This is a genomic window from Gilliamella sp. CG22, from assembly GCF_046635725.1.
GTDB lineage: Bacteria > Pseudomonadota > Gammaproteobacteria > Enterobacterales > Orbaceae > Gilliamella > Gilliamella apicola_I.
The window spans coordinates 1-57671 of sequence record NZ_JBIDFK010000012.1 but is presented as its reverse complement, the minus strand read 5'-3'; the positions used below and the strand labels follow the sequence as shown (position 1 = coordinate 57671).

56 protein-coding genes and 1 pseudogene (1 of these 57 running past the window's edge) are annotated in these 57671 nt (G+C 35.0%); 22 read left to right on the top strand and 35 right to left on the bottom strand.

Annotated elements, in window-relative coordinates; all coding sequences use genetic code 11:
* Positions 1–794: the 3' portion of a tagatose 1,6-diphosphate aldolase gene (locus ACGH46_RS09885; protein ID WP_267360879.1), read on the top strand. The gene continues 247 nt to the left of window position 1, outside the view; the window shows 794 of its 1041 coding nt (coding positions 248–1041); the start codon falls outside the window, past its left edge; the stop codon is at positions 792–794.
* A gap of 133 nt (positions 795–927) precedes the next feature.
* Here the strand turns inward: ACGH46_RS09885 and grxB are convergent, their stop codons facing one another.
* Positions 928–1578: a glutaredoxin 2 gene (grxB, locus tag ACGH46_RS09880; protein WP_411605493.1), complete on the bottom strand. Its 651-nt coding sequence runs from the start codon at positions 1576–1578 to the stop codon at positions 928–930.
* A gap of 2 nt (positions 1579–1580) precedes the next feature.
* A complete protein-coding gene (locus tag ACGH46_RS09875; RefSeq protein ID WP_267360883.1) occupies positions 1581–2201 on the bottom strand; it encodes a Pr6Pr family membrane protein in 621 nt (206 codons plus the stop codon).
* 235 nt (positions 2202–2436) lie between these two features.
* Between ACGH46_RS09875 and xerD the strand changes: the two genes are divergently transcribed.
* The 4 genes from xerD (at position 2437) to mpl (ending at position 7379) form a co-directional block, all read left to right on the top strand.
* Positions 2437–3336 (top strand): site-specific tyrosine recombinase XerD, encoded by a 900-nt coding sequence (gene xerD, locus ACGH46_RS09870; protein ID WP_324101240.1) that lies wholly within the window; start codon positions 2437–2439, stop codon positions 3334–3336.
* A gap of 24 nt (positions 3337–3360) precedes the next feature.
* Positions 3361–4056, top strand: a complete 696-nt coding sequence (dsbC, locus tag ACGH46_RS09865; protein ID WP_267350088.1) for a bifunctional protein-disulfide isomerase/oxidoreductase DsbC — start codon at positions 3361–3363, stop codon at positions 4054–4056.
* Between the two features lie 77 nt (positions 4057–4133).
* Positions 4134–5870: a single-stranded-DNA-specific exonuclease RecJ gene (recJ, locus tag ACGH46_RS09860; RefSeq protein ID WP_411605491.1), complete on the top strand. Its 1737-nt coding sequence runs from the start codon at positions 4134–4136 to the stop codon at positions 5868–5870.
* Positions 5871–5987: 117 nt separating this feature from the next.
* A complete protein-coding gene (gene mpl, locus ACGH46_RS09855) occupies positions 5988–7379 on the top strand; it encodes a UDP-N-acetylmuramate:L-alanyl-gamma-D-glutamyl-meso-diaminopimelate ligase (RefSeq protein WP_267350090.1) in 1392 nt (463 codons plus the stop codon).
* 196 nt (positions 7380–7575) lie between these two features.
* Here the strand turns inward: mpl and ACGH46_RS09850 are convergent, their stop codons facing one another.
* Positions 7576–8934, bottom strand: a complete 1359-nt coding sequence (locus ACGH46_RS09850) for an L-serine ammonia-lyase (RefSeq protein ID WP_267350091.1) — start codon at positions 8932–8934, stop codon at positions 7576–7578.
* A 329-nt stretch (positions 8935–9263) separates the two neighbouring features.
* On the opposite strand from ACGH46_RS09850, the gene proS reads away from it, so the two are divergent.
* The 3 genes from proS to ACGH46_RS09835 all read left to right on the top strand — a co-directional run bounded on the left by proS (position 9264) and on the right by ACGH46_RS09835 (position 13211).
* Complete coding sequence (gene proS / locus ACGH46_RS09845; protein WP_411605490.1) at positions 9264–10985, top strand: proline--tRNA ligase; 1722 nt, start codon at positions 9264–9266, stop codon at positions 10983–10985.
* Positions 10986–11009: 24 nt separating this feature from the next.
* Positions 11010–11594: a tyrosine-protein phosphatase gene (locus tag ACGH46_RS09840; RefSeq protein WP_267350093.1), complete on the top strand. Its 585-nt coding sequence runs from the start codon at positions 11010–11012 to the stop codon at positions 11592–11594.
* A 165-nt stretch (positions 11595–11759) separates the two neighbouring features.
* The gene (locus tag ACGH46_RS09835; protein WP_411605489.1) at positions 11760–13211 is read left to right on the top strand and encodes a M48 family metalloprotease; all 1452 of its coding nucleotides are present in this window, start codon (positions 11760–11762) and stop codon (positions 13209–13211) included.
* Between the two features lie 60 nt (positions 13212–13271).
* On the opposite strand, the gene ACGH46_RS09830 is transcribed toward ACGH46_RS09835, so the two are convergent.
* Entirely contained in the window at positions 13272–13934 is a 663-nt protein-coding gene (locus ACGH46_RS09830; protein WP_411605488.1) for a histidine phosphatase family protein, read from the bottom strand.
* Positions 13935–13964: 30 nt separating this feature from the next.
* Positions 13965–14942, bottom strand: coding sequence for a 23S rRNA pseudouridine(955/2504/2580) synthase RluC (rluC, locus tag ACGH46_RS09825; RefSeq protein ID WP_411605487.1), 978 nt, complete (start codon positions 14940–14942; stop codon positions 13965–13967).
* A 146-nt stretch (positions 14943–15088) separates the two neighbouring features.
* On the opposite strand from rluC, the gene dsbB reads away from it, so the two are divergent.
* The 4 genes from dsbB (at position 15089) to rapZ (ending at position 17975) form a co-directional block, all read left to right on the top strand.
* The gene (dsbB, locus tag ACGH46_RS09820) at positions 15089–15619 is read left to right on the top strand and encodes a disulfide bond formation protein DsbB (protein WP_065558397.1); all 531 of its coding nucleotides are present in this window, start codon (positions 15089–15091) and stop codon (positions 15617–15619) included.
* 78 nt (positions 15620–15697) lie between these two features.
* A complete protein-coding gene (gene rluA, locus ACGH46_RS09815) occupies positions 15698–16354 on the top strand; it encodes a bifunctional tRNA pseudouridine(32) synthase/23S rRNA pseudouridine(746) synthase RluA (RefSeq protein ID WP_267360896.1) in 657 nt (218 codons plus the stop codon).
* A gap of 76 nt (positions 16355–16430) precedes the next feature.
* On the top strand, positions 16431–17027 hold the full coding sequence (locus ACGH46_RS09810) for an XTP/dITP diphosphatase (protein WP_267380244.1): 597 nt from the start codon (positions 16431–16433) through the stop codon (positions 17025–17027).
* 99 nt (positions 17028–17126) lie between these two features.
* Positions 17127–17975 carry an RNase adapter RapZ gene (gene rapZ, locus ACGH46_RS09805; protein ID WP_411605485.1) on the top strand — a complete coding sequence of 283 codons (849 nt, stop codon included), beginning with the start codon at positions 17127–17129 and terminating at the stop codon, positions 17973–17975.
* Here the strand turns inward: rapZ and ACGH46_RS09800 are convergent, their stop codons facing one another.
* Together ACGH46_RS09800 and envC are read right to left on the bottom strand one after the other, a co-directional pair.
* Positions 17976–18767, bottom strand: a complete 792-nt coding sequence (locus ACGH46_RS09800; RefSeq protein ID WP_411605483.1) for a divergent polysaccharide deacetylase family protein — start codon at positions 18765–18767, stop codon at positions 17976–17978.
* 26 nt (positions 18768–18793) lie between these two features.
* Positions 18794–20002 carry a murein hydrolase activator EnvC gene (gene envC / locus ACGH46_RS09795; protein ID WP_411605481.1) on the bottom strand — a complete coding sequence of 403 codons (1209 nt, stop codon included), beginning with the start codon at positions 20000–20002 and terminating at the stop codon, positions 18794–18796.
* A gap of 212 nt (positions 20003–20214) precedes the next feature.
* On the opposite strand from envC, the gene glyQ reads away from it, so the two are divergent.
* The 3 genes from glyQ to ybaK all read left to right on the top strand — a co-directional run bounded on the left by glyQ (position 20215) and on the right by ybaK (position 24682).
* A complete protein-coding gene (gene glyQ / locus ACGH46_RS09790) occupies positions 20215–21150 on the top strand; it encodes a glycine--tRNA ligase subunit alpha (protein WP_065558403.1) in 936 nt (311 codons plus the stop codon).
* A gap of 8 nt (positions 21151–21158) precedes the next feature.
* Complete coding sequence (gene glyS, locus ACGH46_RS09785) at positions 21159–23231, top strand: glycine--tRNA ligase subunit beta (protein WP_411605509.1); 2073 nt, start codon at positions 21159–21161, stop codon at positions 23229–23231.
* 965 nt (positions 23232–24196) lie between these two features.
* Complete coding sequence (ybaK, locus tag ACGH46_RS09780; protein WP_267350111.1) at positions 24197–24682, top strand: Cys-tRNA(Pro) deacylase; 486 nt, start codon at positions 24197–24199, stop codon at positions 24680–24682.
* A 172-nt stretch (positions 24683–24854) separates the two neighbouring features.
* Here ybaK and ACGH46_RS09775 read toward each other — a convergent pair whose 3' ends face one another.
* The 4 genes from ACGH46_RS09775 to ACGH46_RS09760 all read right to left on the bottom strand — a co-directional run bounded on the left by ACGH46_RS09775 (position 24855) and on the right by ACGH46_RS09760 (position 27952).
* A complete protein-coding gene (locus ACGH46_RS09775; RefSeq protein ID WP_065558407.1) occupies positions 24855–25127 on the bottom strand; it encodes an HU family DNA-binding protein in 273 nt (90 codons plus the stop codon).
* 176 nt (positions 25128–25303) lie between these two features.
* The gene (locus tag ACGH46_RS09770; RefSeq protein ID WP_267350113.1) at positions 25304–25897 is read right to left on the bottom strand and encodes a YjaG family protein; all 594 of its coding nucleotides are present in this window, start codon (positions 25895–25897) and stop codon (positions 25304–25306) included.
* Positions 25890–26963 carry a uroporphyrinogen decarboxylase gene (hemE, locus tag ACGH46_RS09765; protein ID WP_267360908.1) on the bottom strand — a complete coding sequence of 358 codons (1074 nt, stop codon included), beginning with the start codon at positions 26961–26963 and terminating at the stop codon, positions 25890–25892. The genes ACGH46_RS09770 and hemE overlap by 8 nt, the downstream gene beginning before the upstream one ends.
* Positions 26964–27052: 89 nt before the next feature.
* Positions 27053–27952, bottom strand: a complete 900-nt coding sequence (locus ACGH46_RS09760) for a LysR family transcriptional regulator ArgP (protein ID WP_065558410.1) — start codon at positions 27950–27952, stop codon at positions 27053–27055.
* A gap of 208 nt (positions 27953–28160) precedes the next feature.
* Between ACGH46_RS09760 and rpiA the strand changes: the two genes are divergently transcribed.
* Positions 28161–28835, top strand: coding sequence for a ribose-5-phosphate isomerase RpiA (rpiA, locus tag ACGH46_RS09755; protein WP_267380256.1), 675 nt, complete (start codon positions 28161–28163; stop codon positions 28833–28835).
* A gap of 59 nt (positions 28836–28894) precedes the next feature.
* Complete coding sequence (gene serA / locus ACGH46_RS09750; RefSeq protein WP_411605507.1) at positions 28895–30136, top strand: phosphoglycerate dehydrogenase; 1242 nt, start codon at positions 28895–28897, stop codon at positions 30134–30136.
* Positions 30137–30273: 137 nt separating this feature from the next.
* On the opposite strand, the gene srlR is transcribed toward serA, so the two are convergent.
* The 6 genes from srlR to srlA all read right to left on the bottom strand — a co-directional run bounded on the left by srlR (position 30274) and on the right by srlA (position 34360).
* On the bottom strand, positions 30274–31053 hold the full coding sequence (gene srlR / locus ACGH46_RS09745; RefSeq protein WP_267350121.1) for a glucitol operon DNA-binding transcriptional repressor SrlR: 780 nt from the start codon (positions 31051–31053) through the stop codon (positions 30274–30276).
* A 102-nt stretch (positions 31054–31155) separates the two neighbouring features.
* Entirely contained in the window at positions 31156–31521 is a 366-nt protein-coding gene (locus ACGH46_RS09740; RefSeq protein WP_267380258.1) for a transcriptional regulator GutM, read from the bottom strand.
* A gap of 72 nt (positions 31522–31593) precedes the next feature.
* The gene (gene srlD, locus ACGH46_RS09735; protein WP_411590635.1) at positions 31594–32373 is read right to left on the bottom strand and encodes a sorbitol-6-phosphate dehydrogenase; all 780 of its coding nucleotides are present in this window, start codon (positions 32371–32373) and stop codon (positions 31594–31596) included.
* Positions 32374–32383: 10 nt separating this feature from the next.
* Complete coding sequence (gene srlB, locus ACGH46_RS09730; RefSeq protein WP_411590633.1) at positions 32384–32752, bottom strand: PTS glucitol/sorbitol transporter subunit IIA; 369 nt, start codon at positions 32750–32752, stop codon at positions 32384–32386.
* Between the two features lie 24 nt (positions 32753–32776).
* Entirely contained in the window at positions 32777–33784 is a 1008-nt protein-coding gene (locus ACGH46_RS09725; protein ID WP_411605479.1) for a PTS glucitol/sorbitol transporter subunit IIB, read from the bottom strand.
* 27 nt (positions 33785–33811) lie between these two features.
* Positions 33812–34360, bottom strand: coding sequence for a glucitol/sorbitol-specific PTS transporter subunit IIC (srlA, locus tag ACGH46_RS09720; protein ID WP_267380263.1), 549 nt, complete (start codon positions 34358–34360; stop codon positions 33812–33814).
* 274 nt (positions 34361–34634) lie between these two features.
* On the opposite strand from srlA, the gene ACGH46_RS09715 reads away from it, so the two are divergent.
* From ACGH46_RS09715 to mutH, 3 genes are all read left to right on the top strand, one after another.
* Complete coding sequence (locus tag ACGH46_RS09715) at positions 34635–35219, top strand: Dps family protein (RefSeq protein WP_065558418.1); 585 nt, start codon at positions 34635–34637, stop codon at positions 35217–35219.
* A gap of 79 nt (positions 35220–35298) precedes the next feature.
* Positions 35299–35847, top strand: a complete 549-nt coding sequence (locus ACGH46_RS09710; protein WP_411605477.1) for an NADPH-dependent FMN reductase — start codon at positions 35299–35301, stop codon at positions 35845–35847.
* A gap of 51 nt (positions 35848–35898) precedes the next feature.
* Entirely contained in the window at positions 35899–36567 is a 669-nt protein-coding gene (gene mutH / locus ACGH46_RS09705) for a DNA mismatch repair endonuclease MutH (protein ID WP_411605475.1), read from the top strand.
* A 29-nt stretch (positions 36568–36596) separates the two neighbouring features.
* Here the strand turns inward: mutH and argA are convergent, their stop codons facing one another.
* From argA to ACGH46_RS09670, 7 genes are all read right to left on the bottom strand, one after another.
* Positions 36597–37925 (bottom strand): amino-acid N-acetyltransferase, encoded by a 1329-nt coding sequence (argA, locus tag ACGH46_RS09700; protein ID WP_411605505.1) that lies wholly within the window; start codon positions 37923–37925, stop codon positions 36597–36599.
* Positions 37926–38259: 334 nt separating this feature from the next.
* A complete protein-coding gene (locus ACGH46_RS09695; protein ID WP_411605473.1) occupies positions 38260–39540 on the bottom strand; it encodes an MFS transporter in 1281 nt (426 codons plus the stop codon).
* A 74-nt stretch (positions 39541–39614) separates the two neighbouring features.
* Positions 39615–40814: an MFS transporter gene (locus tag ACGH46_RS09690; protein WP_411605471.1), complete on the bottom strand. Its 1200-nt coding sequence runs from the start codon at positions 40812–40814 to the stop codon at positions 39615–39617.
* Positions 40815–41104: 290 nt separating this feature from the next.
* Positions 41105–41617: a shikimate kinase AroL gene (gene aroL, locus ACGH46_RS09685; protein WP_267350141.1), complete on the bottom strand. Its 513-nt coding sequence runs from the start codon at positions 41615–41617 to the stop codon at positions 41105–41107.
* A 213-nt stretch (positions 41618–41830) separates the two neighbouring features.
* Complete coding sequence (locus ACGH46_RS09680) at positions 41831–42184, bottom strand: DUF1870 family protein (protein ID WP_267350143.1); 354 nt, start codon at positions 42182–42184, stop codon at positions 41831–41833.
* Positions 42185–42337: 153 nt separating this feature from the next.
* Positions 42338–43168, bottom strand: coding sequence for a shikimate dehydrogenase (gene aroE / locus ACGH46_RS09675; protein ID WP_267360928.1), 831 nt, complete (start codon positions 43166–43168; stop codon positions 42338–42340).
* Positions 43169–43495: 327 nt separating this feature from the next.
* Positions 43496–44395, bottom strand: a complete 900-nt coding sequence (locus tag ACGH46_RS09670; protein WP_220215953.1) for a LysR family transcriptional regulator — start codon at positions 44393–44395, stop codon at positions 43496–43498.
* Positions 44396–44695: 300 nt separating this feature from the next.
* Here ACGH46_RS09670 and rpmB point away from each other — a divergent pair, with 300 nt between their 5' ends.
* Together rpmB and rpmG are read left to right on the top strand one after the other, a co-directional pair.
* Positions 44696–44932, top strand: coding sequence for a 50S ribosomal protein L28 (gene rpmB, locus ACGH46_RS09665; protein WP_220215954.1), 237 nt, complete (start codon positions 44696–44698; stop codon positions 44930–44932).
* 15 nt (positions 44933–44947) lie between these two features.
* A complete protein-coding gene (gene rpmG, locus ACGH46_RS09660; protein ID WP_025314526.1) occupies positions 44948–45115 on the top strand; it encodes a 50S ribosomal protein L33 in 168 nt (55 codons plus the stop codon).
* Between the two features lie 260 nt (positions 45116–45375).
* On the opposite strand, the gene gltP is transcribed toward rpmG, so the two are convergent.
* The 11 genes and pseudogenes from gltP to ACGH46_RS09605 form a co-directional block, all read right to left on the bottom strand.
* Positions 45376–46686: a glutamate/aspartate:proton symporter GltP gene (gene gltP, locus ACGH46_RS09655; protein ID WP_267360946.1), complete on the bottom strand. Its 1311-nt coding sequence runs from the start codon at positions 46684–46686 to the stop codon at positions 45376–45378.
* Between the two features lie 90 nt (positions 46687–46776).
* Positions 46777–49473: a DNA topoisomerase (ATP-hydrolyzing) subunit A gene (gene gyrA, locus ACGH46_RS09650; protein ID WP_267360930.1), complete on the bottom strand. Its 2697-nt coding sequence runs from the start codon at positions 49471–49473 to the stop codon at positions 46777–46779.
* Between the two features lie 100 nt (positions 49474–49573).
* Positions 49574–50149 carry an SIS domain-containing protein gene (locus tag ACGH46_RS09645; protein ID WP_220215956.1) on the bottom strand — a complete coding sequence of 192 codons (576 nt, stop codon included), beginning with the start codon at positions 50147–50149 and terminating at the stop codon, positions 49574–49576.
* Positions 50150–50164: 15 nt separating this feature from the next.
* Positions 50165–50509, bottom strand: coding sequence for a YraN family protein (locus ACGH46_RS09640; RefSeq protein ID WP_267360932.1), 345 nt, complete (start codon positions 50507–50509; stop codon positions 50165–50167).
* Positions 50502–52313, bottom strand: coding sequence for a penicillin-binding protein activator (locus ACGH46_RS09635; protein ID WP_411605469.1), 1812 nt, complete (start codon positions 52311–52313; stop codon positions 50502–50504). Before ACGH46_RS09635 ends, ACGH46_RS09640 begins: the two co-directional genes overlap by 8 nt.
* Positions 52314–52723: 410 nt before the next feature.
* Positions 52724–53806 (bottom strand): 23S rRNA (cytidine(2498)-2'-O)-methyltransferase RlmM, encoded by a 1083-nt coding sequence (gene rlmM, locus ACGH46_RS09630; RefSeq protein ID WP_411590620.1) that lies wholly within the window; start codon positions 53804–53806, stop codon positions 52724–52726.
* Positions 53807–53853: 47 nt separating this feature from the next.
* Positions 53854–54804, bottom strand: a complete 951-nt coding sequence (gene lpxL, locus ACGH46_RS09625; protein ID WP_267350157.1) for an LpxL/LpxP family Kdo(2)-lipid IV(A) lauroyl/palmitoleoyl acyltransferase — start codon at positions 54802–54804, stop codon at positions 53854–53856.
* Between the two features lie 226 nt (positions 54805–55030).
* Positions 55031–55825, bottom strand: a complete 795-nt coding sequence (gene thyA / locus ACGH46_RS09620) for a thymidylate synthase (RefSeq protein ID WP_267360940.1) — start codon at positions 55823–55825, stop codon at positions 55031–55033.
* On the bottom strand, positions 55822–56691 hold the full coding sequence (gene lgt, locus ACGH46_RS09615; RefSeq protein ID WP_411590618.1) for a prolipoprotein diacylglyceryl transferase: 870 nt from the start codon (positions 56689–56691) through the stop codon (positions 55822–55824). Before lgt ends, thyA begins: the two co-directional genes overlap by 4 nt.
* On the bottom strand, positions 56688–57260 hold the full coding sequence (rppH, locus tag ACGH46_RS09610; RefSeq protein WP_065558435.1) for an RNA pyrophosphohydrolase: 573 nt from the start codon (positions 57258–57260) through the stop codon (positions 56688–56690). Before rppH ends, lgt begins: the two co-directional genes overlap by 4 nt.
* Positions 57261–57590: 330 nt before the next feature.
* Positions 57591–57671: pseudogene (locus ACGH46_RS09605) on the bottom strand (pseudouridine synthase); the annotation flags it as partial.

The window sequence follows — 57671 nt, the reverse complement described above, 5'->3', positions numbered from 1 at the left end:
CGAAAAAAAATCAAAATGCGGGTTTAATCATTTCTTATGAAAAAACGGGTTATGATGCTAACACACCCGGTCGTTTACCTGACGTATTACCGGAAGATTCTTTACAACGGTTATTAAAAAAAGGGGCAGATGCAGCCAAGGTTTTAGTCTATTACAACCCTGATGATCCACAAGATATTTTAGATAAAAAGCATGCATTTTTAGAACGTATTGGAGATGAAGCAAGAGCGGCTGATATTCCCCTCTTTGTTGAACCTATCGTGTATGATAACACGGTGACAGATGATAAAAGTCCTGAATTTGCCAAAATCAAACCACAAAAAGTGATCAATACCATTAAAGAGTTCACGAAAAACCACTATTACATCGATGTTTTAAAAGTCGAAGTTCCTGTACTTTTTAAACATGTTGAAGGCTTCAATGATAATAATGTTGTAGTGTATTCACAAAAACAAGCTGCGGATTATTTTAAACAAGCCAGCGATGCCGCCACGCGTCCTTTTATATATTTAAGTGCCGGTGTTCCGACCAAAACATTCCATCAAGAGTTAATTTTTGCGGGTGAAAACGGTGCTAAATATAGTGGTATTTTAGGTGGTCGTGCCACTTGGTTTGAAGGTGTTGCCGTTTATGCCAAAGAAGGGAAAGAAGGACTAAAACGCTGGTTAGATACCACCGGACGGGAAAACGTTGAAGAACTCAATAAGATTTTAAAACAATATGCTACGCCATGGTATGACATTTACGGCGGTAAAGACCAAATTGAAATCATTGATCTTAAATTAGGTAATTAATCGCTCAGTTTCAACATGCTAACTACGATTTATCATATTGTTAGCATGGGTTAATACTTATCGTATTCCTATTTTCTAATTGTTAACTCATTAACCTAGGTTAATGAGTTTTTTTGCTTCAAAATATTGGTAATTATACGGCTTTATCAAAAAACAGATTAACCTTACTCTGTTTTGACATCGATTCCAGATAAGCTTTAATTTTAGGCGGAAAGGTCAAACTCTTTACACAAGTTAAATTACGTAATACAGGAAATAATAAGATATCATCCAATGATAAATTACCATTACAAGCATGTGCTGAAACAATCAGGGGTGCTAGTTTATCTAGAATGTTTGATACGGACATGACTAATTCATCAGTTTGTTCAAGACATGCATCAAACGAACCTATTTTTTTGGTTTTATTGGCAACAAAATCATCAATAGCATGTTGAGTTGCAAATTCCGCTAAACCGAGTTTAATATAGCGAGGACACTCTAATTTATAATCATAGTGTTGTAATTGCTTAATTAACGCTGATATTTCGGATGATTGTGATCCAACTAAAATTGGTTTGCCCCCATATTTATTGTCGATGTAATCCACAATATCTAAACTTTCTGGCATATAACTCCCGTCATCTTTTTGCAAAATCGGAACCATTTTTTCGCCGATCATGCTTTGCGGTGTTTCCGAATCATCACTAAGTAAAACGTGCTCTTCAACCGGTATATTTTTCAAACCAAAAATCATTCTTGCTCGTGCACAGAAAGGACAATGTTCATAAATATATAGTTTCATTTTTATCTCCTTAAACGGTCAATACACCATAATAAGAAAGTTAATCCCAAAAATAATAATAGCACTTTACTGACATTATATAATGCTTTTATATAACCTATTTTTTCAATGTTGATAAATGGATACGGATATTGATGTGTAAAATAACCTCGTACGAAGATATAAATAGCATACGCTATCATTGACAATATCGAACCAATAACAACTTTGGCGTTGATACGTCTGAATGGTCCCCAAATAAGCCAACTCAAAATACCTAATAGGGGAATAACAACATGTAAACTTTCATTTGTAAAACGCAATAAACTATTTGGCGGTTGATGAATACCGCGTAAAATTGAGTTATAAATTATTGCAGTAATAATTACACCAATTAAGCCATTTAATCGAATAACATTAAAGCTATAACGGTTACAGTTAGGTTTAAAGGTTAAAAATAGGCAACTTATTGCTAGCATGAGATTGGAAAGAACAGTAAAAAAACTATAATAAAATATTATTCGACCTATCGGCGTACCAGGTTGCCATGGACGAAGCCGAGCATGCCAATAAACATGAGTTTCAATACCAATTACGAATAACGCATAAACCGCGATAAAAAGGTAAATATTTCGCTTTAACATATAATTACATTGAGGAAATTTTAGAAATGATAAGTATATATCAAACAATGCAAGCCACATATTTTTTTCACTAACATCAATAACATTATATCAGTAAAAAGTTAAAATAATGTCTTTTATCATACAATATGATATTCATGATTCAACATGAGTTACACTGCAATTAATTGCTAATTTAGTATATAATATTTTCTATATTTAAAATGTAGAGATAATCTTGGTGTCAAAAAACCACATTCGTCCTCACAATGACAAACTCGTTGAAGAATTCCTCAACGCCATATGGTTAGAACGAAATTTAGCGGAAAATACTATAGAATCTTATAAACTTGATCTATTGGCACTCAATCAATCGCTACAGTTGAAAAATGTGAATTTTATTACTGCTCAGACCACTCATTTGCAAGATTTTTTAATGCAACGGGTTGCCGATGGTTATCAAGCAAGTAGCACCGCACGACTGATGAGTGCAACAAAACGTTTTTTTCAATTCTTATATCAAGAGAATTATCGCACCGATGATCCTTCAGCTGTCCTGTCTTCGCCTAAATTACCCAAAAAATTACCTAAAGATTTAACTGAATCACAAGTTGAGGCTTTGCTTGAATCCCCTAATACTCAAGACTCATTAGAGCTTCGAGACAAAGCCATGTTAGAAGTGCTTTATGCAACCGGTTTACGCGTAACAGAATTAGTAAGTTTAGAAATAAGTGATATTAGTTTACGACAAGGTGTGATTCGGGTAATAGGTAAGGGAAATAAAGAACGTTTAGTCCCACTGGGCGAAGAGGCCATTTATTGGTTAGAATACTATTTTAAATATGGACGCGATGATTTACTTAAATCGGGGCCAGTCGATGTGCTTTTCCCAAGTAGACTTGGAAAAAAAATGACACGACAGACATTCTGGCATCGAATAAAATATTATGCCATACTAGCTGATATAAATATTGAAGCACTTTCTCCTCATGTGCTTCGGCATGCATTTGCTACCCACTTACTTAATCATGGGGCAGACTTGCGGGTTGTTCAAATGTTATTGGGACATAGCAGCCTTTCAACTACGCAAATCTATACCCATGTAGCAACAGAAAGGTTAAAGCAATTACACAGCAAACATCATCCTCGAGCATAGGGTTTAAAAAATAAGGATAAGTAAATGAAAAAATTAGTTTTAGGTTTGGCGTTAATTTCAACCTCAGTTTTGGCAGGTAATAGTGACATTACCGATACCATGAGTAAGCTAGGTTATGAGAATAAAGATTTAAAAATTACCAACACGCCCGTAAAAGGTTTGAAAAGTGTAGTCACACCCGATGGAACCTTTTATGTCACGGACGATGGTAAATATTTAACTCAAGGCCCTATCTATAATGTTGAAGGTGACGAGCCGAAAAACATCGCTAATAGCACTAATTTGGCATTAATGAAAACTATCGAAAAAGATGCTATCATTTACAAAGCCAAAGATGAAAAATATGTGATTTCAGTATTCACTGACTATACTTGTCATTATTGTAAATTGTTGCACGAGAATATAGATCAATATTTAAATAATGGCATTTCAGTCCATTATTTCGCCTACCCTCGTGCAGGTGCTGATAGTGAAGTTGGTAAAAACATGCAATCTATCTGGAGCGTTGCTGATCGCAAAGCTGCTTTTGATAAAGCTTACAAAGGCGATCCTATTACACCAGCTACCAGCGACGTTCCTTATGTTACTCAGCAATTTAACGTAGGTCGACAACTAGGTATAAGCGGTACCCCGTCAATCGTTTTATCCGATGGGCAACTTATTCCAGGTTACGTACCAGCCGATAAATTAATTGAAATCTTAAAAAACACAGCTAAATAATTTTTAATTAAATACTAGCTAAAATTCAAATTTATAATTAATAAGTATGTTAGCGCAAATGCGCTAACATTGAAAATATGAATAAAACTAAATTAGTACGTCGTAAATTACCCGAGTTACATCCTGAATTTTCGAATGACATTCCAACATTATTGCAACGAATCTATGCTCTACGTGGCGTGACATCAAGCAAAGAGATTGATTATGCTGCTCGAAATCTAAGTAATTATGATCAGTTAAATGGTATAGATAAAGCCGTTGAAATTATCTATTCAGCCATGAAAAACAATCAACGAATCATGATTGTCGGCGATTTTGATACCGATGGGGCGACCAGTACCGCATTGGCTGTCCGAGCATTAAAACAGATGGGATGTCAGTTTGTCGACTATATTATTCCTGACCGATTTGAAGATGGTTATGGTTTAAGTGTTGAAGTGGTTAAAAAAGCGATATCATCGAAAGCTGACCTGATTATTACTGTCGATAATGGCATTTCAGCTATTGAAGCAGTCGAATTTGCTAAACAAGCTAATTTGCCAGTCATTATTACCGATCATCATTTATGCCCAAACCCGTTACCTTCGGCGGATGCCATTATTAACCCTAATTTACCTGATTGTACCTTTCCCTCCAAAAATTTAGCTGGAGTGGGCGTGACATTTTATTTAATGTTAGCGTTAAGAGCAAAATTACGGCAAGAAAACTGGTTTAATGATAATCAGTTAGCTGAATTTAACATTGCTAATTTATTAGATTTAGTTGCACTGGGAACTATTGCCGATGTCGTGAAACTGGATCATAACAACCGTATCTTAGTTCATCAAGGCGTTAGCCGAATCCGCTTTGGTTACTGTTGTGAAGGTATTAAGGCATTATTGCAAGTTGCCAAAAAAGATTGCTGTTCATGTAATGCGACTGATCTTGCTTTTTACATTGCACCAAGATTAAATGCCGCTGGGAGAATGGACAATATGTCGCTTGGTGTCGAATTATTACTCTGTGACCACCCTGACACCGCCCTTAACTTAGCAACTGATCTTAATAATTTAAATAATGATCGCAAATTAATTGAACAGACGATGCATCAAGAAGCACTGTCTTTCATTGAAAAAATGGAGAATGAAAAAACCTCGATTCCTCACTTTCTAGTGGTTTATCACCCCGAGTGGCATCAAGGTATCATTGGGATTTTATCTTCCCGTTTGAAAGAAAAATATCATCGTCCGGTTATTTCGTTTGCTTCTACTCAAGATGGTTTTTTAAAGGGATCTGGACGGTCAATTAAAGGAATTCATTTACGCGATTTACTTGATGAATTGCAGCACTTACACCCTGAGCTTATGGTAAGTTTTGGGGGACATGCGATGGCGGTTGGTTTAACAATACATGAAAATGATTTATCACGTTTTACCGCATGTGTTGAAGCATTATTACTTAAACGATTAGATGACAAATTATTAGAAACGGTTATTGAAACAGACGGGGAAATCGATGGACAAGATTTCAATTATTCAATTGCCAAACAATTAAAAGATTCCGGGCCTTGGGGAGAAGGATTCCCTGAACCTATTTTTGATGGTGAATTCATCATTCATCAACAGCGATTATTGGCAGACAAGCATCTTAAATTGGTTTTAGAACCTAAAAATGGCGGACCAATCATTGATGGTATTGCATTTAATGTTGATCGTCTAGAATGGCCTGATTTATCAATAAAACAAGCTAAACTTGTTTATCATTTAGACGTAGATGAGTTTCGTGGTAATCAAGCTGCCAAATTATTGATTAGACATTTGTGGCCTATCGCATAGTTGATCAAAATCGATTATAATTCGCAGAATATTTAAAAGTTACATTACATTAACCTTTGATATAATTCAGATAAAGACTAGTTTATTAACATAATTTGTAGAGATTGAGGACTAAAAATGCATATTCATATTCTTGGGATCTGTGGCACATTTATGGCAGGAATTGCATTAATAGCCCGTTCTCTTGGCCATAAAGTTACTGGCTCAGATAAAAACGTTTATCCACCTATGAGCACGCTTTTACAAAAAGAGCATATTGACATTATTGAAGGTTATGATCCATCACAACTGACTCCTAGCCCGGATTTAGTCATTATTGGTAATGCCTTATCCAGAGGTAATCCTTGTGTCGAGCATATACTAAATAGTAATATTCCTTATATTTCTGCACCACAATGGTTACATGACAATGTATTAAAAGATCGTTGGGTTATCGCTGTTGCAGGAACGCATGGTAAAACAACCACAGCAGGCATGGTCAATTGGATTTTAGAAAAACAGGGATATAAACAAGGTTTTGTGATTGGTGGTGTACCGGGTAATTTTGATGTTTCCGCTCGATTAGGCGAAGGTAAATTTTTTGTTATTGAAGCCGATGAATATGATTGTTCGTTTTTTGATAAACGCTCCAAGTTTATGCATTACTGCCCTAAAACGCTTATTATGAACAATCTTGAGTTTGATCATGCTGATATCTTTGATGATCTTAATTCAATTCAAAAACAATTTCATCATTTGGTACGTTTAGTCCCTAGCAAAGGGCTGATTATTTCGCCTCAAGATGATGTGAATTTACGACAAGTCTTAGCCAAAGGTTGCTGGAGTGAACAAACTTTTACTGAGTCAGAATCTGGTTGGCTAGCTCAAAGAATTAACCATGACGCAAGTCACTTTGCTGTTTATTACAATAGTCAAAAAGTCGGCGAAGTAGAGTATTCTTTGGTTGGTGAACACAATATGCATAATGCACTCATGTCAATTGCTGCAGCCCATAATGTCGGTATTCAACCGGCTGATGCTTGTTTAGCTCTCAGCTCATTTGTTAATGCTAAACGACGTTTAGAACTTTATGGTAAAGTCAATAATATTGAAATATATGACGATTTCGCACATCATCCAACGGCTATTTTGGCAACCTTAGAAGCGCTACGTAGTAAAATTGGTGCTAATCGTCGTATTCTGGCAGTGTTAGAGCCTCGCTCAAATACCATGAAATTAGGCATATCGAAAGATGAATTAGCGCCGTCATTAGGTCGTGCCGATGAAATCTTCATTTTTCAACCAGAACAGTTACCATGGTTAGTCGTTGATGTTGTTGATGCTTGTATTCAACCGGCTTATTGGTCTGGTGATATTGATTTGTTAGTTGAAATGATTGTTAAATCAGCAAAACCAACCGATGCAATATTAATTATGAGCAATGGAGGATTTAATGGTATTCATAAAAAGCTTTTGGATAAGTTAACAAAACAGCAAAGCAAAGAGCAGGAAGACCAAGATTTAATCTAATTGATTTTTATGCTTGTCGGTATGGCTAGATACCTAGCCTACCATACAAGTATAAATAGCACACCTTTCACAATCTTTTCAAGATATTACAATTTGTTTATCAACAATCAAAATCGGATCGCCCCAATCAGCATTGACTGGCAAAATTGATTTTAAGAAATAGATTTCAAATCGATTACTAATTATAAATGCACTACTAACTACAATGCACCGTTATGGCTAATCCACCCCGTGATGTTTCACGATATTTGGCATTCATATCTTTACCTGTCTCGTACATCGTTTCTATTACTTTATCAAGAGATACAATGGCAGCAGTTGTTCGTCTTAGCGCCATACGTGTCGCATTAATCGCTTTTACTGCAGCAATGGCATTACGTTCAATACAAGGGACTTGTACTTGACCATCTACGGGATCACAGGTTAAACCAAGATTATGCTCCATACCAATTTCAGCCGCCATACACACCTGTTCAGGACTGCCACCCAGTAATTCCGCAAGTCCAGCTGCAGCCATTGAACAAGCTACTCCCACCTCACCTTGACAACCTACTTCAGCCCCCGAAATAGAAGCATTATTTTGGTATAAAAGCCCTATGGCGCCACAAGTTAAAAAATACCGAACATAGGTATCAGGAGTTACTGGATCAATAAACTTATCATAATAAGCAAGCACTGCTGGAATAATACCGCAAGCCCCATTGGTTGGCGCTGTCACCACCCGCCCCCCTGCTGCGTTTTCTTCACTGACCGCTAAGGCAAACATATTTATCCAATCGATAATAATCATCGGATCATTATCATTTTTACTGGTTGATAATTGTCGGTAAAGTGCATTCGCTCGACGAGGTACTTTTAATGCACCCGGTAATAAACCTTCAGTGTGGATACCTCGCTTAATACAATCTAACATGGTTTGTCCAACCAACGTAAAATAGTTGATAATTTCCTGTTGCGAATGGAGTTGTAACTCATTTTTAAGCAGAATGCTTGATATCGATAATGAGTTTTCATCACAGTGCTGCAAAAGTTGTGCTGCCGATGAAAAAGGATAAGGAAAGTCAACCGTATTTTGATCTTGTTGACCAAACTGTGTATCTTCTACAATTTTACCACCACCGACCGAATAATAAGTGGTTTGAGCAAGTATTTGCTCACCTTGATAAGCCGTTAAAGTCATACCATTTTCATGCTTAGGCAAAAAAGTAGAGTGAAATAGAATATTTTCACTTGAAAACGCTATTTCATAACGACCATTATAGATAGATAACCGTTTATTTTGATTCATATTTTGAATAAAAATAGGAATATCATCGATATTAACGGTATCGGGTTTTTCACCCGCTAGCCCTAAAATAATAGCGATATCAGTATGATGACCTTTACCTGTCAAAGATAATGAACCATAGACATCGGCAATAATCTTAGTCACAACAGGCATTTGACCATTATCAATTAACTGATCGATAAATGCTTTGCCTGCTCGCATTGGACCAACAGTATGCGAGCTTGAAGGGCCAATACCAATTTTAAATATCTCAAAAACTGAAGCCATTTGTTTCCTTTATACGGTTAACGTCGATTAAAGTAAGAATAACTATTTGATCAAAGATGATGGCTATATTATGGCGTTAACCATGGCATAATCAAGTATAGAATCAAGCTTTCAATTTAAATCGTAAAAAATTTTGCCCAGCGAAGATATGCGCCTTAGTCATGTTGTTAATTTTCATTTTATCTCTCTTTATTTGCTTAAATTTATAAATAATTTTTGTCGATTACAACAATTACGCATAAAATTACTTTAGTGTTACGCGACGGACTGCTAAACTAGCTCACATTTTAGTATATTCATTAGTACATTATTTTTTTCAGGATAAATTTATGCGAACCAGTAAATATCTTCTTTCTACATTAAAAGAGACTCCAGCAGACGCTGAAGTGATAAGCCATCAATTAATGTTACGTGCCGGCATGATCCGTAAAGTTGCCGCAGGATTATATACTTGGCTGCCCACTGGTTATCGTGTACTTAAAAAAGTTGAAAATATTGTTCGGGAAGAGATGAACAAAGCAGGGGCAATTGAAGTGTTAATGCCAGTTGTGCAACCTGCTGATATTTGGCAAGAAAGCGGCCGTTGGGAACAATATGGTCCGGAATTATTACGTATTAAAGACCGGGGAGATCGTGATTTTGTATTAGGTCCAACCCATGAAGAAGTGATCACTGACTTACTACGCAACGAAGTGAGTTCATATAAACAGTTACCGCTTAATGTTTATCAAATTCAAACCAAATTTCGTGACGAAGTCCGCCCTCGATTTGGCGTAATGCGTTCTCGTGAATTTATTATGAAAGATGCTTATTCATTTCATACTTCACAAGAATCCTTGCAAGAAACCTATGATGATATGTATAAAGCCTACAGTGCCATATTTACACGTGCAGGTTTAAATTTTAGAGCGGTACGAGCTGATACGGGTTCTATTGGTGGCAACTGGTCGCATGAGTTCCAAGTATTAGCCGACAGTGGTGAAGATGATATTGTCTTTTCTACCGAATCTGATTACGCGGCGAATATTGAGATGGCACAAGCATTAGCGCCAACACTAAGTCGCCTTGCACCAACCAAGGCGATGGAACTGGTTGATACACCTAATGCCAAAACGATTGATGAATTAGTTGCACAATTTAATTTACCTATTGAAAAAACAGTTAAAACACTTATGGTTAAGGCGACTAAAGAGAGTGGGCACCAACTTGTGGCTTTATTAGTCCGTGGTGATCATACGTTGAACGAAATCAAAGCGGAAAAAATTGATATAGTGGCATCGCCTTTAGAATTTGCAACTGAAGATGAAATTCGTGCGATAGTGAATGCAGGACCAGGTTCATTAGGACCGGTAAACCTTGATATGCCAATCATCATTGACCGTGATGTGGCAGTCATGAGCGACTTTAGCGCAGGCGCCAATATCGATCATAAACATTATTTCAATATCAACTGGGACAGAGATATCACTTTACCGCGTATCGAAGATATTCGTAATGTGGTTGAAGGCGATATTAGCCCTGACGGTAAAGGAACATTACAAATTAAACGTGGTATTGAAGTAGGACATATTTTCCAATTAGGTACCAAATATTCTCAAGCGATGAAAGCCACTGTTCAAGGGGAAGATGGTCAAAATCATGTCATGATTATGGGGTGTTATGGTATTGGTGTAAGTCGTATTGTCGCAGCAGCGATTGAACAGTGCCACGACGACCGCGGTATTATTTGGCCTGACGCAATTGCGCCTTTTAGCGTTGCCATAATACCAATGAATATGCATAAATCAGAAAAAGTACAAGCCACTGCTGAAAAGCTTTATGCAGATCTACAATCAGCAGGTATTGAAGTACTCTTTGATGATCGTAAAGAGCGACCGGGCGTGATGTTTGCTGATGCCGAACTCATTGGTATTCCACATACTTTTGTCATCGGTGAACGCAATCTTGAAAATGGCGAAGTTGAATATAAACACCGTGCTGGTGGTGAAAAATCGCTAGTAAAAATCGATGAATTGATGACATTTATTAAAAAACGTCTTCAAACAGTTTAAATAAACATGTTCGAATAATTAGTTATGCAAAATACAACACAACAGTTAAAAATGAGTCATAACCGTATTACAACGATTGTGATATGTCTACTACTGCTGTGTTGTATGAGTTTAAATCTCATTGGCTGTCAATCTAAGCTTAATTCTGATTATCAATTACCGGATAATTTTCATCAAGTGTCTAACGATATCTATCGCTCAGAACAACCTTCAATAACTGAATTTAAATATCTTGATAAACTTGGCTTTAAAACCATTATAAATTTACGGCTATTTCACAGTGATCGTGAGTTAGTCGAAAATACACAGATGTCAGAAGTTTGGATTCGAATGCGGGCAGGTGATATTACTGATGAGAAAATGATCCAAGTAATGAAAGCAATTCATACCTCCCCTAAACCGATATTAATCCATTGTTGGCAAGGTAGTGATCGTACCGGCGTCGCTATTGCTATGTACCGTTTGGTTTTTGAAAATTGGACTAAATCTCAAGCTATTAATGAGTTAATGCAAGCTGAATTTGGTCATCACTACAATGTTTATCCCAATATCAAAAAATATCTTGAAACAGTTGATATTGAAAAAATTCGCTCTGCCGTTTTTCAATAAAAAGATAGAAATTTTGATAACCCTAAACAACGTCATTGATTAAAGATGCTATCTGTTAGGCTTATTAACTTTATGTAAAGTTTAATCACAAATTCAAAGTGATATTGTGTTTTTTTTCAGCTAAAATAACTATTAATAATTTTATTATCCCTATGGAATAAAATAATGCTAAAAAAAACAATTGCATTTTTAATCTCGGCTTCATTGCTATTGCAAAATACCTCATTGGTATATGCAGATAACATTAACTTGCCCGATATTGGTACAGCGGCTGCATCAACATTAAGTATCGGTCAAGAAATGGAAATGGGGGATTATTACATGCGAATGTTACGCGCTCAAGCCCCTATTCTAAATGATCCTGTTTTGAATCAATATATTAATGATTTGGGTCAAAAATTAGTTTCAAAATCAGAATCGGTACAAACCCCTTTTCACTTTTATATCATGCGTAGCGATGTCCTTAATGCTTTCGCTTTTTTTGGTGGTAATGTCGTTGTCCATTCTAAGTTAATACTTGATACGGATAACGAAAGTCAACTAGCGTCGGTCATGGCTCACGAAATAGGTCACGTCACCCAAAGACATTTAGCCCGTGCAATCGAAGCCCAAAATCGTAACAGTCCTTATTTTTGGGGAGCTACGTTAGGTTCTATATTACTTACATTAGCAAATCCTGAAGCTGGAATGGCTGCAATGACAAGTACAATGGCGGGGTCTGCACAAAGTATGATTAGTTTTACTCAGAGCAATGAGCAAGAAGCGGATCGTGTTGGTCTTAGGACTTTAGTCAAAGCCGGATTTGATCCTTATGCATCATCTGAATTTTTGCAAAAACTTGCTGACCAAACGCGCTTTAGTAGTAAACCGCCTGAAATATTACTTACTCACCCATTGCCTAATAATCGTTTAACTGACGTTCGCAACCGAACTTTGCAATATAGTAAAAAAAATATTACTTCTTCTCTTGATTACTATTTAGCTAAAGCTCGATTGGCGATTATTACGGCTAAAAATAAAAATGCCGCTTTGTTATTAATTCAAGATTATAAAAAATTAAATAATCAACCAAGCAAAATTGCCATCATATACTGTGGCGCATTGGCGGATTATCAGGCAGGTAAATATCAACAAGCCAAACAGCAACTTCAACCATTATTAGATAGTCAGCCTGATAATCTATGGTTTATTGATTTAATGACTGATATTGATTTAGAACTTAATAATAATAGTGCTGCCATTACACGATTACAGCAAGCTTTAAAAAAATTTCCTAGCAGCACAGCGATACAATTAAATTTAGCGGCGGCTTATAATAATAATAAAAATTACCAACAGGCGGTTAGCCTTCTTCATCGCTATACCCATGATCATAATGACGATATGAATGGCTGGGATGAATTGATTAAAGCTTATGGTGGGCTGCACTCAACAGCACAACAAATGACTGCAAGAGCTGAGCTTATTGCTTTACAAGGTAGATTTGATGAATCTATTCAATTGCTGCAAAACGCTAAAAATAGAGCTAAAGGTGATCAAATCACACTATCTAAAATAGACGCCAGAATAAATCAATTAAAGCAACTGCAAAAACGCTTTGCAAAATACAAAAGGTAAAATTTATAATTTTCTGGCTAATGGCATCCACATTAGCCAGAAAAATATTCATTCAGAAATTTATTTATTGGCTAAATGATCAACGTTATTATAAAACTTAACCGAAAATTGCCCTTCAAGCTGATTTTCATCTTGTTTATAGTTAACCACACTGATACTTGTATTTAACATACGTGGAAAATACGCTTCATCACGGTGTAAACGCCAGTCTCCTCCATTTAAAACACAAAGTAGTATCCGTAATACTGTGCCATGAGAAACAACTAAAATATTACCGGTATCTCGCTTAGTATTTTCGATAATGGTCTTTAATGCTCGCTCCATACGTGCCAAAACTTGTTGATAATTTTCACCTTGATTGACTGTAGCATCAAAGTTAGCAGGATCAGTAAGATAAGTGTTAAATTCTGGAAATGCTTTTTTTAATGTCGGTACATGTTTACCTTCCCAAATACCAAAATCCATTTCGCATAAATCTGAAAGTTCAGCGGTTGGAATAACATTTACATTTTCATTGATGATATAGTCTCGAGTTTCCATTGCACGCTGTTGAGTACTTGAATAAGCCTGTATGAACGGAATATCTTTAAGGTACTTTCCTGTCACCTTTGCACCTAAAATTCCTTCTTCTGTTAAAGGGGAATTCTGTGAGCCTTGCATTTGATCTTTAATATTCCATTCCGTCTGACCGTGTCTAATTAAATATAAATTGATATCTTTCATTGGTGCTAACTACCTTATTTATTTTTTAAATTATACTTGTTTAAATTTATCTTTTCTAAGCTGAGTTAAACAAGCTTGCAATGTGGCATCCATTGGGGCTTGTAATAGCATTTCTTGCTGGGTTTTAGGATGAATAAATTTGACACTCGCCGCATGTAAAAAAAGACGGTTGAGTGTAGTATGTGATAATAATGCATCAAATTGGCGATCCCCATAACGATCATCAAAAGCAATCGGATGATTAGCATATTGCGTATGAATTCGAATTTGATGAGTACGGCCTGTTACAGGACTGGCTTTTATCAACGTGGCAAACTCAAATCGTTCTTCTACTTTAAATCGTGTTTCTGAAGGTTTTCCTTCTTTATCAACTTTCACCACTCGTTCACCACTTTTGAGCACATTTTTTAGCAATGGTGCTTGAATCACTTTACATTCAGAAGACCAATTGCCTTTCACTAACGCTAAATAATTTTTTTGCATCTGCTTTAGACGAAGCTGTTCATGCAACGCTTTTAATGCAGAGCGTTTTTTAGCAATCAACAGTACCCCTGATGTTTCACGATCGATACGATGCACCAACTCTAAAAATTTTGCTTCAGGCCTTAACGCGCGTAATCCTTCAATCACACCAAAACTTAAACCACTGCCACCATGCACCGCAATGCCCGAAGGTTTGTTGATAGCTAAAATCATCTCATCTTCATAAATAATTGCCTTTTCTAATTCGGCCACTTTATTTAATTTTGTTGAGATTTCGGGCGTGGCTTTTTCAGCAACTCGAATAGGAGGAATACGAACTTCATCGCCAATATTCAATTTGTATTCTGGCTTAATACGTTTTTTATTCACTCGCACTTCACCTTTGCGTAATATACGATAGATCATACTCTTTGGTACACCTTTCAAATAGGTGAGTAAAAAGTTATCAATACGTTGAGTCGCATTTTCTTCAGATATAGTCACAAAAGTAACGTTTAATTTTTTTTGTGGAGCGTTTGTGTGCATAAGAGATGATTAGTCCGCTATCAATGAGTAAAAGTCGTTTACATTATTCTTAAATAATCTACACTAATCTTAATTATAATTAGGTAGTTTTTTTCAGTATAATAAAAGCAAAACAATTATAACGGAATCTGGGAGAATAAAATAGTATGTTATCGCTGCTTAATCAGTACTCACGTAGAAGGTTTGCTTGGTTTTTACTTTTTCTTTCAACCGTTGTTTTTGAATTAATTGCTCTACATTTTCAATACAATTTAGGTCTTGCACCCTGTACATTGTGCATTTATCAACGTTGTGCAATATTTGGTATCATGATAGCAAGCTTTATTGGATTTCTGGCTCCTCGCAAAACATCTTTTCGTTTAGCCGGTATTTTTATTTGGCTTATTAGTGCATTTCAAGGTTTTCGATTAGCAAAATTCCATGCACAACTACAGTTCGAGCCAAGCTTTGGTGATACGTGTTCAATTAAAACTGAATTTCCATCCTGGTTACCTTTAGATACTTGGTTACCTGAAGTATTTAGTGCTTATGGTTCTTGCTCTGAAAAAATCTGGTCATTTTTAACGATTGAAATGTCACAATGGATGATCATCATTTTTGCTTGCTATTTTATTGTGGGTCTGATCATATTGTTTATGCAGCTCTTTTCACCGAAAGAATCAACATGGCATAAGTAAACAATTTATAGAACTGGCACTTTTTGTTGATTTTGCTAGAATATATGGCAATTTTTAGTTATTAATTGTCATATTTAAATGCTTTTGGAATATCATCCCCCTACTGATCCTTGGCTGTCAATTTTATATCAAGACGATCATATCGTTGTTGTTAACAAACAACCGGGAATCTTATCGGTTTCTGGTAATAAACCACAATTTATTGACAGTATCATTCATCGTTTGCAACAAAAATATAGTTATGTGGAATCGGTACACCGTTTAGATATGGCAACCAGTGGCATTATGGTTGTCGCATTATCTAAACTTGCCGATCGAGAAATTAAAAAACAATTTCGAGAACGTATTCCTAAAAAAACCTATATCGCGGTTGTGCATGGACATGTTGAGCAAGACACCGGATCTGTTGAATTACCACTGATTTGTGATTGGCCAAATCGTCCTAGACAAATGGTAGATAAGGAAAATGGCAAATATGCATTAACAGAGTATCAAGTTATTGCAAGAAATCCCGATAATACAACTCGCATTAAATTATTTCCATTTACAGGACGCTCTCATCAACTGCGTGTGCATATGCAAGCTATTGGTCATCCAATTTTAGGCGATAAATTTTATGCCCATCCAGAAGCTTTCTCGATGTCAAAAAGATTACTATTGCATGCACAATTATTAACAATTAATCATCCTAAATCAGGTGAAAACATGACTTTTACTTGTGATCCTGAATTTTAAATAAGTAAATATAAAAAACACTTATTATGTTTAAGCAATCAGCTCAAATATTAAGCCAATAGGTTAAGGAACCTTTATGCAAAAAATTGTTTTAGCAACCAATAATCAGGGTAAAGTCAATGAATTACAAAATTTACTGGCTGATGCGGGTTTTGATATCATCGCACAAAGTCAGTTTAATCTCCCTGATGCCGATGAAACAGGTTTAACATTTGTCGAAAATGCCATTATAAAAGCGAGATATGCTGCAAAATTAACTGGGTTACCCGCCATAGCCGATGATTCAGGGTTAGTTGTGGAAGCACTTAATGGTGAACCGGGTATCTATTCTGCACGTTATGCAGGCGAGCACGGTAATGATGAAAGTAATAATCAAAAATTATTACAAGCATTACAACCTATTCCTCAAGAAAAGCGTTCCGCATATTTTTATTGTGCTCTAGTTTTTATGCGTCATGAAAACGATCCTACTCCCATCATCTGTTTAGGCAAATGGAATGGCTTAATCTTAAATGAATTAAAAGGTAAAGGCGGTTTTGGTTATGATCCTTTATTTTATGTGCCAGAACTAAATTGTACTGCCGCTGAGCTGACTAAAGAACACAAAAGCCAAATTTCCCATAGAGGGCAAGCTCTTAAACAATTGATTAAAGAAATAAAAACTAAATATTAAAAATATTTAGTTTGTTGTAATATTGTTTATATTCCAAATTGCAAGTTTACGAATAAACGTTATATACTTACATGCATCAATTATATCGGAGTTGAAATTGTGATCCTACTGATAGTAAGTGGCCGTTCAGGTTCAGGAAAATCGATTGCATTACGTGCGTTAGAAGACATGGGTTTTTATTGTGTTGATAATATTCCTGTTGCTTTATTACCACAATTAGCTGATTCACTCAAAAATAATAAAACCCCTGTTGCTGTGAGTATTGATATCCGTAATTTACCAATCAATTTTGATTTTGATAAAGATATATTTCAACGTTTACCTCAATCTGTTTCGCCTGAGATAATTTTTTTTGATTGTAGCCGTAATACGCTTATCCGTCGTTATAGTGAAACAAGACGAATTCACCCATTGGCTAATCAGCAATTTTCCCTTGAAGAAGCCATCGATCAAGAAGAAAAGTATTTAGAACCCTTAAAATCTCATGCTAGTTTAATGATTAATACTGATAATCTTTCCGTGCATGAACTATCAGATATTTTACGATCTCGTATTTTAGGCAAAAAAGAGCGTGAACTCACCATGATTTTTGAATCATTTGGTTTTAAGCATGGTTTACCGGTGGATGCAGATTTTGTCTTTGATGTTCGTTTTTTACCGAATCCACACTGGGATGTATCGTTAAGACCACTAACAGGATTAGATGATCCGGTCAAAAACTATCTATTAAAACATGATGAAGTGACCAATTTTATTTATCAAACTGCAGATTATTTAAAAAATTGGTTACCAATGTTAGAGAAAAACAATCGAAGTTATTTAACTATTGCAATTGGTTGCACAGGTGGTCAACACCGTTCCGTGTTCATTGCTGACCAGTTAGCTGATATTTTTCGAGCTCAAAATAAACAAGCCCAAGTCCGTCACCGTACTTTAGAGAAGAAGTAATTATTGCTGAATTATTGATAAATAATAGATTTCATAACCTATTTTTTCAAATATTTTGTATATATCTTTGAAGGTTAATGTTGGTTTTTCGGGTAAGGATTCTGGATGAATTAATTGACTAAGTTTAACAAGTTGTATATCTGAAGGTAATTCGGACAGCTTTTTTGTTAAGACGTTCACCGTTTGTGGATAAGGATGACCAATAACAATTGCTTGCCCCTTTTTTCGGGCTAATTCAATAGCAATATCAAATTGGTAAGCAATGGCATTTTCATTCTGTTTATCATCAAGAAAAACATCTCGTACAAGAACAGGTATATTATAGTTTTGAGCCGCATTAATTACCTGCGTTTTACCTATTGTTTTGCTGTCTAAATAGAAGAATGAATAATGGCTAAGTGCTTTCATAACATGCTCCATACCTTTAAGGTCAGATGTCATTAAACTTCCCATATGATTATTCACGCCAATTGCATAAGGTACGCGCTCAACTGCATTGGCAATAATTTGATTAACTTCTTCTTCCCCCATATAAGGAAATAGTGTCTCTTTTTCTAACGGTTGTTTAGATAATGGTGCCATGGGTAAGTGAATAATCACCTCATTACCTTGTTTATTAGCTAAGGTAGACATCTGTTTGGCATGGGGTGAATAAGGCAAGACTGCAATCGTAATATTAGGTGATAGTGAAATAATTTTTTGTTCATTTTGCTGACGATAACCGAAGTCATCAATAACAATAGCCAGTTGTGAAGCAAGTCCATTATTAATAGGGAATAATAACAGACTCATAAAAACTAAACTTACACAGCGTACAATCATTTTAACCATCCACTCGGATCTAGCGCTTTACCATCACGCCGAATTTCAAAATAAAGTCCGGGATTATTTTGACCACCACTCGAGCCAACAATTGCAATTGATTGACCGGTTTTAATTTTATCCCCAACTCCCACTAAAACACGCTGATTATATCCATATAAGCTCATGTCGCCTTTTCCGTGCTCCAAAACCACCATAAATCCATAGCCTTGTAGCCAACTGGCTAATAACACTCTTCCATCAGCAATTGCTTTGACTGTCACACCATTTTTCGCATTAATGACCATACCTTTCCAGTATAATTCGCCCTGTAATGCCTCACCAAATCGATGTGCCACACTCCCACTTACCGGCCAGTTAAATTGATGAGCCGGTTTGCCAATACCACTCACTCTTGCCATGAGTGATTGTTCATCTGAGCTCAATGTATAGTTATTATTTTTTTGTTTTTCTTCAATATTTTTAGCTTGCCTTGCCTCTTCTTCTGCAATCCGTTGGCTTTCTTTTTCTGCTTGAGCGATTTTTGCTTGCAATTTCGCTTCGTTTTCACGTAGTTGCGCTAATTTTTGTTGATTCTGTTGCATAGATGATTCAAGCGATACTATCGTTTTTTTACGATTTTGACGATTTTTTTCAAGCCTCAATTGTTCTTGCTTTTGTCTATTTTGTAATACTTTATGAGAGGACTCTTTTTTTTGCAAAGCAGCTTTTTTTTCACTTAATTGTAATTGGGTCTGTTTAAGCTCATTAATTAATTGCTCTCGAGCTTGGTTAATGTATCCGTAATACTGAATAATTCGTTCGTTACGTTCACCCTTTTCCCCCGAAAATACCAGTTCTAATCCGCTATTTTTACCAATTTTAAATGCACCAATTAATTGTTTAGCTAACACTGCTCGTTGCTGTGTTTGCTTATTAACCAGCTCATCTATCTGGTCAATCATTATATGAATTTCTTGATTAAGTTTTTTTAACGATAAATCATTTTTTTCAATTGAGGTCAACAAAATTGCTATTTCGGTTTCTTGCTGTTTAAGGTCTTTGACTAATTGAGTGCGTTGTTTATTTTGTTCTGCTATTCGATTTTCTTGTTCTTCAATTGAACGACGCAAAGACTCTAGCCTCTGATTATCATCAGCGTGCAAAAAACTAACATTGATTAATGTTATAAAAATAACGACAACAATTTTTTGATAAATAGACATGGTGTTTTATTTTAGATTTATTACCAAGCAATAATGATAATGTCACTATACCGACAAATAGGTAAAGATGCAAAATGTAAACCACATTAAGATAGTTAAGTAATATATTATGATATGAAGCGATTAGACATTTCACAAGCACTCATAAAAAGTATAAAATACAGCACTGTTTTAAATATCGAAAAAATCAATTCAACCATAAAGACAACATCATGCAAAAGTTTAATGTCAAAACCTTTCAAGGTTTAATACTTACGTTACAAGATTACTGGGCTAATCAAGGTTGTACAGTGATTCAACCCTTAGATATGGAAGTGGGTGCAGGTACATCACATCCAATGACCTGTTTACGTGCGCTTGGACCTGAGCCAATTAATGCTGCTTATGTTCAGCCTTCTCGTCGCCCTACTGATGGTCGTTATGGTGAAAATCCAAATAGGCTACAACATTATTATCAATTCCAAGTTATTTTAAAACCTTCACCCGATAATATCCAAGAACTTTATTTAGGTTCGTTAAAGGAGCTTGGTCTAGATCCGACAATCAATGATATTCGCTTTGTTGAAGACAATTGGGAAAACCCAACCTTAGGTGCCTGGGGGCTTGGCTGGGAAGTGTGGTTAAATGGTATGGAAGTAACCCAATTTACTTATTTTCAACAAGTCGGTGGACTTGAATGTAAGCCAGTAACAGGTGAAATAACGTATGGTTTGGAACGACTAGCCATGTATATTCAAGGCGTTGATAGTGTTTACGATTTGATTTGGAGTGATGGAGCATTCGGTAAAACGACTTATGGCGATGTTTTCCATCAAAACGAAGTTGAACAATCAACTTATAATTTTGAATATGCGAATACTGACTTCTTATTTTACTGTTTTGAACAACACGAAAAAGAAGCAAAATTTTTGCTTGAGTTAGAAAAGCCACTTCCTTTACCAGCTTATGAACGTATTTTAAAGGCCGCTCACTGTTTTAATTTACTTGATGCCCGTAAAGCCATTTCGGTTACAGAGCGACAACGCTATATATTACGTATTCGAACATTAACTAAAATGGTTGCTGAAGCCTATTATGCATCACGTGAAGCGCTCGGTTTCCCTATGTGCCAAAATTCACCTTCAAGCGAAAGTGCATCATCTAAGTAGGAATATATATTATGCAAAAAACATTTTTAGTGGAAATTGGTACAGAAGAGTTACCACCAAAATCGCTCCGAACTTTGGCTGAAAGTTTTGCGGCTAATTTTATCGAACAACTGGATAATGCAAATTTAGAACATGGTGAAGTCCTTTGGTATGCATCACCAAGACGTTTAGCATTAAAAGTATTAAATCTGAATGATACTCAACCTGATAGCCAAATCGTTAAACGAGGCCCAGCAGTAAGTGCAGCATTCGATCAAGCAGGAAATCCAACGAAAGCCGCAGAAGGTTGGGCTCGTGGTTGTGGTATTACGGTTGATCAAGCAGAACGAATACAAACAGATAAAGGGGAATGGCTTTCTTTTACACAAAATCAAAAAGGACAGCCTGTTGTCAATTTGTTATGTGATATGGTTAAAAATGCTTTAAACAAATTACCAATACCAAAACCAATGCGCTGGGCAGCCCGTCAAGTTGAATTTATTCGCCCAAGCCATACTGTGACGATGTTATATGGTGATGAACTGGTACCCGGTACTATTTTAGACATTGATTCCGCACGGGTGATCCGTGGACACCGTTTTATGGGTGAACAGGAGTTTACTATCGATAATGCCGATCAATATCCTGAAATTTTAGAACAACGCGGTAAAGTTATTGCTGATTATGATAAACGTAAATTAATTATCCAACAACAAGCAGAAACCGCAGCGGCAAAACTTAATGGTAAAGCGGATTTAACAGACAGTTTATTAGAAGAAGTCTCTTCATTGGTTGAGTGGCCTGTTGTTTTAACAGCAAAATTTGAAGAACGTTTTTTAGACGTCCCTGCCGAATCACTTGTTTATACTATGAAAGGCGATCAAAAATACTTCCCTGTTTATGATAAACAAGGAAAATTGCTACCGAATTTTATTTTTGTTGCTAATATTGAGTCAAAAGATCCGCAAGTGGTCATTGCTGGTAATGAAAAAGTGGTTCGTCCACGTTTAGCCGATGCTGAGTTTTTCTATAAAACAGATTTAAAACAGCGTTTAGAAGATCGCTTACCTCGCCTTGAAACGGTATTATTTCAACAACAGTTGGGTACTGTAAAAGATAAAGCATTACGTATTGAATCATTGTCAGGTTTCATTGCTGAGCAAATTGGTGCAGATGTAGCGCAAGCAAAACGTGCAGGCAAATTGACTAAATGCGATTTAGTCACGAACACTGTTTTCGAGTTTCCTGAAACGCAAGGGATTATGGGACGTTATTTAGCCCTTAAAGATGGTGAAAGTGTTGAAGTCGCCACCGCCATAGAAGAACAGTATAAACCTCGTTTTTCCGGTGATGAGTTACCAAGTACAGCTGTTTCTTGTGCTGTTTCAATCGCTGAAAAAATGGATACTTTAGCCGGTATTTTTGGTATTGGGCAACACCCTAAAGGCGATAAAGATCCCTTTGCACTGCGACGTGCGGCTATTGGTGTGCTAAGAATCATTGTAGAAAAAAACTTACCGTTAGATCTTATTGCATTATCTGAATTTGCCGTTTCATTATATGGTGATAAATTAAATAACCAAAATGTTGTAACTGATATTGTTAGTTTTATGCAGGGTCGTTTTCGTGCTTGGTATCAAGAACTTGGTTTCACCATTGATACTATTCAAGCCGTATTGGCTCTTAATCCTACAAAACCAGCCGATTTTGATGCGCGTGTAAAAGCCGTAACACATTTTAGAACACTGCCAGAAGCATCATCATTAGCTGAAGCAAATAAACGAGTATCGAATATATTGTCTAAAGCAGAACTAGCAATTCCTGATAGTGTTAATGCTTCATTGCTTGAAGCTGGTGCAGAAGGAGAGTTAGCAAAACATGTTGCGGTGTTAATGGATAAATTAGCCCCATATTTTAATCAAGGACGGTATCAAGATGCCCTCGTTGAGTTATCTACGCTTAAAGCACCCGTTGATGAATTTTTTGCTTCAGTTATGGTCATGGTTAATGATGAAAAAATAAAACTTAATCGTTTATCATTATTGAAAAAACTACAAAGTTTATTTTTAAAAGTTGCAGATATCTCATTATTACAATCATAATAAATATATATCAACACTTGTGGTAGCCTATTTTGGTTACCACTTAATGACTTAGAGCTAAAAAATGCAAACCGAATTATCCTTTTCTCGATTGTTAAATGAAACAATTAATTTTATTAGAAATCGTTTTCAGCCAATCATTATCATCTGTTTTTTAATCAGTGCCACTACCACACCAATTTTAAATAATTTATTTGATAAACAACTTTTTCAGCAATTATCTAACCAATCTCCCTATGCCGTGTTATTGCAATTATTAAAACCAGCAATGATTTATATGGTGATAAATTTTATGACACAGGCGATTATACTTGCTGTGATATATAATTATTCAATCAGCAATAAATTTAATTTCAATTTAATATTGTCCCGTTTGTTACCAAACATATTAAATTTAATCGGTTTAAATTTAGTTTGTGCATGTTTAATCGTTACTGGGTTAATATTTATGTTATTAATATGCTCAGTTTTGAATCTGATTTTACCCATCCAAATCATGAATCTTTTAATTTTAACGGTCACGATTGTTGTTATGATTGTTATATCGATAGTTTATTTCCAATTCAATAGTTTAATTATTGAACCTTCAACAAAAGATTTTTTCCAAAAATTTATAGAATGTTTTACACACACGTTAATGTATTGGCGATTAACCTTACCAATGTTTTTAATCTACTTTTTAGCTATATTTTTATTGTCACATTGGGCAATTTCAATTACATCGCTGATGATAAATATTATCTATTCAACAATAATAATATTTGCAAATATCTTTATGATATGTTTCCTTTATCGTCTCAATATGCTATTAAAAAACCAGCATAAAACCCATTAAAAAACAAAGCAAAATATCAATTAATTATTTAAAATTATCCACTATTCTTTTTAATCACTCTATTAAAAAATTTATAGAGTGATTAAAATTAAATGATACCCTATCATTTTGAATTACAGGGGATATTGATATGACACCAGCGATTAACCAACTAAAAAAATTAAAAATTCAATTTAAAATTCATCAATATGAACACGACCCTAATACAACTAATTACGGTCAAGAAGCTGTCAATAAACTTGATCCAACATTAAATGTGATTGCCGATCAAATTTTTAAAACGCTTGTTGTAAGTTTAAACAACAATGACAAAACATTAGCTGTTTGCGTATTACCTGTTAATAAACATTTAGATCTTAAAAAAGTAGCAAAAGCATTTAACTGTAAAAAGATTGATTTAACTCATCCTAATATAGCTGAAAAAACGACAGGCTATTTGGTTGGAGGAATCAGTCCATTAGGTCAGAAAAAACGTCTACCCACATTAATTGATATTAGCGCAAATTATTTAAACACTATGTTGGTATCAGGCGGAAAAAGAGGATTAGAAATTGAAATGGCACCTAGTGATTTACTTACAGTATTAAATGCTAAATTTATAGAAATTACATCTTAGCTTAATTAAATAATATTAACTAACAAACACAGATTAAATGTAAGATATTTTAAACGCATTGTAATGCATTGATACGTTTTAATCATTTTTTTAAATAGAAAGGTCATGAAACGATGTTCCATGACCTAACGTTATTAATTGTCAAAAAAACATTTTCGACAATTTAAAAAAACTATTTGATTGCTTCTTTAAGACTTTTACCTGATACGAAAGCAGGTACTTTGCTTGCAGCAATTTTGATTTCTTTACCGGTTTTAGGATTACGACCCGTGCGTGCTTTACGAGCATTAACTTTAAATGTACCGAAACCAACTAATTGTACTGGTTCGCCAGCTTTTAATGATTCAGTAATAGCTGCTAATGTAGCTTCTAACGCAGTTTTAGCTGCAACTTTAGTAATATCAGCTTTACTAGCAATTGCATCGACAAGTTCTGTTTTATTCATGGAAATATCCTTACATATTTATTTTATTGTTAAAGTTAACATAATAAAGAAAGTTAATTACATAACTTTCCAACTGTAAACAACATTTAGGTTACATTACTATTAAATGTAGTCTATATTGCTCTAATATAAAAGAAAAATTTATTAAAAAATAAAAAAATCATGGCTGGAACGCTTTAATTGCTTAAAAAAACACCAATATTGCTCATTTGTGACGTCCGAATTTCTGCTTTTAGACCTTTTATTAAATCTTCCATTTCATTTTTTTCATCGCGTAATAATCGGAAAATTTCCCATTGCAAATCAAATTCATCAATTACACTAGGTAATTGCTGTTGTTCATCCTCTGAAAGTAAAATATTTTCTTTTGTCATCTCAAATTCAGCAATAGTTGTCGCTGATATACTACTTACTTTAGCGGTGTGTTCAGCAATATCACCACTTAAATACGAGTGTAACAACTCGCTAAGTGCCTGACATGCATCAATAGCAGGATAGACCATATAAGGGCTTTCATTAGTAAAAACAGGAATGATAGCTTCTAATTTTTCTAGCTGTAAATCAAAGTTTATTTTTACATCATAGACTAATAAGGATTCCCATATTAAATCAAGTATTTTTTTGTAATTTTTACTATCTTCTTGATTATCAACTTGTTTGCAGTAGTAAACAAAGTTAGGGTACATTCGTTCACACAAACAAACCATAAATAAACGTTGTTGCCATTCAGGCAATTTTTCCATTCTTAATTGAATTGGGTTTTTAATCATGATGAAACCTTTTTGATTGACGATGAACCGCGTCAATTAAATATTGTACATGTTCTAGCGGAATATCTTGATGAATACCATGTCCTAAATTAAAAACATGCCCATTATGATAGCCAAATTCCGATAACACAGCATCTACATTCGCTTCGATTATTTGCTTATCAGCATATAATACTGAAGGATCAAGATTACCTTGTACCGCTATTTGTCCTTTTTGTGGCACGTTACTTAGATCAACTGTCCAATCAACACCTATCGCATCACATCCCGAGTTTATAATATTTTCTAGCCATAATCCGCCACCTTTAGTAAATAAGGTTACAGGTACATAAGAAGTGATATTTTGACTCTTTTTACCTTGTTTTAATTGCGATAAGATTAATTTCATATAATCTAATGAAAACGTTTGATAGCTTTGATGACTTAGCACCCCGCCCCAAGTATCAAATATCATTATCGACTGCGCTCCGGCTTCAATTTGGGCATTTAAATATATAGCGACACTGTTAGCCAGTTTTTCAAGTAATAGGTGCAGTGCTTTAGGATCACTATACAGCATTTTTTTTATTTTAGTAAAAGCTTTACTGCTACCACCTTCAATCATATAAGTAGCAAGTGTCCACGGACTACCCGAAAATCCAATTAATGGTACTGTTCCGTCGAGTTCTTTTTTGGTTAGCCGAATGGCATCCATCACATATCTTAATGATTGCTCTGGGTCAGGAATGGGAAGTCGCTGAATATCAGATAGACACTGAATTGATTGCTTAAATTTAGGACCTTCTCCCGTCTCAAAATACAAACCAAGACCCATTGCATCAGGAATAGTTAATATATCAGAAAAAATAATGGCGGCATCAAGATCAAATCTTTTCAGTGGCTGTAAAGTCACTTCACAAGCTAAATCGGGAGTTTGACACATCGTCATAAAATCCCCTGCTTTAGCTCTTAAATCACGATATTCAGGTAAATAACGCCCAGCTTGGCGCATCATCCACACAGGCGTGTAATCAACAGGTAAACACTGTAAAGCTCGTAAATAACGATCATTTTTTAGTTGATACATAGCATCGACTCTTTTAGTTGTTATGACAATTGATCCAAACGTTTAAAGTTAACATCTTATTTTAACATTTTATATGCTTATATAATCGATTATTTATGAGGTTGAGAGAGCACATTTTGTGCATAACGAATCAATGTTTCAGAAATATTTTGCATCACACTACTTTCAGGGGCAAATCGATGCCAATAAAGCATTCGTCTTTGATAAAGACCTTCTGTCAAATTGACAAGTTCTCCCGTTTTCAACTCTTGTTCAACTTGAAGTTTTGGTAACATACAACAAGCCGAACCTTGTTTGGCTAGCTGAACAAATGCTTCAGAAGAACTGGTTATATGACAGACGACACTTCCTGGCGTAAGATTAAAATTCTCTTGTAAAAAAGCTTGATGCATATCATCTAAATGGTCAAAAGCTACCGCTGGTGCTTTTAACAAGGAAGAACGGGTAACCCCATTAGGAAAATATTTTTTAGCAAAATCTGGCGACGCAACAAAAATATAGTCTAAGGCACCTAACATATCTGACAAGCAACCCGGTAATGGATTGGCTTGAATACTGATTGCGGCCACAACCGTACCAAGTCGCAATAATTCTAATGTATGCTCTTCATCTTTAACTTGGATATCAAAACGTAAAATATTTTTATCTAACACGGGTTTTAACGCAGGTAAAAGCCAGGTTGCGAGTGAATCCGCGTTGATTGCAATCGATAACGACAATGGTGTCGGATTTTGATCGTTATCGCCTAACCATTGTTGTTCGAGTAATTCTACTTGATGCAATAAACCTAAAAGATGTTCCCCTTGCTTGGTCGCTTTGGGCGGAATGGTTCTGACTAAAAGCTGCTGACCAAAAAAACTTTCAAGTTGCTTGATGCGTTGTGAAACCGCCGGTTGTGTAATACACAATTTATCGGCTGCTCTTTCAAAACCTCGCTCTTTTATTACTGCATCTAATGCTTGTAATGCTCTATAATCTGGACGCTTCATAATCTCTTTACGAATAATGGGATCTTTGCTTGAATACTCAAACCTTTTAGAACCGGCTAATTTTTTAAATAGATCTAAAACTTAATATATTTTATTAAAATACTAATGATTTTTGCTTTCCAAACGGTTACTATGCCATATCTTCAGTAATTTTGCTTTCAAAATTTTATTTTTTTGAATAAAAATTATTTAAAACTACGGTGATATTATGACGCAAGATGAATTAAAAAAAGCGGTCGGCTGGTCTGCTTTAAAGTTTGTAAAACCCAACTCATTAGTTGGAGTTGGAACAGGGTCAACAGCCGCACATTTTATTGATGCTTTAGCAACGATTAAAGGTCAAATTAAAGGAACGGTTTCAAGTTCAGAAGCTTCCACCCAAAAACTACTCAGCTATGGTATCCCCGTACTTGATTGTAATGAAGTCGATAGTTTGGATGTTTATGTTGATGGCGCAGATGAAATTAATTATCAGATGCAGATGATAAAAGGTGGAGGAGCTGCACTCACGCGCGAAAAAATTGTTTCAGCATTGGCTAAACAGTTTATTTGTATTGTTGATGAATCAAAAGTTGTCAATGTATTAGGTAAATTTCCTTTACCCATTGAAGTCATTCCAATGGCTAGATCATACGTTGCACGTGAGTTATTTAAACTGGGTGGAAAACCCGTTTATCGTCAGGGCGTGGTGACTGATAATGGCAATGTTATTTTAGACATTCATGATTTAGTCATCACAAACCCAATTGAATTAGAAAATTGTATTAATAATATTCCAGGTGTCGTCACAGTTGGTTTGTTTGCTAACCGAGGTGCAAACATTGCATTAGTCGGTTCAAGTTCAGGTGTTAAAGAGTTAACATTAAACCGTTGTTCAAATTAAATTGAGTGTTATTATTAAAGTTTTACGCATTGATGTGGTATATGGAAAGAGAGGAAAAGATGGTTGTTCAGGCTTTAACTAAAGATGAAAATAAGTTTTTATTACTTGAAGGTGTTCACCCTAGTGCCGTTGAGGTACTCAAATCCGCAGGTTTTACAAATATAGAATATCTTAAAAGCGCCTTATCCCCTACCGAACTTAAAACAGCCTTAAGAGATGTCCGCTTCATAGGAATTCGCTCAAGAACTCATTTAACCGAAGATATTATTAATTCAGCACCTAAATTAGCTGGTATTGGTTGTTTTTGTATAGGCACGAATCAAGTTGATCTCGATGCTGCAACTGTTAAAGGTATTCCTGTTTTTAACGCTCCATTTTCGAATACGCGATCTGTTGCTGAACTTGTTTTAGCTGAAGCCATATTATTACTTCGACGAGTACCAGAAGCCAATGCTCAAGCTCATCAAGGTAAATGGAATAAAATAGCGACGGGATCTCATGAAGCTAGAGGTAAAAATCTAGGTATTATTGGCTATGGTCACATAGGTAGCCAATTAAGTATATTGGCTGAATCATTGGGAATGAATGTCTATTTTTATGATATTGAAACAAAATTACCTTTAGGCAATGCAAAACAGGTAACAAGCATGAATGAATTACTCGCAATGAGTGATATTGTCAGTATGCATGTCCCTGAAAACCCAACGACAATCAGAATGATCAGCAAAAATGAGATCAATCAAATGAAATCAGGTGCGATATTAATTAATGCATCACGCGGTAAAGTTATCGATCTTGATGCATTAACTGATGCTTTAAAAGCCAATAAAATTAGTGGTGCCGCCATTGATGTATTTCCGACCGAACCAGCAAGTAATAATGATCCATTTGAATCGCCATTATGTGAATTCGATAATGTCATTATCACTCCGCATATTGGTGGTTCTACCAGCGAAGCTCAAGAAAACATTGGTATCGAGGTGGCGACTAAATTGGCTAAATATTCCGACACAGGTGCGACCCTGTCAGCTGTTAATTTTCCTGAAGCTTCTTTACCTATTCCGGCTAAAGGATCGAGTCGATTTATCAATATCCACCATAATCAACCCGGTGTATTAACCGCAATCAATACTTTGTTTGCAGAACAAGGTTTAAATATTTCGGCTCAATATCTACAAACGGATCCTAAAATTGGCTATGTAGTTATTGATATCGATAGGGTTGAACAAAGTAAAGCTGAAGAGTTATTAATTAAACTCAAAAATGTCGCAGGGACTATCAGAGCAAGATTACTATTTTAACTAAAGAAAATTATCAATTAAAGGGTTATTGATCATGGGTTTTGGTTTCTAACGTATCTCAATATATATTGAGATTACGTAAGAAGCCAAATACTCCAGAAATTTAATTCCACATTCAATCAAACTTTAGTATTAATCTATTTATCAACTACTTTAACTTTAATAACATTGATACCCCGTTGTATCAAAGCATCATAATATTTATCATCTAAATGATCATCAGTGATGATAGTATCCACTGCATCTAAATCACAAACAACATTTGGGCTTCGTCGTCCAAACTTTGAAGAATCCGCTAATAAAATCAGTTTGGCAGCAGCTTTACTCATTGCCACACTGCCGTGATAACTTTCATTAAAAGTGGTTACCCCACCAACCAAATCCACGCCATCAGCACCCATAAACAGTTTATCAAATGAATAGGATTCAAATGCTGCAATAGCTGAAGCATTATTACTATGAAACGAAGCGGATTTACGACGAAATGTGCCACCTGTTAATATAATATTTTGGTCATTATCATTAGCAACGAGCTCATTCACCATATGTAAGCTGTTGGTCATGATAGTTAAATTATTGAATTGAGCTAGCATAGGAATCATTTGTGCAACGGTACTTCCTGCATCAAAAATAACAGAATCCCCGTCATGAATAAGTGTTGCCGCTTCCTGTGCTATTGCTTTTTTTTGTGCCGTATTAATATAAGTTTTGTGATCAATCGCACGGTCACCAATTTCGCGATTTAACATTGCACCACCATAAGTCCGTAGTACAAGCCCACTTTCATAGAGTTGAGTAAGATCTTTTCGAATAGTGGTACCCGTCGTTTGAAAATGGGTAGCTAGCTCATCAACACTCACTTGCCCATTTTTTTGCAGATATTCTAAGATTGCAGTTTGTCGTTGCCTTACTTTCATGATTGGAGTCCATTATTACTGTTCAATAACAGAATTAATTTATTGTATAAAATATTATACTTCATCATGAAAGAAAATACTTTTCAAAATAAAAGATAGGGATTATTTATTTGCTTTTAATGCAAGAATCAAGGCGCTTTGTGACGCAAAATCATTGGGGAAAATGGTTTCAGGCATAATATCGGTAATATTTAGTCCCAATAATTGTGGTATTGGTTTTGGCAATGCAAAAACGGTCACTCCTTTCATCCATACTGAATCAATCACTTTTTTATCGTGATCTAATGATAGCGCGATTAAAACTTTCGGTTTAAAACGTTGAGTTTGGCTACGACCAACACCTAAGTAAGTGCCTTTCTTCATCGATAAAAATGCTCGATTAAAACGACGAATTTGAAACCAGCCAAGTATTATCTGTATACTCCAAGCAATTAGAGCCAATAAGGCTAACGTTGATGTCGTATCCATTATTCTCTCCTTTTAACCAGACCAGAAAAGAGATGTGCGAAAGGCATCGCTATACCTTCGCACCAAATTGAGTTAAAACATAACTTGTCCACCCGTAATATTAATTGATTGTCCTGTACAATATGATGCTTTATCGCTTGCATAAAATAACAATACGTTAAGCACATCTTGATAATCACAACCTCGTTTGAGTGGCACTTTATCAATATAAACTTGTTCAACTTGGTTTTCTGGTATACCAAGTTTTTTAGCATATTGTGGAATCAAGGATTGAAACATTGGCGATTTTAATAAGTTACCCAGCATCAATGAATTAACCGTAATTCCGTAGTCAGCAAGATCGAGTGCTAAAGATTGCGTTAATCCAACGCCACCAAATTTTGCGGCGCTATACCCTGAATTGTGTTTGCTACCGACTTTGCCCGATTTAGAGTTAATTTGTATAATTCGACCGGCAGTTTTATATTTAATCATTAAATTAGCAAATTCACGTGCACATAAAAAATAACCGGTAAGATTAACATTGACGGATAATTGAAAGTCTTTCAATACAAAATGAGTAATGGGTGCAGCTTTAGCAACACCGGCACTGTAAACCATTAAATCCATTCGTTTAAATGTATTATCAACTTCTTGTGCTAGCTGTCGCACGCTCTCCTCATTTGTTGCATCGACCCCAAAACCTTTTGCTGTTCCTACCCCATATTTTTTATTTATTACTTCAGCAACTTTATTTGCATTATCAATATTTAAATCTGCAACGGCAATTTTATACCCAGCATCAGCAATACCTTCAGATAAAAAAGCCCCTAAGGTTTGTCCACCACCTATAATGACTGCTACTTGTTTCATTTTCTGTTCCTTAAATAGTTAAAATTATAATTTCATCATCGATATTAAGTTGATTAGGTATTTCACCAGTAACATGCACTGACCCCGGTAATTCAGCTTCACGATTCCCATCAAATCTTAATGTGACATGACCTAACTCTTTAAAATTGGTTGTGGCGACTTCCCCAACCGAAGTTATACGATAAGTGTGCTTGCCTAATTGAATGCATTGCCCTATTTCAAGATTCTGCCTTAACTCGTCATGACTATGTATAAAGCAATAATCGGCTAAATCAGACGGTGCACCTTCTTTAAACAGGATTAGCATGCCATCTGCCAACGCTTCTTTGGCAAAGTCACCAATTTGTTTAACTTTTGAATGGTAGATAACTTTTGACATCATTAACCTTCTCTATTCGTTTGCTTATTGATAAATAAATAACGATACTGCCCACGCAATTAAAACAGTTGGCGCGCCAGTTAAGAAACGACTGACTAAAACAGCGGGAACCCCAACACGCACGGTATCTTGTTTCGCTTCGGCAAGAGACAAACCGACAGGAATGAAATCACAAGCAGCTTGAGCATTAATGGCAAACAAAGCAGGTAAAGCTAAGTGTGGCGGAATATTACCAAGACCAATTTGAACACCAACTAACGTCCCGATGACTTGTGCAATAACCGCACCGGGTCCTAAAAATGGCGAAAGTAATGGAAAAGAACAAATAAGCGCTAAAATAACCAGACCAAGTGGATTATCAGCTAATGGAACTAAGCCATGAGCTATCAAATCACCTAATCCTGAGGCAATAATAATACCAATTAAGGCCGATACAAATGCCATAAACGGTAAAATAGTTTTAAGTACAGTTTCAATCGTATCTCGACCAGCTTGAAAGAATACGGCAACACCTGATCCCATACCGATACCGATTTTTGCTAATAAACCATCGCTTTGTTCGGTAATTTTTTTACTACTGTCATACTCTTTAAAATTATTTGTGTGCACTTTTTGATGTGAATTGTTTGTAACAGATGCTTTCTGGATGTCACTATCTATCTCTTTTTCAATCACACTAATATTATTGGATTTTACGGCTGAGACATAAATATCTTCCAAAATAAATTGGGCAAGTGGCCCTGATTTACCTGTCGCATGAATATTAATTGTAGGCACTCTATTTTTAGGATAGATACCACATCTTAATGTGCCACCACAATCAATGACAGCAACCCCAATTTCATCCTTAGGCGGTTCCCCTTCTTTAAAACCATCAATAGCTTGCCAACCCGTTAATTTTTCTAAAGTATCAACAATTGCTGGTCGTGTACCTGCTGCAATGTAGACAATTTTTTTACCCGCTATAATTGGCAGCTCTAAAGGTCCACCCCAACCGGCTTCACCTTTTTCAATTCGAATAAATTTCATCATGTTCATTTCCTTGTTTATTCCTTTTAGTTATAGATGTACCTTTCGATCTAATTTAATGCCCATTTTTCTTTCAAAAATAGCAGTACAAAAATCAGTAATCCAACCTCTAAAAAAGTTGGTGAATAAGCCAACTAAAAAATAACTTACAGCCAATGGTCCTAAAGGAAGGTTTAAGGTTGTTAACCCGGCCGCGATACCTAAATAAACAAAAAGTTCACCGGGATTAACATGAGGAAATAACCCATTCATTGAATGGCAGCTGTAAGAAGATGCCGCATAATAACTAGGTTTATAAAACTCGGGCATAAAACGCCCTAGGCTAAGCGTCATCGGATTACAAAAAACAAATGTGCCTATTAAAGGTAACAATAAATATCGTGAAATAGGATTGCCTGCACAAGCTTGCGCTAAGCGCTCAATACGGTCTTGCCCAATGAATTTGATTACGGCATTCATAACCACTAACAGTGAAATTAACAGTGGTAATATTCCCGTAACCATACCGACAAACACTTTTCCACCTTCTTGAAATAAGCCAATAAACCATTCGGCTCCATATGAAATTGTATCAATCATAATTTCTCCTCATTAATTAAACTTCAAACAAAGAGTATCAATTTCAAAAACACAAAACTTTTAACTATGTCACAATTTGAAATAAATTCTTTTATTGTGAAAGAATTTATTTCAAATAATGCTTTATTTAGAATAAAAATAAGAATCATAGACTGCTGAAATAGCAGTAATAGTTAAAAATAGCTCATTTTGATTGGACTTTAGTTAAGACTTGGCGTAATTTGGTATAGGAAAGTTAAGCAATTTTTACAATTCACCTATAGGAGAATATTAGATGGCTAAAAGTACTACTTCCAAAAAAACGACTACAAAAAAACCGTTATCTGCCAAAAGTACAGCTACTGCAAAAAGACTACAACAATCTGCAATTTTATTTCCAACTGATTTAGGTCAAAAAGCGTCTAAAGATATCTCTGGAGCAATGAATTCTGTGTTAGCCGATGTCTTTGCTTTGTATTTAAAAACTAAAAACTTCCATTGGCATGTCAGTGGTCCACATTTTCGTGATTACCATTTAATGTTAGACGATCATGGAGATCAACTATTTGCAATGACTGATCCGATTGCTGAACGTGTACGTAAATTGGGCGGAACAACGTTACGTTCAATTAGTCACATCTCTAAATTACAAAGTATTTCTGACAATAATGCAGATTTTGTTGAGCCGTCTGATATGCTTGCTGAACTTTGTCAAGATAATATTAGATTAACAGAACGAATGCGTGTTGCTCATGATATTTGTGATAAATATAATGATTCAGCAACAGCAAGCTTAATTGAAGAATGGATTGACCAATCAGAAAGACGAGCTTGGTTCCTATTTGAGACAGGACGTAAATTGGATTCATCAGGACATTAAAACACCGTAATGATCTGTAATTATTTTAAATAAGAGACACTCATGGTGTCTCTTTATTTTCAATTTAAGGGGACCCAAAATGAGTAAAAAAATTGCAGTACTCGTTGGTAGTTTACGTAAAGGTTCATATAATTTAAAAGTAGCTAAAATCCTTAAAGAAATTGCCCCTTCTTCACTTTCCTTATATTTAATCGAAATTGGCGATCTTCCCTTTTATAATGAAGATATTGATACCGATACCCCACCAGCATCTTACACTTTATTTCGCAACGAAATAGCGGATTGTCAAGGCGTGATTTTTGTCACACCTGAATATAACCGAGGTTTACCTGCTGTGATCAAAAATGCAATTGATGTCGGCTCACGTCCTTATGGTAAAAATGTCTGGGCAAAAAAACCAGCGGCAGTGATTTCGGTCTCACAAGGTGCAATTGGCGGTTTTGGCGCTAATCATCAACTACGTCAGTCACTAGTTTTTCTAGATATGCCAACCTTACAACAGCCTGAAGCTTATATTGGTGGTATCAGTGCCGCTTTCGATGTGAATGGCAATATTTCTGAAAAAACCCGAGAATTTCTTTCATCAATTATTCAAGCTTACGCAATATGGGTTGAAAAATTAAGCTAATCCTTTATTATTTTAGCTATATATATATTTATTTGATAGTATCGTTTCGAGATGGCAATATTTTTTCCAAGCAGTGAACAAGAGTTATTAGATCGAGCAAAACTTGTTGCTGGATATACATTTGGTGAAATTGCTCAATATTTAGGCATGCCAATTCCTGACAATTTGACTAAACAAAAAGGATGGGTTGGCAATCTTATTGAAACGTTTTTGGGAGCCAATGCCGGTAGTAAAGCTGAACGAGATTTTAGTAATTTGGGCATCGAACTAAAAACAATTCCAATTGATATGCATGGTAAACCATTAGAAACGACCTTTGTCAGTGTAGCACCATTAATGGCAAATCATGGTGTGATTTGGGAAACAAGCCATGTGAAATATAAATTATCTAAAGTACTTTGGATCCCAATCGAAGGGGAAAGATCTATCCCACTTGCCAATCGTAAAGTTGGCAGTCCTATTTTATGGATACCCTCAAAAGAACAAGAACAGCAACTCAAACAAGATTGGCAAGAACTGATGGATATGATTGCATTAGGTCATGTTGAAAAAATTACAGCACATTATGGCACATATTTACAAATAAGACCTAAAGCGGCAAACGGTAAAGCTTTAACCGAAGCGGTAGGAGAAAATGGTCAAACTATTTTAACACGTCCACGTGGTTTCTATCTTAAAAAGTCTTTCACCAAGCAAATTTTACACAACGCTACTTACTAATACTATCATCCTTATTCTAAGAGAAAAATTTAAATAATATCAAGCATTAAAATTTTGGAGTTGCGTTGATAATTATAAAGTTGCTTTTTTTTAATCGGTAAATCATCAACTTCAGCTGGGTTAAATCCCTTTTCTCTAAACCAATGAATACTACGCGTTGTTAGCACAAAGATTTTATTGAGTCCTAAATTTTGTGCTCTACTTGCAACCGTATTAATTAACAAATCACCTCTGGATGAATTGCGATAATCGGGATGAATGGCAACACATGCCATTTCACCCATTTTTTCTTCCTGATAAGGATAAAGCGCTGCACAACCGATAGTCATATTGTCACGTTCAATAATCGTGAATTTATCAATTTCCATTTCCAATTGCTCTCGTGAACGCTTAACTAAAATACCTTGTTCTTCTAATGGGCGAATCAATTCTAAAATTCCACCAATATCGTTAATGGTCGCTAAGCGAATTTGCTCCGAATACTCTTTAGCAACTTGCGTTCCTATGCCATCCCGTGAAAATAGTTCTTGCAAAATAGCGCCATCAATTAGATAGCTAACTAAATGACTTCGTCTAACGCCATTTCGACAGGCTTTTGAAGCGGCTTTCAAAAAGCGAGCTTCACTGGATAGATATTTACCTAATTGCTGTTTACGATTGACATAGTTGTCAGCATCGATTGGGAAAAGGTCAGTAATAACTTTACCTTGTTTATCAAGTACACCCTGCTCAGCACAAAAGCTGATTAACTTATCAGCTTTGATTCGAATCGCCACTTCGGCAGCAACATCTTCTGAAGCTAAATTAAAGCTTTCTCCAGTCACTGATACACCAACCGGCCCTAATAGCACAATTGAACCACGATTGAGTTGCTCATCAATTGCCTCATTGTTAATACGACGAATTTTACCCGTATGGCAATAATCAATTCCCTCATCTATTCCTAAGGGTTGAGCAATAACAAAATTACCGCTGACAACATTAATATGAGCTCCTTGTAATGGGGTATTATTTAAACTCATTGATAAACTGGCTGTAATATTCAGTTGTAACATACCAGTTACTTGCTTAATGATATCCAAAGTAATGGCATCTGTAATTCGGGTGTTTTTGTGGTATTTCGGCTCAATATTGTGATTTTTAAGTGATTCATCAATTTGATTGCGTGCTCCATTGACAATAACCAATTTGATTCCAAGACTATATAGCAATCCAATATCACTAATAATACTTGAATAGTTATTACTTTTTAGCACAGCACCTGTTAATAGGATAACAAAAGTTTTTCCATGATGAGCATTGATATAAGGTACAGAATGCCTTAATCCTTCAACTAACTCGGTTGTTCGCTCTTTCATTTTCGCAATCACCCAAATTGAATATTTATTCATATTTTTTGTATTTTTATTTATTTGCGAACAATAATCAAGCAATATTTGATAAAATTTTAACAAGATAAAATCATAAGTTAAGTAACAAAAGAAAAACCTGTATTCAACAGTGTGTTGTTTATCAAAATATTATTAAAAGTGGTAACAAAAACAAAATCAACGTATAAAAAAAGCATACCATTATTGTATGCTTTTTAAACTGAGAATAAATTTAAGTAATGCACTAAAAAAACGAGTATTATTTATTCACCGTTTTTTGTCATAATTAATATCAACATCTCCTAAAATTTCATTAAATGATTTATTTATTAATATTAAAGATTATGCGATAGCGCATTAATACGATAACCGCTAGTAATGTACCTAAACCTGCAATGATTGCATCACTTAACATGATATATCTTAAACCAAAATTTGTAGATATCCAGCCAATTAAAAAGGGAATGACTGTCGTTGCAACGCTCGATGAAGTGAAGAAAATGCCCAATACTTTACCCTTTCCTGATGGAAAAAATTCAGCCATGGTCGTTAATGCAAGCTGTAATACACCGCCTGCAGCAGTGAAACCAAGCACAAATCCTCCGACAATACACATTGTTGGTGATGGATTGAGATACAATACGATAAGCATTAACATAGATAACAGCGGATAGACAACCACAATATATACAGGTTTGATTAAACTTTTGACCAATATTGAAGTTAAAAAGACACTAGCAAGGGTACCTAGACCATACGAAGAGAATGCCTTAACCGCTCCTGCTGAATCCATACCAGCGACAGTTTGAGAGAAATCCTTTAAACATGAAGAAACCAGATAAAATGTTGCGGTAGAGGTAAAACCTATCACAATAAAACAGATACCTTCAATCCAAAAATTTGATTTATGTTTTAAAGTTGGCGCTTCTTCAGTAATCGTTTGTAAACCTTTTTCTTCTTGTTCTGGTGTGATTTTATGATTTGGGAATGGCATTTTCAGTACAACTAATGCATTTAATGCGAGAATAATACAACATAAGATAAATGACCAACCGTAATATCCTTCACTCGCCATAATAATACCCATAATGATAGGTAGTACCGATTGACCTGCGGCAATCGCTGCTTTAGTTAATATCGATGCAGAACCAGGCGATTTTGGAAAAGCTTCCATTAATGCAGGATAAGTACCGGCATCAAGTGTTGAATTAGCTATACCGCCTAACACCGCAAACATAAAGGCAATTTCAAAACTCGGGCTTACCAAAATACCAACTAAAAAACCAATATAAAATAATCCGCCTAACGCAATAAAAGGTTTTCGCCCATACTTATCGGATAACGTTCCCATAACAAATAGGACTAGCAAGCGCCCCACGCCTAACCCCATCATGACATCATAAACACTTTTTTTTGCCTTGCCTATTAAGTCAGTTTGTTCAGGAGTAAGTGCATCTTGCGCAATATTAAATAAGTAAGCAATGTCAGGATTAAACTGAGCAGCTAAATAATCAATATTCAAACCAAGTATTATTGCCCCCATTCCATGCACAAAGTAGTTTATATATAAACAGATCGAAGTGCCTAAATATCTATTTTTCATTTATTATTTCCTGTAAAAATTAATTTTCAAAACACTAAAATAAATTTTACTCATCATGTAAATAACATTGAGTTTTAAATTTTTTTCATATCTATCACTTTGGTAAAACGGAAATAGACAATCAGCGCTAATACCACACTAGTCAGCGCAATAACAAAATCGGTCAAAATGGCATAACGTACATCAATTTTCGCTAATTTAGGTACTATCAATGGAATAACAGTAAAAGAGAATCCGCTAAAAGTATACATACAACCAACGGCAATACCTTTATGGGTTGGAAATAATTGTTGCATGACGACTAACGTTAGTTGAAGTACGCCACCTGCAGCAGTAAACCCCATTCCAATAGCAACAAAAAAACACATTTTCGAGGATATATTAAAATAGAAAAGAATGAGCACAAGAGCGGATAGAGCAGGAAGAATAATGATGCAATCTATTGGTTTTAAAAAATATTTGACTATAAATGCAGTAACAAACACAGAAATAATTGATGCTCCGCTATAATAGCTAATCAACTGGTTAGCTTCAAATTCATCCATATTCACACCTTGAACCGCTATGGTTGGCAACCATTGTGAAATGACCAAAAATGTTGCTGTGGTGGTAAACCCCATGATAATTAATAGCACACCTTCAATAGCAAATTTTGGGGTATCTTTAAAATAATTATCACTTCCTTCACACCCCGTAATAGCAATTTTTTTAGAAGGAAATTGGGTTGGTGCAAGCAATATTCCATTGATTATCAAAAATGCAGCAAAAGAAAGAAATGCCCAACCATACCAGATATGATATTCACCAAAAAAAGTAACGATAAAAGGTAATATTAATGTTCCAATTGAAATAAACGCTTTAATCAATACACTAGCAGAACCTGCTGATCGAGGAAAACACTCAGTTAATGTAGGCATAGAGCCAGTATCTAAACATGAGTTTCCAGCCCCAATAGCAATAGCGAGACAAAAGGCGATATGAATGTCAGTGCAAAACGTCATACCTACAAAAAAGATTACATAACATGCCATTCCTAAATAGATAAAAAGTTTACGACCAAATATATCTGACAAGATTCCACCAGCTAGCATCAAAGATATTTTTCCTATCCCAATACCAGAAGCAACATAGCCAAGTTCAACAATATCGGTATTGAGTTGTTTTGAAAGATCATTTGAAAATTGCATGATTACGATTAAAGCAATACTTTGTATAATGTAATTTGCGTAAATAGAGCTGACAATCCCATAAGAATTGACCTTTCGATTATCCATTGGTAGTACTCCATAGCTAAAAATTAAAAATATAAAACTATAATTGCTTTCAATATACAATCATCAATCTGAATCTAAAAGAGATAAGTATAATTTTATTGCTAAACTTTAATGTTGGTCACATTTATTTATAGATTCTAATAAATTCATAAATAGAAAAATATAGTATTGATTAATATACGAACCAAAAAATAAATTTATTCTATAGTATTTTAAGAATTTATTCTTTTTTTTTATAAAAAATGCCACATTGAATGTGGCACTTTGGAAGAAAGGAAGAAAATAGTATATTAATTCTGCAAAATTTGAAGAATTTCACTAAGAATTTGACTTTCATCTTGATCAACATTGATTACATGATGTGCTGCATCATGATATAAAGGTAATCTATCTGCTAATACTTTTTCCATTTCATCAACGATGGATAAGCCTGTTAAGGATGGTCTTTGGGCAACATTAGGATCTTTCATTAAGCGTGCGGCTAATGTTGCCGCTGGAGCAGATAAAAAGATCACTGTTCCATTTTGTTTCATGAAGTCACGATTATGTTCAGCTAATACCATCCCACCTCCAGTTGCGATAACACGTGACGATTTGGTCGTATCAATCAGGACTTGACTCTCTCTTGCTCTGAATCCTTCCCAACCTTCTTTTTCGACGATTTCTGCAACGGTTTTTTGGGTAGTTTCCAGTAAATGGCAATCTGTATCAACGAAAGAAAATGACAGCTTATTTGCAAGCATTTTTCCTATAGTTGTTTTACCTGCTGCTCTTGCACCAACTAAAAAAATTGTCTTATTCATATTGGATCCTTTCATATTTACAGATTGAAAAATATATCACTATGCTAGTGATTCACTTCAGCTTTTGCAACAATTTTTTTACATATTGTTTATCAAAACAAACGGCATTGATTTTTATAAATTTAATTTAATTTTTTATCAATTTTTTGTAAATAAAAATTTACACCCTTTATTCTGTTCACTTTACAAATTTATATTATCATCTATAATCTACTAACAAAGTTTTTCTAAACCACGAAAATAGAGTTCCGTTGCAATTGATTGATGTAAGCGCCACTGTATGACATCAAGATCTGGGTTTACCTTTTTAAATTCTTCAAATGTCATGAAATAACGAATAGTATTACTTCCTACTCTATCATTAATACTATTGATGATAATATTTACTTTATCAGTACGAAGTTTTTTTAGCGCTTTCATTGCATTAGCCACAAATTCCGGTACAGGCTCTATGCCTTTTTCCCAATCGTGCCAAGTTTTCGCATCAGTTTTACCAATATATTCGCTTGCTTCTGGCACTTTTAGCATAAGAAAACGGCGATAAGCTTGCAATTCTAGGTTAGTCATAATTACTCCTTCTAATAACAGACTAAATTTATACAATAGAATAAAAACCAATTAAAATCGAAAATTAGAATTTTTTAGCAAATTGTATAAATCGTTTATCAAACACATTTAATGATGCAAAATGGTTCAATGTATTGAATTTTTACTAAATACTTATTTTTCAGCTAAAGCATCTATAACAGCTTGTTTTGCCCGGTCAGATAAATCTTTTCCTGTCCAAATTTTGAATTGGGCATTCGCTTGACCGATAAACATTTCTCGTCCCGAAATTGATTCCCATCCCGCTTTTTCAGCTTCTTGTCTAAAACGAGTATGATATGGAGTATACACAATGTCATATGCAATACCTTTTCCTTTGAACCAAGAATATTCATAAGGTGTCTGATCTTCAAATTTACCTTTCATACCTAATGGCGTAGAATTGATAATAATTTGTGCTTCAACTTTATCACGGTCTTCCCAAGCAACCGTTTTTAAATTAAATTCTTTGGCAAGCTCTGACGGCAAATCTGTTACAATATCCGTTACAGTAATATCGGTATAACCTAGATCATGTAAGCCAACTACCGCAGCTCGAGCTGCACCGCCTGCGCCAAGTAATAGCACTTTTTTGTAGTGTGGCGGTAGCTGCTTTTCTTGAAGAGGTTGCATAAAACCAACAATATCTGTGTTATCACCACAAAGCTTATCACCATCCCAATAAACCAAATTTGCAGCACCTGCTTTTTTGACATGTTCAGTCACTTCATCTAAATAAGGAATAATAGCTTGCTTATGTGGAATTGTGACACACAATCCGCGAATATTTAATAATCTTACAGATTTAAAAAGCGTAGGAATATCTTCTGGTGGTGTTGAAAATGGAACCAAAACCGCTGGAATGCCATAATCTTGAAATGATGTGGTATGAATTAGTGGACTCAAACTATGTCCTAAAGGATAACCGATAATGCCGTAAATACTATAAGGCGTGAACTGGCTCATGTAATCTCCTTGAAAGTTAGAAAATTAAACCGAATAAATAAATTCTGTCATTCATTGTATTAAAGCATATTTATTATAAAATTAAATCATTTTTTCTAAAATTATAGATACCCTTAATGATTTGTTTTATAACAATTTGTTTAATATATAGAATTTAAATTTGATGAGTAAAAGCAATGTTAAATTGTTTAGAAAATTCATCGATAATAAACTTTTTTATATTTTTTAATGAAAATCGATCATTGATAAGGTTTATCACATCACAAACCTTATCATTATTCTGATATGCCAAATCCCCTATGATAAATTCATGCTAGTTGATAAAATTTATCGACCAAAAATCGCATCATCACTGTGTTCAATTAAGAAATGATAAAACTTCTGCGCTGCCGGTAATAACGGTCTATTTTCCATTGTCGCAATAAATATATCTCTTTTTTGATAATTTTTGCTCATTGGTACTAATGTTACATTGAACTCTTCAGGTATATGTACTCTCGGCATAATACCGATACCATAATTAATCGATACTAATCCCATCATGGCGCTTTCTGTTTCAACATGACAAGCTATGTTCGGCTTGATGCCCGTTTTATTTAACATGTCATCGATCACACTTTTCATCCCACTTCGTTCTGTAAATAAAATAAGGGGTTCGTGAATTAAGTCTTTTAAATCAAGTTTTTTACGCTTAGATAAAGGATGATCATTAGAGATAATAAAAACTAATTCTTGTTTAGTTAACTTTTGAAAATGAACATCTGGTTCATCTTGTAAACGTGAACAGATAGCTATCTCGTATTTTTTGTCTCTTAATCCTTCAATGATATTTTGTGACATTCCTTCATAAAAAGAGAAAGTAATGTCTTTATTCTCAGGTTGAGCTAAAAACGCCTTGATAATTTTTGGAATATAATTGGAACTAATAGAATAGATAAAAGCAAGTCCAATATGACCATGTGAAACACTGGTTAACTCTTTAACAAACTGTTCGCCTTCTGATAATGCCGTTAGTGCTTGTTCTACATAAGTAAGATATTGTTTTCCTTCTTTTGTTAGTTCAACATTTCGGCCTCTTTTTTGAAATAATTTAATCCCAACCTCTTTTTCCAGTTCTGATATAGAATGACTAAGGCTTGGCTGACTGATTGAAAAATATTCTGATGTTAATGTGTAATGTTGAGTTTTAGCAAGCACTTGGAAATATTTTAGTTGTTTAAGATTCATGTGATCAAACTCTCTTTACTTAGTTATACAAAAGACAGTATAGGAGAATTTTCCATTAACACAATATTTGTATTTTATTTAACTCAGTTAAATTTAAACTTATTTTTTTCTTAAACAAGATAATACTTGAGAATTTGCCGATAAAAGCGTATACTTCGCTACCTCATTATTGTGGGTGTAGTGTGAGAGGTGAAACTGCTTCTCAAATAGAGCTGCAGCAAACTAAAAGCCTGACGAGGTTAATTCCATTAACATATTACGCCCAAGGCTTAAGCATAGAAATTTTGGAGAATTATTGACATGTCACGAGTATGCCAAGTAACAGGAAAAAAACCTTTAGTAGGGAATAATCGTTCTCATGCGATGAATGCTACTAAACGTCGTTTTCTACCAAATCTTCAAACTCACCGTTTTTGGGTTGAGAGTGAAAAACGTTTTGTAAAATTACGTGTATCAGCTAAAGGTATGCGTACTATCGATAAAAAGGGTATTGATGCAGTTTTAGCTGAACTTCGTGCCCGTGGTGAAAAGTACTAATAAGGAAACCCTATCATGGCAAAAGGTGTACGCGAAAAAATTAGATTAGTTTCTTCTGCTGGTACAGGTCATTTTTATACCACTAGCAAAAACAAAAGAACCATGCCTGAAAAAATGGAGATCAAAAAATACGATCCTGTTGTTCGTCAGCATGTTATCTATAAAGAAGCTAAAATCAAATAGTTTTAGATAAATACCAAAAACCCAGCAAAAGCTGGGTTTTTTTATGTTTATCGATTACCTATCATTATCAAATTAAACTTCTATTAATAGTCCATATGTATTCTTCTATTATCTACATGGATAATTAAAAAATATTGATTGTTACAAACTATCACATAAACAGAATATTAATGAAGATAAGCATTTACCACTTAAATTCAATTATAAAAAAAGCTCCAGTTTTTATCCTGAAGCTTTTTGGAAAGTTATAAAACTATTTTTTATTTTAAATATTGCTGTTCATATGCTTGGGCTTTTTTATCATCAAATACATGTTCCCAGCGAGCAATAACAATAGCCGCTAAGGCATTACCAACCACATTAACCACGGTGCGCCCCATATCTAATATACGCTCAACCCCCATAATATAACCAATGCCGTCAAGCGGTATTCCAACACTACCTAATGTCGCAGAAAGCACCAAAATTGAAGCTCCCGGTACACCAGCAATCCCTTTCGATGCAACCATTAGTGTAATAACAACAATAATTTGATCGAGAATCGACAATTCCATACCGAAAAGCTGAGCTAAAAAGATAACAGTGATACTTTGATATAATGTTGAACCATCAAGATTAAATGAATAACCTGTTGGAATAACAAAGCTGGTTATGGATTTTGGCGCACCATAGGCTTCCATCTTTTCAATAATTTTAGGTAATGCAGTCTCTGAACTCGCTGTTGAAAAGGCAATAACTAACTCTTCTTTTAATATTCGTAAAAGTTTAAAAATACTGAATCGGCACAATTTACAAACAAGTCCTAAAACGACAATTGTAAATATAATCATTGCCGAATAAACCGTAACAATAAGTTTGAATAATGGTAATAAAGATTCAAAACCATATTTTGCCACCGTGACAGTAATAAGTGCAAAGACACCTATCGGCGCATAACGCATAATCATATTGGTCACTTTGAACATGGTATCAGAAACAACTTTTAAGAAAAATACGAAAGGTTCTCGTTGCTTATCAGGTAAAGACATAAGTCCTAAACCAAAAAATACGCAGAAGAAGATCACAGGTAAAACAGCACCATCACTCATTGCTTTAAAGATATTAACAGGAATCATCTCTAAAATCATGACGATTAAGCCATGTGGTTTTTCGCTTTGTTCTTGAGCTGCTTTAGCAAAATTACTGACATCAGTAGTTGCTAAAGTTGAAGAATCAATACCAGCCCCAGGTGTAAATAGATTCCCCCAAAGAAGCCCCAACAAAATAGCAATAGTTGTGATAATTTCAAAATAGAGAATTGTTTTAAAGCCTAAAATACCTAATCGCTTTGAACCGCCAATGCCTGCAATACCTAAGGTTAATGTGCTTAGTATAATCGGCAATACGATCATTTTAATTAAGCGAATGAAAATTTCCCCAGCTGGTTGAAAGACATTAACGATTAAAAATTGGTAATCCGAATGCAAAGGATGGTTTGAATCAGAAAGTTCGAACAGATAAGCACCTACAGCCACGCCTAGAATTAATGCTATTAAGATTTGCCATGCAAGATTTGATAATATTTTTTTCATTAAAAATGACATCTAATACTATTCCTTTTTGAGGTTTTCTAAAATAAAAAAGGACTAGCTATATAACTAATCCTTCTTAATAATTAAAAATTATTCTTCGGACTCCTGAGCTGAATTATCCAGCTCATCTCTCTGCTGCGATGATACTGATTCCACATCATCATCTTCGGTTTCAGCGATTCGTTGCAGACCCACAACTTTTTCGTTATCGGCTGTGCGAATCAACCTTACACCTTGTGTATTTCGACCGACAATACTTACTTCTGAAACGCGTGTGCGTACTAACGTTCCGGCATCAGTAATTAGCATGATTTGATCAGTTTCATCCACTTGTACAGCACCAACCACAGCGCCATTTCGTTCACTAACTTTGATCGAAATCACCCCTTTTGTTGCCCGAGATTTTGTTGGATAAAGCTCTTGTTGAGTACGCTTACCATAACCATTTTGCGTTGCGGTTAAAATCGCACCATTGCCTCGAGGGACGATAAGTGACACTACTTTATCATCACTTTCAAGTTTAATGCCACGCACACCTGCAGCGGTACGCCCCATTGCTCGAACTTTATTAGCAGGGAAGCGAACAACTTTACCATTAGCAGAGAACAGCATGATGTCTTCCGTATCTGAAACTTGAGTGATTTCGTCATCATCTGACTCAATGTCTTCATTCACTACATCATCATTTAGTTCTTCATCATCAATGGCTGATGATTCATTACTCGTTAAATCGACACCGATTAACTCATCATCATCACGTAAGTTGATTGCAATAATACCACCACTACGTGGGCGACTAAATTCAATAAGAGAAGTTTTCTTCACGGTTCCTTGAGCAGTCGCCATAAATACGCAATGTTCATCGTCAAATTCCCGAACGGGTAAAATTGCGGTGATACGTTCATTTTCTTCAAGTGGTAATAAATTAATAATTGGACGACCACGTGATCCTCGACTTGCCTCAGGTAATTGATAAACTTTCATCCAATATAAGCGACCACGGCTTGAGAAGCACAAAATAGTATCATGGGTATTAGCAACTAATAATTTTTCAACAAAATCTTCTTCTTTGATTTTGGTTGCTGATTTACCTTTACCACCACGACGTTGAGCTTCATAGTCTGAAAGCGGTTGATATTTCACATACCCTTGATGAGAAAGGGTAACAACAACATCTTCTTGTGCAATCAGATCTTCAATATTGATATCCGCACTACTTGCCGTAATTTCCGTTCGTCTTGCATCTTGGAACTGATCGCGTATCGCTTCAAGCTCTTCACGTATCACCTCCATTAATCTTTCAGGACTTGCCAGAATATATAATAGTTCACCGATTTGAACTAATAACTCTTTATATTCATCAAGAATTTTTTCATGTTCAAGTCCGGTTAAACGATGCAAACGAAGATCTAAAATTGCTTGAGCTTGCGCCTCAGAAAGATAATAGTGACCATCACGGATACCGAATTCTGGAGCCAAATCTTCTGGACGAGCAGCATCATCGCCTGCTTTTTCAAGCATTGCCGCGACATTTCCAAGTTGCCAAGCTTGAGATAAAAGTTTACTTTTTGCTTCAGCTGGTGTTGCAGCTGCTCGAATTAACTCAATCACAGGGTCAATATTGGCAAGTGCAATCGCTAAACCTTCTAATACATGAGCACGTTCACGGGCTTTACGCAATTCGTAAATAGTACGGCGTGTTACAACTTCACGACGATGTAGCACAAAAGCTTCAATCATTTCACGTAAATTTAACAGTTTTGGTTGACCTTTATGTAAAGCCACCATATTGATACCAAACGAGACTTGTAATTGGGTTAATGAGAAAAGATTATTCAGTACAACTTCACCCACCGCATCTCGTTTAATTTCGATGACTATGCGCATGCCATCTTTATCCGATTCATCACGCAAAGCAGAAATGCCTTCAACTTTCTTATCTTTAACTAATTCAGCAATTTTTTCGATGAGTTTTTTCTTGTTAACTTGATAGGGTATTTCATTAACAATAATCGTTTCACGACCACTGTGATCATCAACTTCAATGGTTGCTTTAGAACGAATATAGATAATTCCACGGCCAGTACGATAAGCATTTTCTATGCCTTTTCGACCGTTTATTAATGCTGCGGTTGGAAAATCTGGCCCCTGAATATGTTCCATTAACCCTTCAATGGAAATATTTTCATCTTCAATATAAGCAAGGCACCCATTAATAACTTCTGTAAGGTTATGCGGTGGGATATTGGTCGCCATACCTACTGCAATTCCTGATGATCCATTAATTAATAAGTTAGGAATACGTGTTGGTAACACATCAGGAATCATTTCTGATCCGTCATAGTTTGGTGAAAAATCGACGGTTTCTTTATCAAGATCTGTCAGTAATGCACCTGCAAACTTTTGCATACGAATTTCGGTATAACGCATTGCTGCTGCCGAATCACCATCAACCGATCCGAAGTTACCTTGACCATCAACCAGCATATAACGCAGTGAAAATGGCTGTGCCATACGTACAATTGTGTCATAAACAGCTGAGTCACCATGCGGATGGTATTTACCGATTACATCCCCAACTACACGAGCTGATTTTCGATAAGGTTTATTCCAATCATACCCCGCTTCATGCATGGCAAATAAAACACGTCGGTGAACAGGCTTTAAGCCGTCACGAACATCAGGCAGTGCACGCCCGACGATTACAGACATAGCATAATCAAGGTAAGAGGATTTTAGTTCATCTTCAATGTTAACGGGAGTTATTTCTTTGGCTAGTTCGGTCATAACACCAAGTTCTCTTATTAATATAAATCATTAAAACAGCTTATAATTATAGCATATTATTCGCTATTATTGCAGAACTAAACTGTTTTTATTTTCATTATTAAGTATGATTAAACAAAGTATTTTCAATTAATTGGCATAAACAGTTTAAAATCATAGCATGCATCTCATAAGCCATCACTTTTTTATAGGTCGGAATTCTAATTTCAATATCATTTTGACCTAATAAACCTATTACCTCTCCACCATCAAAAGCCGTTAGAGCAACAATTTTCATATCTTTAATGACCGCTTCTTGTACAGCTCGGATAATTGCTTTACTGTTCCCTTGGCAAGTTGCCACGATTAATATATCACCTTGTTGCCCCAATGCTTGTATTTGGCGTGCATAAATCTCTTCATGATTTTTAATCGCACTTAATAAAACATTATCAGACACTAAAGCGATAGCGGGGATACTAGGTCTTTCAATATCAATACTGGTAATTAATCGAGAAGTAAAACTTTGGACATTCGCAGCCGAAGAGCCATTACCACAACTCATAATTTTATTACCATTAAGTAATCCTTCAACGATGATGTTAGCGGCTTTTTCAATTGACGAACCTAAGGATTCAGCCATCACAATTTGTGTTTGGATACTTTCTGTAAAATAATTTTTGATTAAGTCTTGCACGTTTTCACCTAAATATTAAAACGCATTAATAATCCATTGTTGGCTTTTACCAGTAATAGCAAAAACATCAAATCGAAACTCAGTTTCTTCAATATTCAAATTTTGCGCAATCATCCAAAGTTGCGCTGCCTGTTTAATTTTATTTTGTTTATTAGGCGTTATTGTCATTTCTGCATGACCAAAATGGGCATTTTTTCGATAGCGCACTTCTATAAAAACAAGGCATTGTTTGTCACGCATAACCAAATCAAGTTCCCCAAAGCGAAATTGACTATTTTTAGCTATAAGCGTTAAACCTTGCCCAAGCAGATACTGGCAAGCAATATTTTCAAAATGCTCGCCAATTTTTTTTCTATTCACTAATCGGTTCTGATTTAGTTGAGCTATTAGAATATTGTTGCCATGATAATGCGCGCGTTATTTCGCATTGTTCTGACGTTGATAATTTACCTGTCATTCCATCTAAAAAATTAGTTTGATTTGAACTTAATTGATTAAAACGATTTGCTAAACGCCAAGCATCTATTCCCATTGCATAAACACGCATTAAGGAATAATCCTTCTTAATACTGTCCGGCAACTCGATCGAGGTATCAAGTTGATTAGAAATGAGCGGAATTTCAGCATATTGCGTTTGATTTAAATCATAGTAGAAGTCATTAGATGCATTTGCGACATGACTTTTAGAACTTGAATACAGCGCAACACTCGCAGATGACGAGTGACCAATCGGTTTATCAGCTCCCATATCCAACATCGGTTTGATCAACGTTAATTCATCGTATGAGGAATAAATATAAATTGCATCAAAATCAGTAAAATTATCAACTAAACTCATTGATTCAGATGGCATATCATTAAGAACAATAGGCTCACCAACAAGTTCGATACCAACATTTTTATTCATACTATCACTTAATGTTTTAGCATTTCCAAAATACTGGACATAAGCTGGTGAACTGTTAACTGAAAGTTGAGACCACTGTTTTGCAAAATTTTGTGCTACGCGTTTACCAAGTTCATTTTGTGGGACTAATAACAATGGTTTTAGTTTATTTTGTGCAAATATATGATTAGCTGCATCTTTTGCTTCATCTTCAGGTGATAATGCAAAATAACACATCTTGTTGCGGGTATCTGATTTATTCTCAACTTTATTCAGTGCTAATACAGGAATACCCGGCGCCAATTGCCTGATATAGTTAACATCACCTTTTAATAAAGGTCCTACAATTAATTCTACATCTTTATCTTTAGCTTGTTGAATTAATTTATCTAATGAGGCACTTGCTGTATCAAACGTCACAATATTTTGTTGTGGTTCTTGTGGATAAAACTTCATGGCATCAAAATAACCTTGACGAATTGTTTCACCAAAAATATGTGAAGTTCCACTTAACGGTAATAACAATGCCACTTTTTTGCCTTCATTATCAACACTAAGTGTTTGTTCTCCCGTTAACATTGAAATAACCGCATTACCAGGATGGTTAGGATATCGTGTCGCCCAATCATGAAAAGCCTGTTTTAAATTTTCATTGTCAGAAGCACCAACTAGTGTAGTTGTTTGATAAGCGATACTTAATTCAATCCAACCTTGTAATGTGGTTTCATTAGTACCTACAGCAATTTTATCCATTTGATCGCTTCTTAACTTACTGAAAAAATTCCATGTACTACTCAATACTTGTTGACGCTGATCTTTCGATGACCATTTTTCTAATTCAATATAGTCATGTGCTTGAGCATTAATATTTTTTTTGTCTAAAGCTAATTTGATGGAGTAATATCGATATAACTGTGAATTATTAAGCTCTTCAATAGATAAGGTATCAAGTTTAAATCGTTTTCCTGTTCTAACTGCGATTTCACCTTGAGATAAAATTTTATCTATTTTTTGTTCCTGATTGAGATCTGTCGACAACTTAGAAAGTAGTGTGTTAGCTTGTGAAAGCTTGTTTTCTTTAATTAATGCCCGAATAGCTAACAATTGCCAATTTGTTTTAGCTTCTCCAGAACTTGCTTCGACTTGTGAAAGATAATAACTCGAATCTTTGCTTTCATCAAAGCCAGAACCGTTTTTTGAAAAGCTCCCTGAACATCCAACTAAAAATGCTAATAATACTGATATTAATATTGTGTAAAATGAGCGTTTTATATTCATACCTATTCTCGTGTAATTTGTTGTCACTAAATTCGTTGTTAATTCATTGTTACTTAGTTTGGTTATGATAATGTGTTTAATTTAACTTCAAAAATAATCTATTTATTTTCAATTTATAATGACTTTTTAGTAAATTTGATCGTGCTAATTTATCGCATTTTTACTTGGGATATAGAAGAACACAACTATTTTCGCTTTATTATCTATTTACCGCGATTTGACCGCTAATTACATTACTCATTGATTTAAATCAGAACATATATCAATCAATATTAAGCTTTTTCGTTACATATATAAAGCTATAAAGACAACAATATATAAACTATTTTGATGACTAATAAAGTATATTCTTTTACCTAAAAAATTAGCTTAGTTTAACTAACTACAGTCAATTAAAGAATTAATTATTTTTATCCCCAAATTCGTTGTACATGAACGGTAATTTCTTCTCGATCATGATAAAGCTGTTTTGCTTGAATTTGAACATTAATTTGATTGTCATTTAATATGTTATTGAGCAATTGTAAATTTTGTTTTACTTCTTCATAACGCTTTTTCATGGGTAATTTCAGATTAAAAATTGTTTCTCGACACCAACCATTGATAAGCCATTTAGTTATTAATTCTGTCACTTTAGTCGGTTTTTCAACCATATCACAAACTAACCAATAAATATTATGCTTTTTAGGCATAAATTTAAAGCCATCTTCTCGAAAATGTTTAACTTGTCCTGTTTCCATTAATTTCGGATTCATTGGACCATTATCAACGGCATAAACCATCATACTTCGTTTGACAAGCTGGTATGTCCATCCTCCCGGACAAGCGCCTAAATCAACAGCATTTAATCCACCTTTTAACCTTTCTTCCCATTCTTCATAGGGAATAAAGATATGAAACGCTTCTTCAAGTTTTAATGTGGAACGGCTTGGGGCATCAACTGGAAATTTTAACCGAGGTATCCCCATATAGAACGGTGAATTATTTTCACTTAGTGAATAACCAACATAACAACTATTATTATTTAGAAATAACACATGAATAACAGGGCGGGTTGGATTTTGGACTTTTAATAAAATCCGATGATTTCTTAACGCTTGCCGAAGCGGAACAGTAAATTTGCGACAAAACCCCGCCAACGCTTTTCCTTCATTAGTATCTGCCACTTCAACTCGCAAATCGCCGGCTTTATCAATACATCCCGTTAACGCTTCAACAATAGGCGTAATACGATCATCTGTTGGCAAATCAACTAATCGATCGCCTGTAACAAACATTTGGCGTGCAAATATAAGTGTTCTAAAAGGTAACGCTTGAATTAAGCGTTGAGCATCGCCATTTTGATAGCATTCAAAAACAACATAGCCACTATTATCGTTAACTTTAGCAAATCCAAAGATCTCTTTTTGAGCCGCTTTATCTGTGATTTCAGCGGCACACTCTTTTTCAAAACCAATACGGCAATAGAGAATAATCTTATTTAATTTTTGCATATTGTATCTTTAACTCTTTTTTCAAAAATCCCAAAAAAATAGCTGTATTAGTCGGATTGAACACTGTCTGTATATAATGGTGCTTCACCTTTTGGACGAGTTTTGAATCTTCGATGTAACCACATATATTGCTCTGGCGCTTTTAAAATTTCTTGCTCAATTGCTTTATTCATAAACGTTGCTGCTTGCACATCATCGTCCATCGGAAAATCAATAAGCTGGGATGTAACATAAACAGTATAATGCCCATTTTTTTCACGTTTGGGGGTAAAAGGGATAATTGCAGGTTGACCAAGTTTAACCAAAATACGCGTACCTATTGTAGTTGCTGCCTTTTCGACAGAAAAGAAAGGCGCAAACACGCTGTTTTTAGGCCCATAATCATGGTCTGGTGCATACCATAATAATTCACCATTTTTTAATGCACGAATCATTCCTTTGGTGTTATATCGTTCTAACATATATTTATTAGACTTTAACCTACCTTTTAACTGCACGTAATCCATAACAGGATTATCATTTGGGCGATACACACCAACTCCAGGATGATGCATACCTAAAATACGAGCACCTAATTCTAATGTGAGAAAATGAATACCGATTAGTAATACACCCTTTCCAGCCTGCTGTATTTGAGTAATATGCGAATCGCCAACAATAGAGGATTGTTTAGCTAATCGTTTATTTGACCAAAACCAAGCCATACCCGTTTCAAAAATCGCTAAACCGGTTGATATAAAATTTTCACGCAACATCTGATCACGTTCTTGCTGTGATTTTTCGGGGAAACAGAGCATTAGATTTTGTCTTGCTGTTTCTTTACGTTTGCCAATTATTTTCATTGATAGCAATCCTAACCCTTTACCTAATTGATAAATAATTGGATATGGCAATAACACGATAAGATATAAAAGACCAATCCCAAACCATGTTAACCAATAACGCGGGTGTAATAAACGTTTAGTAAAGATTGGGCGAATTTCCTGATTTTGAGTCATATAAAGATTAAGTTATTATCAATAACAAAGTGGACTATTATATACTATATCTTGGTTTTGGTGGCAGAAAAATCAAATTACTAACTTAACAATGACATTCATTTCTCATAATGCTAATTGTTAACATGAGGATTAAAAATTAAAATTAGGGATTAATCAGATTAATCCCAATATATTAGACAACTTAATTTGTAAAATAAAAATCAGTTGAAGTAATTTATTCCGATTAAACAGCCACAGGTGCTTTAATAGCGGGATAAGGGTCATAATCAACAATTTCAAAATCTTCAAATTCGTAATCAAAAATTGTGGGTGGCTTACGTCTAATTTTAAGCTTTGGTAAAGCTCGAGGTTCCCGGCTTAGCTGTAAATGCGTTTGTTCCATATGATTTGAATATAAATGGGTATCGCCACCCGTCCAAACAAAATCACCCACTTCTAGATCACATTGTTGAGCAATCATATGCACTAATAATGAATAGCTTGCTATATTAAACGGTAAGCCTAAAAATACATCACATGAACGCTGATAAAGTTGGCATGATAGTTTTCCATTGGCAACATAAAATTGGAAAAAAGCATGACATGGTGCTAATGCCATTTGATCTAACTCTCCAACGTTCCATGCAGAAACAATCATACGTCTTGAATCGGGATCTGTTTTGATTTGTTGAATTAATTGCGATATTTGATCAACTTGCCTACCGTCAGCTGTTCCCCATGCTCGCCACTGTTTTCCATAAACAGGGCCTAAATTGCCATTCTTATCCGCCCATTCATCCCAAATAGTCACTTTATTATCTTGTAAATACTTGATATTAGTATCACCCTTTAAAAACCAAAGTAATTCATGAATAATTGAACGTAAATGGCATTTTTTTGTAGTTACCAGTGGAAACCCTTTTTGCAAATCAAACCTCATTTGATAACCAAAAATTGATAACGTACCCGTTCCTGTGCGATCTGATTTAGGCGTACCCTCATTTAAGATTGTTTTCATCAGGTCTAAATATTGTTTCATGAATTTCTCGCTTTTTGATTAAATCGATATGCATATAACATAATTAAAGCACCACCTAGTATCATAGGTAGACATAAAATTTGCCCCATACTAATGATGTTGAAAAATAAGCCTAATTGTTCATCAGGTTGTCGATAAAATTCAATAACAAACCTAAATAAACCGTAGCATAGTAAAAATAATCCAGATACAGATCCTGTTGGCCTTGGCTTTCTAATAAACAGATTTAAAATAATAAATAAGACAATACCTTCAAAAGCCATTTCATATAATTGGGAAGGATGTCTTGGAAGTATGCCATGCAATTGAGTATACAGTTCTTTCCATTCAGGATGTGATTGAACAAACATGAAATCTGCATGTGATGATGTAGGGAACAGCATCCCAACTGAAGAATGAGTCACACGCCCCCATAGTTCGCCATTGATAAAATTACCAAATCGCCCAAACATTAAACCTATTGGCACTAAAGGTGCGACGAAATCGGCAACTTGCATAAATGTTTTGTGGTTTATTTTAGCAAAAATTGCAATAACACAAATAGCCCCAATCAATCCGCCATGAAAAGACATCCCGCCTTCCCAAACTTTAAATAATGATATGGGATCGTTTATAAAAACATTAAAATTATAAAAGAGTACATAACCTAATCGCCCACCCACGAAAAGACCTAAAAATCCCCAAAACAGTAAATTTTCAACTTGTGGAACAGTCCATTGGCTATTTGTTTTTTTTGCTCGCCTCTTGGCTAAAAAAAGGGCACCTAATACCCCAAAAAGGTACATTGCTCCATACCAGTGTAAAGATATAGGTCCAATTGAAAAGGCAATTGGATTGAAATTTGGAAACTGTAAATATTGATTCATCTTTTAGTTCGCTGTTTATTTTTACGTTTATGAACAAAATAATTGGATTTTTTTTTGTTTGAACTGTTTGTTGCTTGTACATCCACTTCAGTTTGTATGGCAAATACGGGTAATGAAAATTCTTTCATGGCTCTGCGATATACATCACGTTTAAAAGAAATCACTTGTCGAATTGGATACCAATAATTGACCCATTTCCAATCATCAAATTCAGGTGTAGAAGAAACATTGAGATTAATCACTGAATTATCAGAAATTAACTCTAATAAAAACCATTTTTGTTTTTGACCAATACAAACAGGTTGATTTTCCCAACGAATCATACGTTTAGGTAATTTATATCTGAGCCAACCATTGGTAACAGATAAAATTTTTACATCTTTAGGTAATAATCCGACTTCTTCATTCAATTCTCGAAACATTGCCTGTTCAGGCGTTTCGTTTTGTTTTATTCCGCCCTGAGGAAATTGCCAAGAATTTTGCCCATAACGACGAGCCCAAAGTACTTGGCCATAACGGTTACAAATAACTATTCCTACATTTGGACGGTAGCCATCATTATCAATCACTGACTACCTCAAAAAAATCTATTTCATATGGCTAAATTGTTTCATACATACAGCAATAAATAAATAGAAAAATGCTATTAATCGAGAAATATGTTATTAAACAGATTAGTTTTAACCATTTTCAGTAGTGCTATTGTTTCTATAAAAACTGTTTTTTGAATGACTAAAATTATAAGATAAATTAGAATATTAATGAGTTAAATGATTGTTAAATTATATTAAAACAATAAGTTGAATTTAGATAGATGATAAAGAAAGGTAGCATCAATAGTGTTTAGTTGAAAAATAGGGATAACTTACACCTTTCAAAATATGCCTACTTTAATCAAGTATATTACCATCGTTTGTTAATAAAAGTAATCCTTCACTGTCAGTATCTAATCGTCCAGCAGGATAAAATTTGGGTAATGA

Bases quoted from the DNA above. Each gene is read 5' to 3' on its own strand.
- grxB (WP_411605493.1), bottom strand. From the start codon at position 1,578: ATGAAACTATATATTTATGAACATTGTCCTTTCTGTGCACGAGCAAGA.
- ACGH46_RS09875 (WP_267360883.1), bottom strand. From the start codon at position 2,201: ATGTTAAAGCGAAATATTTACCTTTTTATCGCGGTTTATGCGTTATTC.
- dsbC (WP_267350088.1), top strand. From the start codon at position 3,361: ATGAAAAAATTAGTTTTAGGTTTGGCGTTAATTTCAACCTCAGTTTTG.
- recJ (WP_411605491.1), top strand. From the start codon at position 4,134: ATGAATAAAACTAAATTAGTACGTCGTAAATTACCCGAGTTACATCCT.
- mpl (WP_267350090.1), top strand. From the start codon at position 5,988: ATGCATATTCATATTCTTGGGATCTGTGGCACATTTATGGCAGGAATT.
- ACGH46_RS09850 (WP_267350091.1), bottom strand. From the start codon at position 8,934: ATGGCTTCAGTTTTTGAGATATTTAAAATTGGTATTGGCCCTTCAAGC.
- proS (WP_411605490.1), top strand. From the start codon at position 9,264: ATGCGAACCAGTAAATATCTTCTTTCTACATTAAAAGAGACTCCAGCA.
- ACGH46_RS09840 (WP_267350093.1), top strand. From the start codon at position 11,010: ATGCAAAATACAACACAACAGTTAAAAATGAGTCATAACCGTATTACA.
- ACGH46_RS09835 (WP_411605489.1), top strand. From the start codon at position 11,760: ATGCTAAAAAAAACAATTGCATTTTTAATCTCGGCTTCATTGCTATTG.
- ACGH46_RS09830 (WP_411605488.1), bottom strand. From the start codon at position 13,934: ATGAAAGATATCAATTTATATTTAATTAGACACGGTCAGACGGAATGG.
- rluC (WP_411605487.1), bottom strand. From the start codon at position 14,942: ATGCACACAAACGCTCCACAAAAAAAATTAAACGTTACTTTTGTGACT.
- dsbB (WP_065558397.1), top strand. From the start codon at position 15,089: ATGTTATCGCTGCTTAATCAGTACTCACGTAGAAGGTTTGCTTGGTTT.
- rluA (WP_267360896.1), top strand. From the start codon at position 15,698: ATGCTTTTGGAATATCATCCCCCTACTGATCCTTGGCTGTCAATTTTA.
- ACGH46_RS09810 (WP_267380244.1), top strand. From the start codon at position 16,431: ATGCAAAAAATTGTTTTAGCAACCAATAATCAGGGTAAAGTCAATGAA.
- ACGH46_RS09800 (WP_411605483.1), bottom strand. From the start codon at position 18,767: ATGAGTCTGTTATTATTCCCTATTAATAATGGACTTGCTTCACAACTG.
- envC (WP_411605481.1), bottom strand. From the start codon at position 20,002: ATGTCTATTTATCAAAAAATTGTTGTCGTTATTTTTATAACATTAATC.
- glyQ (WP_065558403.1), top strand. From the start codon at position 20,215: ATGCAAAAGTTTAATGTCAAAACCTTTCAAGGTTTAATACTTACGTTA.
- ybaK (WP_267350111.1), top strand. From the start codon at position 24,197: ATGACACCAGCGATTAACCAACTAAAAAAATTAAAAATTCAATTTAAA.
- ACGH46_RS09775 (WP_065558407.1), bottom strand. From the start codon at position 25,127: ATGAATAAAACAGAACTTGTCGATGCAATTGCTAGTAAAGCTGATATT.
- ACGH46_RS09770 (WP_267350113.1), bottom strand. From the start codon at position 25,897: ATGATTAAAAACCCAATTCAATTAAGAATGGAAAAATTGCCTGAATGG.
- hemE (WP_267360908.1), bottom strand. From the start codon at position 26,963: ATGTATCAACTAAAAAATGATCGTTATTTACGAGCTTTACAGTGTTTA.
- ACGH46_RS09760 (WP_065558410.1), bottom strand. From the start codon at position 27,952: ATGAAGCGTCCAGATTATAGAGCATTACAAGCATTAGATGCAGTAATA.
- rpiA (WP_267380256.1), top strand. From the start codon at position 28,161: ATGACGCAAGATGAATTAAAAAAAGCGGTCGGCTGGTCTGCTTTAAAG.
- serA (WP_411605507.1), top strand. From the start codon at position 28,895: ATGGTTGTTCAGGCTTTAACTAAAGATGAAAATAAGTTTTTATTACTT.
- srlR (WP_267350121.1), bottom strand. From the start codon at position 31,053: ATGAAAGTAAGGCAACGACAAACTGCAATCTTAGAATATCTGCAAAAA.
- ACGH46_RS09740 (WP_267380258.1), bottom strand. From the start codon at position 31,521: ATGGATACGACATCAACGTTAGCCTTATTGGCTCTAATTGCTTGGAGT.
- srlD (WP_411590635.1), bottom strand. From the start codon at position 32,373: ATGAAACAAGTAGCAGTCATTATAGGTGGTGGACAAACCTTAGGGGCT.
- srlB (WP_411590633.1), bottom strand. From the start codon at position 32,752: ATGTCAAAAGTTATCTACCATTCAAAAGTTAAACAAATTGGTGACTTT.
- ACGH46_RS09725 (WP_411605479.1), bottom strand. From the start codon at position 33,784: ATGATGAAATTTATTCGAATTGAAAAAGGTGAAGCCGGTTGGGGTGGA.
- srlA (WP_267380263.1), bottom strand. From the start codon at position 34,360: ATGATTGATACAATTTCATATGGAGCCGAATGGTTTATTGGCTTATTT.
- ACGH46_RS09715 (WP_065558418.1), top strand. From the start codon at position 34,635: ATGGCTAAAAGTACTACTTCCAAAAAAACGACTACAAAAAAACCGTTA.
- ACGH46_RS09710 (WP_411605477.1), top strand. From the start codon at position 35,299: ATGAGTAAAAAAATTGCAGTACTCGTTGGTAGTTTACGTAAAGGTTCA.
- mutH (WP_411605475.1), top strand. From the start codon at position 35,899: ATGGCAATATTTTTTCCAAGCAGTGAACAAGAGTTATTAGATCGAGCA.
- argA (WP_411605505.1), bottom strand. From the start codon at position 37,925: ATGAAAGAGCGAACAACCGAGTTAGTTGAAGGATTAAGGCATTCTGTA.
- ACGH46_RS09695 (WP_411605473.1), bottom strand. From the start codon at position 39,540: ATGAAAAATAGATATTTAGGCACTTCGATCTGTTTATATATAAACTAC.
- ACGH46_RS09690 (WP_411605471.1), bottom strand. From the start codon at position 40,814: ATGGATAATCGAAAGGTCAATTCTTATGGGATTGTCAGCTCTATTTAC.
- aroL (WP_267350141.1), bottom strand. From the start codon at position 41,617: ATGAATAAGACAATTTTTTTAGTTGGTGCAAGAGCAGCAGGTAAAACA.
- ACGH46_RS09680 (WP_267350143.1), bottom strand. From the start codon at position 42,184: ATGACTAACCTAGAATTGCAAGCTTATCGCCGTTTTCTTATGCTAAAA.
- aroE (WP_267360928.1), bottom strand. From the start codon at position 43,168: ATGAGCCAGTTCACGCCTTATAGTATTTACGGCATTATCGGTTATCCT.
- ACGH46_RS09670 (WP_220215953.1), bottom strand. From the start codon at position 44,395: ATGAATCTTAAACAACTAAAATATTTCCAAGTGCTTGCTAAAACTCAA.
- rpmB (WP_220215954.1), top strand. From the start codon at position 44,696: ATGTCACGAGTATGCCAAGTAACAGGAAAAAAACCTTTAGTAGGGAAT.
- rpmG (WP_025314526.1), top strand. From the start codon at position 44,948: ATGGCAAAAGGTGTACGCGAAAAAATTAGATTAGTTTCTTCTGCTGGT.
- gltP (WP_267360946.1), bottom strand. From the start codon at position 46,686: ATGAAAAAAATATTATCAAATCTTGCATGGCAAATCTTAATAGCATTA.
- gyrA (WP_267360930.1), bottom strand. From the start codon at position 49,473: ATGACCGAACTAGCCAAAGAAATAACTCCCGTTAACATTGAAGATGAA.
- ACGH46_RS09635 (WP_411605469.1), bottom strand. From the start codon at position 52,313: ATGAATATAAAACGCTCATTTTACACAATATTAATATCAGTATTATTA.
- rlmM (WP_411590620.1), bottom strand. From the start codon at position 53,806: ATGCAAAAATTAAATAAGATTATTCTCTATTGCCGTATTGGTTTTGAA.
- lpxL (WP_267350157.1), bottom strand. From the start codon at position 54,804: ATGACTCAAAATCAGGAAATTCGCCCAATCTTTACTAAACGTTTATTA.
- thyA (WP_267360940.1), bottom strand. From the start codon at position 55,825: ATGAAACAATATTTAGACCTGATGAAAACAATCTTAAATGAGGGTACG.
- lgt (WP_411590618.1), bottom strand. From the start codon at position 56,691: ATGAATCAATATTTACAGTTTCCAAATTTCAATCCAATTGCCTTTTCA.